Genomic DNA, 56,870 nt, shown 5'->3' with positions numbered 1-56,870 from the left:
TGCAGGGCCTGGGTGGCAATCGGCACGCAGATGGGGAAGTCCTGAGCCGCGGCCGGGTCCACATAGTCGCTGCCGCGTTCGTCTCCGCCCCAATACAAGAGGATTTCTTCCATGCGCACGCCACGCATCAGCTGCACGGCGGTGTCGCGGTAATAGGGCACCAGCACGTCCTCGGCGTGCATCACGCTGCCGACCGCCACGCCAATCGCTTCCTGGCCCAGGGTTGGCGCGTAAGTGCCGATGCGTCCCGTGCGCTGCAGGGCGACGGCCTTTTGATCAAACAGGCGGGTCAACACCATTTGCCGATACAAGTGCGTCAGCAGGTTGAAGTCGTCAGCCCAGCCAGGCAGCTTGCCGCAGGCTTGCCCCTGAGCGGACAGATAACGGGTGAAGGGCAGTTCGAATGGGCTCGCCGTCATCGGCAGCACTCCTGTCACGCGTGACACGCGTGGGTTGTCCATCGTTGGGCAACCGCCAGCTGACAGGCTACGAGTGCGGATAGACCAGTCGTTCGGCCAGGCTTTCGGCCACCCGCGCCGGTGAGCGCTTTTCAGCCTGGGCGTGAGCGTAGACTTCGGTCAGGCGCAACGGGATCCGTGACAGGTGCGCGGTTATTATGCTGAGGTCTTCGCCCCGGTGCTTCAAGGCCACATAGATGAGCCCGCCGGAATTGATCACATAATCCGGAGCGTAAAGAATGCCGCGGGCTTCAAGCTGGTCGGCAATCTGCAGGTTGGTCAATTGGTTGTTGGCGGAGCCTGCAACCGCTGCGCAGCGCAACTGGGCGACGCTCTGGCCGTTGAGGATCGAGCCCAGGCCGCACGGTGCAAAGATATCGCACGGGGTGCTGATCAAGGCTTCGGCGGCCACCGGTTTGGCGTTCAGTTGCTGCATCGCCAGTTGCACGCGCCCTTCGTCATGATCACTGACCAACAGGTCGACGCCCGCTGCATACAGCTGTTCGGCGAGGGCGAAACCCACATTGCCCAGCCCCTGCACGGCCACGCGCAAGCCTTCCAGGTTACTGCTGCCAAGGCGCGCCAGGGCGGTGCTGCGAATCCCGGCGAACACGCCCATGGCCGTGTGCGGCGAAGGGTCGCCCTGGGCCGTGGTGCTGGTGACATGCTGGGTGGCCTGGGCGATGCAATCCATGTCGATGGTCGAGGTGCCGCTGTCGATGGCGGTGATATAACGCCCGTGCAGCGTCTCGACAAATCGCCCGAAGGCTTCAAACAACGCGGCGCGGTTTTCCACGTGCGGGTTGCGAATGATCACCGCCTTGCCGCCACCGAGTGGCAAGCCGGCCAGGGCAGCCTTGTAGGTCATGCCCTGGGCCAAGCGGATGGCGTCGATCATCGCTGATTCATCATCAGGGTAGGCCAGGTAACGGCAGCCCCCCAACGCCGGGCCCGCGCTCTCGTTGTGAATCGCGATCACAGCCTTGAGCCCGGTCGCCGGGTCAACGGCCAGGTGCAATGATTGTGTACGCGTGCTTTGCATGAGAGCAAACATCAACCGGCTCCCGATCAGGTGCTGTTTCAAGTATAGGCGGCGCCGGGCCAACCGGCCGAACGCCCGGTGATAAGGCCGATAGCCGGAGGGGTTTTACGACATAACCGCCAGGGCACTGGACTAACCGCGAGTGCAGCGCTAAAAGGAAAGCATCAGCGGAGGTTTTCATGAACCCACGTCAAGCCTGTCTTGCCTGCCTTGACCGCGACCCGCCAGCGATTTTCGAGGCGGCGTTGTGGATTGCAGCCGAACACGATGCCAGTGTCGAGCCCGAGAAACTGCTGCGCGATGTCCACACGCTCGCGCAGCAGGTCAGCGTCGGTTTGCCGATGCTGCCGGTTTGCGAGCTGGCCCAACCGTTGCTGCGGCGCCTGAATGACCTGGGTTTTCAGCAGGATGAATTTCACCCCTTGCGGCCTCAGGCGGCGCTGCTCGACAAAGTACTGCACCGCCGGCGCGGGCAGCCGCTGGCCTTGGCGCTGATCAGCCTTGAGCTGGCGCGGCGGCTGGACATTCCGCTGACAGGGGTGAATTTTCCGGGGCATTTTCTGCTGCGGGTGCCAGGTGCCGACCACCTGCTCGACCCCTGCGGTGGGCGCCGCCTGTATCCCAGTGATTGCCGCGAACTGCTGGGCCGCCAGTTCGGTCCGCAGATTGCCCTGAGCGCCGATCACCTGCTCGAAGCCAGCCCCAGGCAGATGCTGCAACGCCTGTCGCGCAACTTGCGCCAACTGCATTCCACCAACGACAACGATTTGGCCGCGCTCAAGGATGCCGAGCGAGTGATGGAGCTGGGGCCAGCCAATGCCAGTGATTACCTGGCACGGGCGACCCTGTATCAACACCTGGGTTGCCCGCAGGCCGAACGGTTCGACCTGGAGCGAGCGTTGTTGCTGACGGACGATCCGATCCAACGATTGCGGCTGACGAATCGGTTGAGCCATTTGCCGCCGACGGCGGCGCCGTCGGTGCACTGAATGCCAGTCACTCAAGGCGTAGACTCTGTGGTAGCGTATTTATCCGCTAATTGATTCCCCACGGTGTGTCAGGCGAACCGCGGTGAATCTATTCGCGGATAAATCCGCTCCCACATTAAGTGGCTGGCAATGGGGCAAGCCCGCACCCACATCAACGACTTCTCAGGCTGGCGTATCCACCTGATTCGAAGGATGCGCCTTCACGAACGCCGGATGCGACTGAGCCAGCTCCGCCACCCGGCGAATCCGCGGATACGCCTCCAGCGCAACCTTAAACCGATTTGCCGCATACAGTTGCGGGATCAGGTAGACATCCGCCAGCCCCGGCTCGCTGCCGAAGCAATAGCCTTGATCGCCAATCAACTGCTCCACCGCCGCCAAACCCTGGCTGATCCAGTGGCTAATCCAACCCTCGATCTTGCCCTCATCAAACCCGCTCTGGCGCAGTTGATTGAGCACGCTGACGTTGTGCAACGGGTGCACGTCGCAGCCGATCAACGCCGCCACCGCCCGCACATGTGCCCGCTGCACGGGATCGGCCGGCAGCAGTGCTGGTGTTGGGTAACACTCTTCCAGGTACTCGATAATCGCCGGCGATTGCACGATCAATTCGCCCGATTCGACCCGCAAGGCCGGTACACGGCCTTGTGGATTGATGGCGAGAAAACCGGCCTCGCGCTGTTCGCCCTTGAGCAGGTTGACCGGCCGCGACTGGCAATCGACCCCCTTGAGGGCCAAGGCGATACGCACGCGATACGAGGACGTGGAGCGGTAGTAAGTGAACAGTTCCATGATCACGGCCCTCAGTGTGCCGAGAGGATCTTGCCTCGGCATTCGCCGAAGCCGATGGAGGCTACACCGTCAGCCCGGCAACGGGCGCGCAGGATGATTTCGTCGCCGTCTTCCAGAAACTTGCGCACCTCACCGGACGCCAGGTTGATTGGCTCCTTGCCGCCGTTGGTGATCTCCAGCAGGCTGCCGAACTGGCCGGGGTTGGCGCCCGACAAGGTGCCCGAGCCAAACAGGTCACCGGCTTGCAACTGGCAACCGTTGACGCTGTGGTGGGCGACCATCTGCGCCACGGTCCAGTACATCGCCTGGGTGTTGCTCAGGGTCAGGCGCTCGGCCGGCAGGTTTTGCTCGCGCATTTTCTCGGTCAGCAGCAGCACTTCAAGTTCGATGTCGAAACCGCCGTTGGCCTGGTCGCGGTTGTCCAGCAGGTACGACAGCGGCTGCGGGTCGCCTTCCGGGCGCGGTGCCTGGGCGCAACGGAACGGCTCCAGCGCTTCGGCCGTCACCACCCAGGGCGAGATGCTGGTGATAAAGCTTTTCGACAGGAATGGCCCCAGCGGCTGGTATTCCCAGGCCTGGATATCGCGCGCCGACCAGTCGTTGAGCAGGCAGTAGCCGGCAATGTGCTCGGCCGCTTCAGCCACCGGCACCGGTTCGCCCAGTTCATTGCCGCGACCGATCCAGATGCCCAGTTCCAGTTCATAGTCCAGCCGTGCGCAGGGGCCGAAGCTCGGTTCGGTTTGCCCCACCGGCAAGGTCTGGCCCTTGGGGCGGCGCACGTCGGCACCGGAAGCCCGAATGGTCGAAGCGCGGCCGTGGTAGCCAATCGGCACGTACTTGTAGTTGGGCAACAATGGGTTGTCGGGGCGGAACAGTTTGCCGACATTCTTGGCGTGCTCGATGCCGACGTAAAAGTCGGTGTAGTCGCCGATGCGCGCTGGCAGATGCAGGGTGCAGGCCGTGGCCGGGCACAGGAAATCGCTCAGCTGGGCCTGCTCGGCCGCGTTTTCACCGAGCAGTTGCAGCAGCCGCTCGCGCAGCGCCACCCGCGCCGGGCGACCCAGTTCGAAGAAGGCGTTGAGCGCTCCTCCACGGGTGGCTTCCACGGCGCGCCGGGCTTGGCCCTCGAACAGCCCTGCCGCCAGCACCGCCTCAAGGTCGAGAATCGAATCACCGATGGCCACGCCGCAACGGGGGGGCTGATCGTCGTGGCTGAAGATGCCCAGTGGCAGGTTCTGCAGCGGGAAGTCGGCATGGCCGTTGGCGCTGGCGACCCAGCTGCGCGGGATGACTGGCTGGTTCATGGGTTATCTCCGATTCGGGTTGAAAGTGGTCGGCAACGTTGCCCAGCAAGCATCGTAGCTGGCTTGCAGTTGTGGGCACTCCAGGGCATGACGGGTCGGGCGCAGCACTTGGCTGGTCTCGAACATGAAGGCCATGGTGTTGTCGATCTTCTGCGGTTCAAGCTGTGCAGCGATGGCCTTGGTGCAGGTCTCGCCATCCGGGCCATGGGCGCTCATGCAGCTGTGCAGCGAAGCACCGCCGGGCAAAAAGCCTTCGGCCTTGGCATCGTAGCTGCCCTGGATCAGGCCCATGAATTCATTCATCAGGTTGCGGTGGAACCACGGTGGACGGAAGGTGTTTTCGGCCACCATCCAGCGCGGCGGGAAAATCACGAAGTCGATATTGGCCAGGCCATGCACGCTGGTGGGCGAGGTCAACACGGTGAAAATCGACGGATCCGGATGGTCGAAACTGACCGTGCCGATGGTGTTGAAACGGCGCAGGTCGTATTTGTACGGCACGTTGTTGCCATGCCAGGCGACCACATCCAGCGGTGAGTGCTGCAACTGGCAGCCCCAGAGTTCGCCGAGGAATTTCTGCACCAGCTGCACGGGGCCCGCGCTTTCTTCGTAATGCGCAACGGGGGTCAGAAAGTCACGCGGGTTGGCCAGGCCATTGCTGCCAATCGGCCCAAGGTCAGGCAGGCGCAACGGTGCGCCGTGGTTTTCGGCGATGTAACCGCGGGCCTGGTCGTCGAGCAGCTCGACGCGGAATTTCAACCCGCGCGGCAGCACGGCGATTTCCAGTGGCTCGACGTCCATCACACCCAGCTCGGTGACAATGCGCAGGCGACCGGTTTCCGGTACCACCAACAGCTCACCGTCGGCGTTGAAAAACACCCGCTGCATGGAGCAGTTGGCGCGGTAAACATGGACGCTGACACCGGCCGGTTTTTCGGCGCCCGAATTGGCCGCCATGCTGACCCAGCCATCGATGAAATCGGTGGGCTCGCCGGGTATGTCCAGCGGGTTCCAGCGCAGGCGGTTCGGCGTGGCCGGGCCGAGCCCGCCACCGGCCAGTTGCCGCTCCAGCCGCTCGAACGCCGGGTGCAGCGCCGAGGGCCGAATGCGATACAGCCAGGTGCGCCGCTGCTCGCTGCGGGCCATGGTGAAAGCGGTGCCGGAGAACAGTTCGGTGTAGAGGCCATACGGGGCTTTTTGCGGCGAGTTCTGGCCGACCGGCAAGGCGCCGGGCAGGGCCTCACTGCAAAATTCATTGCCGAAACCGCTCAGGTAAGTGAGCGCGGGCGGGGTGGAATCGAGGTTCATTGAGCCTCCTGGCCAACAGGCCGGTATGTGGCAGTTGGGCGGTGTACGCCTGGCTGCGTTATTTTTATCGTAATCCAATTACGAATAACGTAATTTGATTGGGATTCAGCGTCAAGCTATAAAGACGCCCTCTCGTCTCCCGGATCGATAAGCCCCATGGACAAAGCCAGCCCTCCTGCCGATTCCGGCAAACAGAAAGTCCGCTCGGCGGAAGTCGGCACCGACATTCTCAAGGCGCTGGCGCAATTGACGCCCTCCACCTCGCTGTCGCGCCTGGCCGAACATGTGCAAATGCCGGCGAGCAAGGTCCACCGCTATCTCCAGGCGCTGATCGCCAGCGGTTTTGCCGAACAGAACCCGGCCACCAACCATTATGGATTGGGCCGTGAGGCGCTGCGGGTGGGGCTGGCGGCGTTGGGCTCGATGGACGTATTGAAAGTCGCCGCCCTGCCCCTGTCTCAGCTGCGCGATGACATCAATGAAAGCTGCTTTCTGGCGGTGTGGGGCAATCAGGGCGCAACCGTCGTCAGCATCGAGCCGGCGGCGCGTGCGGTCACGGTGGTGACCCAGATCGGTTCGGTCTTGCCGCTGCTTGGTTCGTCCACAGGGCTGGTGTTCGGCGCGTACCTGCCCTCGCGGGAAACCGCACCGCTACTGGCGCAGGAACTTCATGACCTGGGCCCTGATCATGCCCATGACTATGCAGCGCAGTTCGAGACCATTCGCCAGCGCGGCCTGCACCATATTCACGGCTTGTTGATGCCGGGTGTGGATGCGCTGTCGGCGCCGGTGTTCAATGCGGTCGGACACATTGTGGCGGTGGTGACGATTGTGGGTCCCACTTCGATTTTCCATGCCGACGAGCATGGCCCGGCAGCGAAAAAACTGCTGGCGGCGACTCAGGCCATCAGCTGGCGCATGGGCTACGAGCCCTAAGGCATTAACCCCAGCGTCTTCGCCATGGCCACCGCTTGCGTGCGCCGTTCGACGCCGAGCTTGCTGTGAATGCGGCGCGCGTGAGTCTTGACCGTGTGCAGGGAAATAAACAGCTGCTCGGCGATCTGCTGGTTGGAACTGCCTTGGGCAATCAGCTGCAGCACTTGAAGTTCGCGCAGGCTGAGCGGGCTTTCAGCCTCTGCTGCGGCTGACTCGATCTGCAACAGCCGAGGTTCGCGCAAGCGCAGCTCACAAAGCGGTTGCTGCAAGCCCATCTGCACACAGCGCTCCGTCCCCCGCGCCAGGGCCTCGCGCGCCATCGGCTGATCGCCGGTGAGAAACGCCACTTGCGCCACCAACAACTCAAGCTCCGCTTCAGCAGTTCAGCGTCCAGCATCAGCCGTGGCCAGTGACAGTCCGGGCGACGGCGGCCCGCGATCCATCAACTGATATGGGCGTTGCTGTGTTGCAGCAGCGCGTCGAGTTCGGGATGCGGCGTGCGGCAGTAGTCGTCGAGAAAAAGCCAGGTGGGGTGCGGATGCCGGGCGAGGTCTTGGAGCAATTCGGTGGGGTTGTGCCAGGCAATGCCCAAGGCGAATGCCCTATCTGGCACGCGGCCGCGCAGCTCCGGGCCGCAGTGCGGCAGCCGCTTATAAAACGCATGGATGGGGAGCCATAAGGCGGGCACCGGACTGTTGCGAGCACGGTAAAAGTGAATGTCGCAAAGCGGTATTTTTCGGTAGGAGAAGTCTGATTATTATTGTCGGACTTTCAGCACAGACGGCAGGTTGTGATGAAGGGTTAATCGGTTGTTAATGGCTCGAGTGTAGTGTCCTCGCCGGTAACACCAAGGGTTCACCGACGTTGATTTTGAAGCTCCTTGATCGAACGTCTTGCTTGGCCGCTGTCTATGCAGCGGCCTTTTTTATTTGAGCACCGCTGTAGGCAAGGCTTGCCTGCGCTGCGTTCACCACGGACCGCAGTGCACTCATCGCAGGCAAGCCTTGCTCCTACCGACCGACGTATTGTTGCAAGTTCGCCATCATTTGCTGCAGTGATTCGGGCGTGTCCTGCGGGTGCACCGCGCCTTCAAAATCGCCGATCCGCTGCCAATTGGCGGCCACATCCTCTACGGCGATGCCCTGGTGCGGGTCAAAGCCCACCCCCAGGCTGCGCTCCCAGCGCAGCTTGCCGATCCAGCCGCCGCCCACTTCGAACAAACCCGCCGTGTCCTGGCATTGTTCACTGCCCAAATACACCACCAGCGGGCTGATCAGTTCCGGTTTGAGTTGTTCAAACACTTCGGTCGGCATCAGCCCTTCGGTCATGCGCGTACCGCCGGTGGGCGCGATGGCGTTGACCAGAATGTTGTGCTTGCGCCCTTCGATGGCCAGGGTACGGGTCAGCCCATAGAGGCCGAGCTTGGCCATGCCGTAGTTGGACTGGCCGAAGTTGCCGTAGATTCCCGAAGTCGACGAGGTGAAAATCACCCGCCCGTAATTTTGCTCGCGCAAGTATGGCCAGGCAGCGTGGGTCACCTTGTAGGCGCCTTCGACGTGGACGCGATATACAAAATCCCAGTCCGCGTCGTCCATCTTGTGGAAGCTCTTGTCACGCAGAATCCCGGCATTATTGACCAGCACATCGACCCGCCCGAAGGTGTCCAGCGCCTGCTCGACGATCCGGGCGCCATCGCTGACCGAGTCATGGTTGGCGACCGCCGTGCCGCCGGCCTCGACAATTTCAGCGACCACCCGGTCGGCTGCCGAAGCATTGGCGCCATCGCCGTGGGCCGATCCACCGAGGTCGTTGACCACCACCCGCGCGCCCTGCCGGGCAAACAGCAAGGCATGAGCTCGCCCCAGGCCACCGCCCGCGCCGGTAACGACGACGACTTTGTCTTCAAAGCGCACTGAATCATTCATACGTGACTCCCATAGATCCTGAGTGCCGCCGAGTGTCGACCACGCAAGGGCCGGCCACAATCAAGACGGCTGCGGCTGAATGGCAGGCGATAAGGCAGCGGGATAGTCCGCTGTAAGCATCCGCAAGCCCGGTGATTGCTCTCTCAGGAGCAAGCCACCTGCAGCGACAGGCTTGGATTACGCTCGCGAAACGTCAGGTAATGGCGCAACACCAATCCTGGCGCTTCGGTGTGCGGGTAGTGGCCGATGCCATGCAACAACACGGTATCGGGCTCCGGTACCACCTGGCGGTAACGCTCGAGCATGTGCACGCCAGACACCGGGTCGACAGCACCGTTGATAAACAGCAAGGGCACGCTGCCCTGCAGCAGGGCGCCGACCCAGCGTGGCCGCTGCTCCACCCGCTCGTGCAGGTAAGCGACCAGCTTGTGCAGGATCCGCGTGCCGCGATTGGACTCGATCAGGCTCCAGCTATCATCCAGCGCGCTTTCGCTGGGACGGGTATGCGGCCCGAAGATCTGCACGACGTTCTTGACCAGGTCATCGCGTGAAAAGGTCCGGCCGACCAGCCAGCCCAGAGGGCTGAGCAGCATTTTCTGGGCCCGCACCGGGCGGTGGCACTCGGGAAACAGACCGCCATTGAGGAACACACAACTGGCGACACTGGCTCGCTGTTCGTGGTGCCGCGCCAGCAGCTCCTGCGCCACGCTGTCACCGTAATCGTGGCTCAGCAAATGAACCGGCTGGCGGATTTGCAGGTGCGCCAACAATGCCTGTTGCAGATCAGCCTGCTCCATCAGGCTGTACGCATGCCTGACCGGCTTGGACGAATCGCCAAAGCCGAGCATGTCGCAGGCAATCACCCCAAAGCGCTGCGCCAGCGGTTGCCAGAGGTAATGCCAATCCCAGCTGGCGGTTGGAAACCCATGGATCAACAGCAGTGGCTCTCCTTGCCCTGCGGTCCAGTAACGGATGTTGTGGCCCTGAAATTGAAACGTCTGGCCACGGGTACGCCAGACGCACAAAGGGATTTCGGACAGTGGCATTACCGGATCTCCTCGCGACTGTTGTCGGCAGAGAGGCTCGCGCACTGGGTATTGATGGGCTCCCACAGGTGTATCAGCAAGACATTAGCTAACGCCATGACAATCACCTCGGCACTTTGATGTGCTCTCCTGGCTGCTGAGTCTAGTCAGAGCCAGGCGCAAGGGTAGTTGCATTGGCAGCCAGCTTACTGGCCTGGCGAGTCAGGCATGTCTCCTTGATGATTCAGGCGTGTAACAGCGTGATCAGTTCCGCAATCCAGGGCTCGGCGTCGGTTTCGGGGGTCACGCTTTCGCTGGCATCCAGTCTCAGCATCGGCAGCACTTCGCGCACGCCCAGCTCGCCGAACAGCTCGCGCACCTGCTCGCCGGCGCCACAGAAGGTGTCGCCATAGCTGGCGTCGCCCAGGCCGATCACCGCACCCGGCAGACCGCGCCAGGCGGCTGGCAGCTCATCGCGAATCTGGTGATACAAGGGCTGCAGGTTGTCAGGCAGCTCACCCATGCCGGTGGTCGACGTCACGGCCAGCAGCGCTTGCGGCCCGAAGCCCTTCAGATCCTCAAGGGTGGCGCGGTTGCTGTACCAGGTGTCGAAGCCGGCGGCCTTGAGCAGGCCTTGGGCGTGGCGGGCAACTTCTTCAGCGGTGCCGTAGACCGACCCGGAAAAGATGGCGACTTTCATGAAAGATCCTGTGGCTGAGTAAATACCTGGGATATTAACAGTCCGGCAGCCAATTACAGAGCCTGGCGAAGGGTCACGTATCCAGATGGCGTGCCAGGTAACGCTGCAGGCGCCGCTGCATCAAGCGACCGTCGCTGCCCAGGCACGCCACCTGCGAATCGACCAGACTGTCCTGCGCCAAATCCGCCGCATCGCCGGCCAGCAACAACGAGCACTCAAGCCCCAGGGCCAGCCGGGCCATGCGCTTGGCAAAGTCCGCGGCCGGTGAGTGATTGGAGAACAGCACCAGCGCATGGGGCTGGACCTTTTCACAGATCAGGCTCAACTCATCCAGCGGTTGCCCCAAGGCCAGAACTCGAATGCCAATGTCGCTGGAGCCCAGCAGCAACCCGGCCACCAACAGTTCCAGTTCCTGGTTGTGCCCAGGCCCTGCGGCCACCAGCACCGTCAGCTCTTGCCGGTCGCGGCTCATCTGCAGCCGCTGGGCGACCCGAGCGCGCAGAAAACTGTCGAGAAACAGCCACTCGCTGGTGTGGCCAATGGCATCGCGGTCGCCCAGCAGCTGCTGCCAGACCGGCATCAGGATCTCCTGAAAAACCACGATCTGCGGATAACCGGAAAAAATCTGGCCGTAGAGCTGGTCCAGTCGCTGTTCATCAAAATTGCGCACCGCAAGGCGCACTTGCTGTTGCCACTGATGCAGCTCGGCGGGCTGTTGTTTTGCCACCGGCCGGGGCTCGGCTTCGGCGCTGTGATTGCGGGCGAGGATCTTGCCCACTTTGCTCACCGCCACACCACGCTCAATCCAGCCGAGGATGCTGCGCACTTCGTCGATATCGGCCTGGGAGTACAAACGGTGCCCACTGTCGGTGCGCGTGGGCTGAATCAGCCCATAACGACGCTCCCAGGCACGCAAAGTGACCGGGTTTATACCGGTCAGGCGGGAAACTTCACGGATCGGAAACAACTCCTCACGAACCAGACCCTGGGCGTGAAGTAATGGAGATGAGTCTGAAGTAGCCATGTGTACCGCCGCAGTGAAGGGTCCCGACAGTGTAACGCGAGTTGCGGACCTGCGCTAAATCCGCGCATGCGACGAAGATCTCTGGTCATTTGCGGATTTTCGGGAATAATCCTTGCTTGATTTCAAGCGCAGCCCACCACCCCGGCGCTGCGTTGAGTGAGCGGTCCTACCCGGACGGCCCATCTGCAAGGAGATACACAATGTCTACCCCCGTCACCCTGATGGTTGCCCGCCGCGTTACCAATGGCCGCTATGAAGACCTGATCGCCTGGCTGCACGAAGGCGAACAACTGGCGACCGACTTCCCCGGCTACCTCGGCTCTGGCGTGCTTGCGCCACCGCCGCAAGACGACGAATTCCAGATCATTTTTCGCTTCGCCGACGAAGCCACCCTGCACGCCTGGGAACACTCGGTCTCGCGCAAGGCTTGGTTGCTGCGAGGCAGTGGTCTGTTCGAGCAACCGCTGGAGCGCCGTGTCAGCGGCATCGACGGCTGGTTCGGCGCGCCCGGGCCGCAACGCCCGCCACGCTGGAAACAGGCAGTAGCGATTTGGCTGGCGTTTTTTCCGGTATCGCTGCTGTTCAACTTGCTCTTCGGTCATTGGCTGGCAGAGCTCAGCCTGTTGCCTCGGGTGTTGCTCGGCACCGTGGCCCTGACCCCACTGATGGTGTACCTGTTCATCCCTCTGTCGACCCGCTGCCTGGCCGGCTGGCTGAATGCTGCGCCGACACCGTCCACAGCGGCTCGCGAAGCACTGCGCGCGCAATAAAAGCCGGGGCCCGTCGGGTCATTGGGCGCACGCAGGGTGGAAAACTTCGGTTATGCTGGGACCATTTCGCACCCGGTAATTTCTGAAGTTGACAGCCATTACATGAATAGCCCAATCCTTGTCACCGGAGCCAGTCAACGGGTAGGCCTCGAACTGGCTATCCAACTGGCCCAGGCTGGCCATACGGTCATCAGCGCCAGCCGCCACCCCAGCGCCACTGCCGCGCACCCGAATATCGTGCAGTTCCAGGCCAACCTTGAGCAGGAAGCCGATCGCCTGGCCTTGATCGAACACATCACTCGCCAGTACGACGGGCTGCGAGGGATTATCCATAACGCTTCGCTGTGGCTGGACGATGGCCTGGACAACCTCAACACCATGTTCAAGCTGCACGTCGAAGCGCCATATCACCTCAATATTGCGCTGGGCGCTCACCTGGCCAAGGTCGAAAAGGCCGACATCATTCACATCTGCGACGAAACCTCGACCCGCGGCAGCAAGAGCCATATCGCCTACGCCGCCACCAAGGCCGCGCTGCAGAACATGGTGCTGTCGTTTGCCGAGAAATATGCACCCGACATCCGCGTCAACGCCGTACTGCCGGGGCTGCTGATGTTCAAGGAAGACGGCGACGAACAGTACCGCCGCCAGTCCCTGAAGAAGGCCTTGCTCGAGTTCGAACCCGGTGCCCAACCGCTCATCGACGCCGTCTTCTTTTTACTCAATACCCATTACAGCACCGGCAGCAGCGTGGTGATCAACGGTGGCCGGCATCTGAAAAAGCCGATCACCCACGACTGATTGCCAACGCCTGCAACAACCCCTGTGAGAACGCCATGAACAACCAGGAACAACTCGAACTCGAAGCGGCCGCCTTCCGCCGCCTCGTCGAGCACTTTCAAAGTCGTACCGACGTGCAGAACATCGACCTGATGAACCTGGCCGGGTTCTGCCGCAACTGCTTGTCCAAGTGGTACAAGGCCGCCGCCGACGAGCGTGGCATCGAGGTCAGCCTCGATGATGCGCGCGAGCGGATCTACGGCATGCCATACAGCGAGTGGAAAAGCCAATACCAGAAAGAAGCCAGCGCCGACCAACAGGCGGCGTTCGTCAAAGGAAAACAGCATGACTGATCTGAACACCCTGCGCGCCAGCCTCAAGAGCGGCGAACACGCATTTGCCGACACCCTGGCCTTTATTGCCGCAGGCTATGACTACCAGCCTCAAGCCTTCAATAATGGCGGTGTGGAAAACGCCGCCGGGCAGAACGAAGGGTCCTGCAAGACCTTGGGTCTGGCGCTGTTGGAAGGTTTGAGCGATGAAGAGGCCTTGTTGGCTTTTGGCGAGCATTACCGCTCGGTAGTCGCTACGCCTGAGGGCAGCGACCATGGCAATATTCGGGCGTTGATTGCCAATGGTTTGGCTGGCGTCAAATTCGCCGCCCAGCCGCTGCAGCGCAAGTCATAAGCGCGCTCACCCTGTAGGAGCGGACCTGGCCGCGAAGGGCTGCGAAGCGGCCCCGGCGATTCTGAAACCATCTGCACTCGCAAGCTGAGTCGCAGATGTCACTGGCCCAAGGGGCCGCTGCGCGGCCCATCGCGGCCAGGTCCGCTCCTACACGAATCTGCAGCTGTTTTTACATCCCGTCTTTTTTCATGGTGTCTTTTTCCATCGACTCCATGTGCTTGTCGTCCTTTTTCATTCCATCCTTTTTCATATCGTCCATTTTCATATCGTCTTTCTTCATTGCATCCATTTTCATGGAGTCCTTGGACATGCTGTCGTTGTGCATGGTGTCCTTGGCCATGTCTTGCGCGGCAAAGGCACTGGTGGCACCCAGCGCCAGAAACAGGGAAAGAGTGGTAGCGGTCAACGTTTTCATGAGGTGCTCCTGCAGTTCAATGTGTGGTTAGCGTAGGCACCCATTGTTGTGCTGGCCGGTTCACGAAATCCTCACACAAACTTCAATATTCCGTGATAACTGCGCTTTTCAGCGCCCATAAAAAAACCGCCTGGCCGCATCGCGGCCAAGCGGTTTTTTATGCCTCGCTACTGCTTACAGTGCTGCGTTCTGCAGCCCGTCCAGGTAGCGCTCTGCGTCCAGTGCCGCCATGCAGCCAGCGCCAGCCGAGGTGATGGCCTGACGGTAGATGTGGTCAGCCACGTCGCCGGCAGCGAACACGCCTTCGATGCTGGTAGCGGTAGCGTTGCCGTCACGGCCGCCATTGACGACCATGTAACCGTCCTTCAATGCCAGCTGACCTTCGAACAGCGAAGTGTTCGGGGTGTGGCCAATGGCAATGAACACGCCGTCGACCTTGATCTCGTCGCTGCTGCCGTCGTTGTTCTTCAGGCGCGCACCGGTCACGCCCATGTTATCGCCCAGGACTTCGTCCAGGGTGGCGTTGAGCTTGAGCTCGATCTTGCCTTCGGCAACCCGGGCGTGCAGCTTGTCGATCAGGATCTTCTCGGCGCGGAAGGTTTCGCGACGGTGAACCAGGGTGACCTTGCTGGCGATGTTGGCCAGGTACAGGGCTTCTTCAACCGCGGTGTTACCACCACCGACCACTGCTACTTCACGGTTGCGGTAGAAAAAACCGTCGCAGGTGGCGCAGGCAGAAACACCCTTGCCCATGAACGTTTCTTCCGATGGCAGGCCCAGGTAGCGAGCGCTGGCGCCGGTGGCGATGATCAGCGCGTCGCAGGTGTAGGTGCCGCTGTCGCCGGTCAGGGAGAACGGCTTGCCGGCCAGGTCAACGGCATTGATGTGATCGAAGACGATTTCGGTTTCGAAACGCTCGGCGTGCTCGCGCATCCGCTCCATCAGCGCCGGGCCGGTCAGGCCGTGAACGTCGCCCGGCCAGTTGTCGACTTCGGTGGTGGTGGTCAGCTGGCCGCCGGCCTGCATGCCGGTGATCAGCAGCGGCTTGAGGTTGGCACGGGCAGCGTAGACGGCAGCGCTGTAACCGGCAGGGCCAGAGCCGAGAATAATCACGCGGGAATGACGTACTTCAGACATGAAACACTCCTGTCGAACCTGGCTGCACCAGGCTCGTAATGGAAATTAAAAAAGGTCCGACAACGCCTTGGGGAAGGAAGATTGCCAAACCTGAAAACGGTTCGGGTACGGCTTACAGGCTCTTGGCGTTCTCGGCCAGGTAGTCGGCAACGCCCTTGGCGTCAGCCTTCATGCCTTTCTGGCCTGGGCGCCAGCCCGCCGGGCAGACTTCGCCGTGCTGTTCGGTGAACTGCAGGGCTTCAACCAGACGGATCATCTCGTCTACTTCACGACCCAGTGGCAGGTTGTTGACCACCTGATGCTGTACCACGCCTTGCTGGTCGATCAGGAAAGAGGCGCGCAATGCAACGCCATCCTGGTGTTCAATGCCGTAGGCACGGGTGATTTCGTGCTTGACGTCGGCAACCATGGTGAACTCGACTTCGCCGATGCCACCCTTTTCGACCGGGGTGCTGCGCCAGGCGTGATGGGTGAACTGCGAGTCGATCGAGACACCGACCACTTCAACACCCAGCTCACGGAATTTGTCCATGCGGTTGTTGTGGGCAATGATTTCCGATGGACAGACGAAGGTGAAGTCCAGCGGCCAGAAGAACAGCACGACGTATTTGCCGCGCAGCGAGGACAGCTTGAAGCTGTCGACGATCGAACCGTCACCCAGCACGGCGGCTGCGTCGAAATCCGGGGCCTGTTTATTGACCAGAATGCTCATGGGAACTCCTTGAAGATCAAATTCGAAGGGATTTAAAAGGTGTGCGCACTGTAGCGAGGTGGCAGAGATTAGAGAAATACCCATTCACAATCCAGCTCATAGGCGACCTCTATGTAGTGATTCGGCATTGTTACAACGCGTTTCGTATCTATCGCCAAGCGCTGTAACTCGGTAAGGTCGGCGCGTTTCCACAGCTTGGAGCTCGCGATGCAAGCCCCCGTACTTTCCGGCCCGCAATACCTGCAAGAAGGGCTGAAACTGATCCTCAGCCCCAACCTGCGGCTGTTTGTGCTGTTGCCCCTGGCGATCAACCTGGTTCTGTTTGGCGGCCTGATCTACCTGGCTGGCAATCAGTTCAGCCTCTGGGTCGACAGCCTGATGCCAAGCCTGCCCGACTGGCTCAGCTTCCTGAGCTATATCCTCTGGCCCTTGTTTGTGGTGTTGGTGGTGCTGATGGTGTTTTTCACCTTCACCATGCTCGCTAACGTCATCGCCGCGCCATTCAACGGTTTTCTGGCGGAAAAGGTCGAGGTGGTGGTCCGAGGCACTGACGACTTCCCGGCGTTCAGCTGGGGCGAACTGATTGCCATGGTGCCGCGTACCTTTGGTCGGGAACTGCGCAAGCTTGGCTACTTTCTGCCGCGCGCCATTGGCCTGTTCATTCTGTCGTTCATCCCAGTGGTCAATATCGTTGCTGCGCCGCTGTGGCTGTTGTTCGGTGTGTGGATGATGGCGATCCAGTACATCGACTACCCGGCCGACAACCACAAGATGAGCTGGCAGGACATGCTCGCCTGGCTGCGCGCCAAACGCTGGCAGAGCCTGAGCTTTGGCGGCAGCGTGTACCTGGCGTTGCTGATTCCGCTGGTGAATATCGTGATGATGCCGGCCGCGGTGGCGGGGGCAACGTTGTTTTGGGTGCGTGAGCGTGGCGACTCCGTCGTCGCAAAGCAGTCCACTCAGACCGTCCGTTAACCACAAAGGCAGTGCCCTTTCCCAGCCAACTGATACACAAGGCTGGTACACATGGCACTGATAGCACAACCGTTCCGGCACCCTGAGTCGGGTATCTATTACCTCAGGCGCAGGGTGCCGGATGACCTACGGCCAATCATCGGCAAGACCGAAATCCGTCGGTCGCTGAACACTCGAAATCACCAGCAAGCCAAGGCTGCCTTTGCCATCGCGTATGCGGAATCTGAGCGGCTGTTCTCCGATGCCCGTAATGGCCTCTGCATCGGGCCCCATCAACCGGATACAATCGGGGAGCCACTCCCTACCCTATCGCCGCCAACACCTTCAAAAGCCAGCATAAAGCTGTCAGAAGCGCTTAGCCGCTACGTCCAATCCATCTCCATGTCAGGCAGGTCTGAGTACGTTTCGCGGCGGCACGCAGTCGACTACAGCCGTGCCGTCAAGCGGTTCATCACCGACGTGGGCGATAAGCCCATTGCGGCGATCCAACCTTCCGATATCCATGCGTTCGCTGCCAACCTGGTCCAACCTACTGACGCCACCATAAAACCGCTTGCGACATCGTCCACTCGATTGTTGCTGGCGAGGTTGTCATCGGTCCTGGCCTTCTCGGTGGATTCCGGCTGGCTTGAGTCGAATCCCGTCCTTGCTTCACGGATTCACAAACGCCTAGGACCAACCAAGCCGAAACGCCGCTTGGACGATAATAGGGGGTACACCTGGAACGAACTGGTCACGCTATTTGGTCATGCCGAGTTTCAGCAGCTTCGACATGCACAAGGCCGTCCGGGCAATGCCGTGTACTGGTTACCAGTAATAGCGGCTTACACGGGCGCCCGCCGCGAGGAACTGGCTCAACTATATATAGAGGATATCCATCAGCACGAAGGCGGCTCATGGTTCATCCGGATCATCGACGACCGTCCCGACAAGTCAGTCAAGACCGACAGCAGCCGCAGGGAAATTCCCGTTCATGATGATTTGATCGCCCTCGGTTTGTTGAAGCTGGTGCAAGGTCGAACGCCGGGATCAAGGGTATTCCCCCAACTGATTAAGGTTTCTGACGGTTTTGCAGGGATCGTTTCCAAAGCATGGCGTCCGATTACTCAACGGTGTGGGGTGTATCAACCAGGCCGCCATCCACTTCACGCTTTCCGACACAGCTTCAAGACCCTAGCAAGGGAGCACGGGATACCCAAGGAGGTTAGCGATTGGATCACCGGTCATGCATCCGGACACATCGGGGACAGCTACGGCATCAACCCGCTCTCCCGAATGGCCGCAGAAATACAGAAACTTCCGAGCCTTGCGAAGGCCGCCGGACTATTTCCAAATGAATAAAGAAGCGTGGCAGCTGCGAAGCTTGGCGGTCTCGACTGTTACTCGCAGCTGAAGCTCGCAAGCACCCATGGCGCGACTGCCCTCTCCTCCTTGGTCGAGCCGCTGGAACACGACTGGAAGAGCTTTGCCCACGCCTCTGCAGACTCTGTCGAGGAGCAAAGTATCGTGTCCATCCGCATCGATGACAGTCGTGAAGGCCAGAACCTGAAGAACGCCAGCAGCCGCCGCATTCTCCCCTTGCACCCTGCCCTGATCGCCTTGGGGCTGATGCAACATGCCGAGACAGTCAGGAGCACCGGAGAAGATCGACTGTTCGCTGAACTGGAATCCGTGCGGGGGAAGCTGGGTCACGCACCATCGAAATGGTTCGGTCGCCACTAGTGGCCTGTTTGTTTAATTAGTTTATCTATTTAAATTATTTGGTCGCCTGTTTCTTGGTGATTTAGATTAACGAACTACCCGTACAGGCCACTAGACGAAACGAAGCATCCCGGACCTAAGGGAAACGTTCCACAGTCTCCACACACGCTCATGGACGATCTGCGGGATGCTGGTGTCCAGGACTCGTTGCTAATACGGATAGCCGAGCACGAAAACGGGGCTGTAATGTTTAGCATCTGTGGCAGCCGAAGTCCTTGAAAGGCATGAATTAAGCATGGAAAAACATAAACTTAGACCTTGATTTAAACTGACGGCACACGGCTTGCCGCGCCAACCAATAACATCGGCCTTCAGCAATAACCCCAGTGCAATTGAAGTACCAATGTTGCTACACCCTCTCTAGTGCGACAATGCAGAAAACTAATACACTAATTAAAACATGCACGCTGCAGCAATAAGGAAAAACTAATACACTAACTAAGACATGCGCACTGCAACAATAACGAAAAACCAATAGACTAACTAAACTAGCGAAAAAAAAGATGAAAAATCGGGTTGACAGATGAATAAATCGTGGATCAGAATGTGTCCCAAGCAGACATCCACACAGCAAAGGTCCAAACTATAAGCGAGCATCTTTCTTTGGCTAACAGGAAAACAGGCGCCCTCATCGGCCAGACTAATAACAACGTCAACACACCTACCTTTGACTCTTTGTCACTTTCTTGAAAGCACTACGGCACTTGTTCCCCGAGCACTTTTTTCGGTGTATGACATAACATGGTCGTGCCACATCGGCGAGACCAGAATCTAGTTTGATTGGGACTTATTTCCGGAGGGGACTAACATGCCCAGCAATCCAAAAACTTAGCTCGACAACCGTGCAGTCATTCCAACACTAAGTAGAGCCTATTTACGTACACACAAAGAAAACCATCTAAGACAACCCTTTGACAACAACCACTAACCCCTCTCACTTCAAGCATAACCATGAAGTTTTGTGAGAGCCTGACAGGTATTACCCTATGAAAAATAAAACACCATTCCCCACAGCAAACCACAAAGATCACTTTATCTATGACAACTTGCCATTCATTAATCCTGAACATGGAGAGCTCCACCCAATTGAGTGGGCCACAGTAATTGACGTTAGCCTAATTGAACCCAACAATTACGATCCCGATGACTTTTTCACTCGTCCGTCTTATTACCTGCAGATCACACCCAGCGGAGAAGTAAGAGGTGTAACGCATGATTACGATGATCATGAAGAGTATTTTTCGGTAACTGCGGATAATTCCGACATTGAATTTCTTAAATTATTTACTAATCAATACCCTCACCTTACGCCCACGCTATCATCCCTACTTTACTATCGTAAAGACCGGACATCCAAATTGAGAGAGCAGTACTTAAACCAAGAAAACATCTCAAATGATGATTAATATCATCCTACACTAACAATCAGCGAACCTTCGTTAACCACCAGCCCTAGCTCCAAAGGTCGCTGAGCCCGGAAAACTTTGTTTACGATTATTCCCAAGCGATAAGCATCATCAAAAGCTGCCAGAGCGTCGTTGAGACCTCACATACTTTTAACCAGAGACTCAAAACTCTGGCAGTGCATTGTGCCGCCCTGAAATCAGTTAAACCAGTTAGTATCTAATCACTTCAAAGCCGAAACGTTTATGAAAGTCATACACGCATTAATTGCACCGCCAGGTGCAGGAAAAACCTCATGGCTAATCAAGCAACTTTCCCAGCTAAACGACCAATGCTCTGTACTTGTATTTCCAACCAAGATTCTTTCGGCGGAAGTGCAGAACCGAATGCAGGACCTGAAGATGGATTTCAATGCCATCGATAGCAATACCGTAGAAGGGTCTGTCGTACAGTGCTTGGAGGATAGCCTGCTCAACCGCACCCACAGGATTCTCATCTGCACCCATGCGTCACTGAGTCTGATCAACCCTGAGACCCTGCATGGATGGAGACTGTACGTAGATGAAGTTCCGACAACCTGGGATTGTTCAACACACAGCTTCACCGACCTCTCCTACCGCAAGGCATTTGACAGCATCACTGACGTAACCAAAGCAGGTGACAAGAGCAGAGTAAATGCGAAGGACGATTGCCGTACGCTAATTGAAGGCCTAGCCAATGGAGACGATTCAACTCTTTCCGCTGATGCACGCAGCATTCTCAAGGCATTACTAGATTGCAGGTATGTTGTTGAAGTTGAAGAACTCGACGCAAAGCTGAAGCGAACTGTAAGAATCATTGGGATCAAGCATTACATCCCTGCATTCGATGCAGCAGAGGAAACGGTAATCATGGGGGCTGAAGTAGAGAAAACGCTTCTTGGAATCACCCTAAAGGGCGCAGGCTGGTGTATTCGCCCCATCGAGGCGACCATAGACTTTACTGGGTATGGAAACAAAGTAGAGATTCACCCGTTCTTCAGGAACAGGTCTTACTCAAAGAGTGCAGCACTCATGAAGGCAGGTAAGCTTTATCCAGACTATCAAGAAGATTGTTTGCTAGATGCATGGCTGAAAGTCGATGTATTTAGAGTTATCGGAAACAGAAGAGCGATCCTAGTGGCACATCAGTGGTGCAAACCTAACCTACCAGTTCCGCAAGGCCACGATCATAGCAATATAAAATTTATCCCTATCGACAACAGAGGCATCAATGAGTACTCCGAATACAACATTGCCATCTGCCTACAACACGGAAACATAACCCCGATAGAAGGCAGGAACTTGTACACACTTGCAGAACTACTCTCTATCAAAGATACGGTTTCTTCCGATGAAATCAAGGATGCAGTGAAGTATGAAAGATTCTACGAGTCAACTCTTCAATCCGTTTGCAGAACCGCACTGAGATCAAGAACAAGCCAGAGCAACATCTTGCTATTTGTGCAAGACCTTGATATCGCAAACTTCCTCGTAGAAAAGATAGGTAATTGCACAATTAACGAAGCTTACTCTGAAGATTACATAGCACCAGAGTCAGCATCAAGAATAAAGAGAGAGAGTCTAAAGCAGAAGGCCATCAGCCTATGGGAGCAGGAGTACAACATCGAGAGCATAGCCAAAGAGATCGGGAAGACAAAGAGAACGGTAAGTAGCTGGCTCAACCCGTACCGCCAGTTACAGAAAACAGACCAAGTAGAAATTTCTTCTTAAAGATTCTTTAAGAGGTTTTTTCCACAATTATAAACTAGTATCACCCGTGCTGAATACTGTAGAAATTATCACTACGTGACGGCACGTCACAATACACCTGCACAGTTAAACTCAAAAGCTTTCGAGGCTTTTCTGCCCCTACCCCAATGATTACATTAAGCCGTGAGGCAAGATAACAGTTCTATTTAGCAGGGTGGATAGGGGTGCAGCCACCACCCTGATGTTGATCTTGGTCTTGATCTTAACCATGCCGAGAGGCATAACAATAACTACCTCGTGACGGGACCGTCACACATTCCCCATGCACAGTAAAATCTTGTGGTTGTGGGCGCCTGCCTCTGCTGGCCCACTGGGTAACTCACCTTGCCGTAAGGCATAACCTAGTTATCTTGTGACCCTAGTCACGTATACATGCAGCTACACTCAGCTATGCCCACTCTGCACTAGATAACTTACATCCATTGGTTATCTAATTACATATGACTGACTCCAGCAATACACCTACAGGTGCATCTGCCCCTCCGTTAGCTGAAGCCCCCTATTTACGGGCATTTGGCCAGGACTGGTTAAGCCAAGCCCCCTCGATAGCGCTACACCGGCTGTAGCCGCAGATTTCCATCGAAAACCTCTCACTGCCTCAGCCAATTGGTGGGCTTTTGCATGATCAGCCATTCTGAGGTAGGTCAGTGCTCACAGCCGCAGAACTGCCCGTGTCATTACGGGTATACCTGAGAAAACACACTGAAACTATACAAGGAATGATCAAATCCATGCTCTAGATCGTGTCACTAAATCACTTTACATACTCAAAGCGCCACACTAATATGTGATACATCCAAAGTGACACTTAGGGCCTAGCCATGTTTATCCGTGCTTATCTTCGTGCCTCAACTACTGAGCAAGATGCCAACCGTGCTCGGGATGCTCTGGTGGCGTTCGCTGCCGACCGCAACCACAAGATCGCCAGCTTCTACGTCGAGAACGAGAGTGGTGCCTCTCTCCAGCGTCCTGAGCTGTTCCGCCTGCTGAGTGATGCCCAACCCGGCGATGTGCTGTTGCTGGAGCAAGTGGATCGGCTGAGCCGGTTGAAAGAAGAGGACTGGAACCAACTCCGCGCCACCATTAAGGCCAAAGGTGTGCTTGTCGTCGCCCTAGACCTGCCTACCTCTCACCAGTGCCTAGCCGCTGCTGGTGCTGTAGACGAGTTCACTAGCCGGATGCTGAGCGCTGTTAACGACATGCTGCTAGACATGCTGGCCGCTGTAGCCCGCAAGGATTACGAGGACCGCCGCCGCCGTCAGGCTGAGGGTATTGAGAAGGCTAAGATTGAGGGCGCTTACAAGGGGCGCCCAGTGGATACCAAGCTGCATGGACGCATAAAGCAACTGCTAGATGATGGGAAGAGCGTCCGCAAAGTAGCCGAACTACTGGAGTGCAGCACCACCACCGTTCAGAAGGTGAAGGCAGCGCTGACTCCCCCTTGTGAACCCCTGTAAAGCTCTCTACTACGTGATCTAGGGGGGCAGTGGCTCATAGCCCCTTGGATATTCGGCAGAAGTTGACCGATTTTGGACCACCTCCGGTTTTACGGCGTTAAGGTGTTCCCCACCCAAAGCGACATTTCAGCCAATTGTCAGAAGCCTCATTGATATTCGTCCCTCTGCGACGTCCTGATATTCAGTCCAATGACCGCCATGGGTTTTAAAAAATTCCGTGTGGAGCTGAGTTGAAAAGTGCCGCTGACTGCAACATTCATAAGTGTTCAAACCACCCGAGAAACGCCTCATCGTAACCATGAACGGCAGAGAGCTGCACATTGCTGCCGGTGGCGGCGACAGGCAGCAGTCGCCCAGGACCGGACGGTGGACTCAGTGATGGCAAATGGTCATCATCACCGATGCTGCTTTCGAATCTAGAAGGCAGCAGGGGTTGCCGTCACCCTTGTCGTGTTTCTCTCCGGGCGATGTCGCGTTTGCCGCAACCACGTCTAAACTAGACAAGGGCTTACAGGGCGACAAGGAGCGTTATACGACAAGCCATCGCGACATGGCATGTCGCATGCCTAATAGGATTTCGGCTTCAGAGTGGGAGACCTTCACAAATGAAACGGCTGACCCGCCCCATCATCAATGCCATCGAATTGGGGGTAGATCTCCTTGGTCTTTATGGTGCCAGCTTTTCGGATTCGCCGGACGACGAGCGAGTTATCCTCCCGGTTCGAGTGCTTCTGGATACCATCGGGCTGAGCAACTTGCTAATACCGTCTGACCGTGAGGCCCGTAGTCGCTTTATATTTGAGGTGACACTGCGGCTTACAGTCGCAGGAAAAAAAGATCTGGCGGCCGCAATTCGTCTCGGCTATGCACTGGGCGCCTATGATGAGGCCACTCAGGCCGAAAGTGGTACTGCCCTGGGTAACCTCTTCAAACTTGCCAGTAAAGTTGGTGTGGCAGAATCGAACATCCTTGCCCTAGTGAAGGAGCGAACTTCAATCCACCAGCCAGATCAAGCAGAAGTATTGTTGAGACATATCCATAGTTGGTTGGATCCGTTGTCAGATTCTGGAGATACTCCATCTAAAGGTCATACCAATTTCATCATCAATAAAATCAATATTTCCCATAGTCCGATTGGCATACTGAATACTGGCGAAATCAAACAGGTAGAGCGTATCTCAGTGAACATATCGACACTGGAGAAATCAGGTGGCTCCGATGCTGCAGAAGCCATAAGACACCTTACTGAGGCGGTGACCAAGAGCCATGAGTTATCGGAACGTCAGCAAAGCGAGCTTCTAGATCAACTGGAAGAAATCAGCCGACAAGCTACTCTTGCCCCAGACCAGCGGTCCTCTTCTGGGGTTATCAAAGCGTTGCTCGTGGGTATAGCGACTGGGCTTGGAGCCGTTGGTGGTCTCGCAGAGGTGTGGTCTACCTGGGGCTCCACAATTACCAAATTTTTTGAATTGTAAGTCCTCGGTGCAGTTGATAGGACCGTTGATCATCCCCATGGAGGTCCCTGCCAAACAAGCGTGAGCAGATGAACTGAGCACCTGGGTCCGGCAGCGAGGCTCGATGAACGTCAATGACGACGTTAAGGATCCACTCACCACCCTGGACCAAGATAGTCAGCTTACTAGATCTTTGAGCATGCCTCCACAAAGAAACCCTTCTTATCCGTCGGCCTTCGTTTAACGGCGTAGCGGCGAACCGGCGATTCTGAATCTAAATAGTAAACATGAATATCGCACTCACTGTTATTCCAACCTGGAGCGAGACCAAAGCAATCTAAACCACTAGAGAACGATATTTGCAACCTACATCCCAAGTGGATATGCCTATCATGCTTATCTGATTGCTCTTTAAAATTCGGATACAGGCAATGGATATCTGCATGCGGCCTAACTTTCTTCAGTCTTGCACATACATCCTCCGCCGTATACACAGAGTTCGCCTCAAACTCACTAATAATATTTATCACGGCACATGGCGACACCTGCCTCAACAGCGTTTCCAGTAAAACCAGACTTGCCTCTTTGAGATACCTATCATATACAACGACAGAATTCTCTTGATGAAAGAAATCACGAATAATTGAATGCTTCTTTGAGGTAGCAGAGTTAAGAAGGTGAGACTCTATTATCCTTACCCCAATAGGATTGGAAGGATCTACGACAACTGGGGCAGAAAGATTCCTGATACCGTATTTTTTCGACACTGCTGCATAGGTCGAATTTCGTCGCCCCAAGATCATATGATGACCGTGATGATAGGCAGCCCCTACATAATGGCTCTCAAGGCATCCCGAACTAGGAATATCATAATCCTCGAGTTCTTCACCGGTAACCATCCGCATTCTCACCGGGTTGCCATATACTCGATTTAACCATTCCTTGCCAAAACCACTGCCATCCAGCAAGATTTTAGCCTCATAGTCATCCATTATCAGTGGAGTTATTGCCAGAATCGCCGAACGTATAGAATCCTCAAATTCATGATAATTGCCGGAGAAAGCGGAAATTATACTCTCAGCATCGATTGTAATCCTCACATCTCCCCCTTAGTCTCACGAACTTTACGAGAACTAAAGGTAGACTTCATTTTATTCTTAACTATCTGACTAGAGATATGGTAACTTTCATCAAAAAAACCTTCAGGCCACCCGCCCTCGATTTCCCCCCACTTATTAAGTTTCATCTCCCGAATCGACTCATCCCTGTTGAAGTAATAAATCTTAACTTTATCGGGCGACAGACTAACCATGTCTGTCGCAGCACCATCCTCAAACTCACGAACAGATGTGCTCGAAATTTGAAGCTGCAGTCCTTTTAGGATGTGCTCGCTATGCGTCTCAATTACGAAGTTAATACCAGTCTTCATCGCAGCGGTCAAAAAGCTTGAGAAGGCCACTTGAGCTTTCGGATGAAGATGAAGTTCTGGCTGCTCAATAATTAGTGTTTCCCCCGGGTCCATCGCGGCTGCCTGGACAATAATTGGAAGAACTTGCGAAAAGCCAAAGCCGACATCAGAAATTGAGTCAGCCCTGCCATTTCTTGAAACTTTAAGCCGCACTATATCTTCATACGGCTCCGTTTCCACAGTATTATTAGGAAACACCATCTTGAACCAAGATATAAAGTTACTATACTTAGTCTGCCCAGACTTATTCTTAGCCCTAGCATGCAAGTTATACAGATAAGCTAAGACATGAGGCGTATGCTCACCATTAACTCCCACATCTGCAGACGCACCTGAAACCTTATAACTCCTTGATGGAGTCATCCGAAGCGGACCGAGGTAATGCAACCCAGACATTGTCCTATCAGTCGCTTCCATGGATCTCTGAAATACGTAATAACTCAGATGACTAAACTCTTCAAAGCTATTTGGCTTCCTATTATGGGGAGCGAGGGAAAATCTATTCTCCAACTGCACCTTGATAGCCCCCGCCGCAACTAACTGCCTGAGCCTCTCATTGCTCGACCCCATATCACCAAATATTCCAGAATAGCAAATTGGATGGATAGCCATATGGAAATAGCTACGAGTTTTCGGTCTAGTTATACTTATTAACTCGACTGGACCGTCTGCATATTCAAGATTATAACTAGGATGAGCAGTCTTAATGGCCTCCTCAAACAATTTGGAATCCGCAGTTTCATGGTAAGAGAAAAGCTTTGCCTGATTACTCGCTGACTCGTATTCGTAAGTATATCTCTTAGTAGTCAACTGACCCCTTTTCGAACGAGCACCCACAAAGCCCTGACTATCCGATGAAATCGAAATACTAAAGCGATTCTTTACATTATGATCTTTTACATAGTCCTTATAGAAGCCAAGATCCACATACTCTCCATGAGTATGCCAAGTATGATACTTGTTCTGGCGCGAGAATGTTTGCATCAAACCCAGCAACGCCCGGATAGCGGAGGTTTTTCCAGAGCTGTTTTCACCATAGATCAACGTTAGCGGCTTCGAGAGATCAAGCTCAAGCGAGCCAAACTTTTTAAAATTCTCAAGCCCCAGCTTCACAATACTCACTTCAGACACTCCGATGTCAAGAATGAGCCATGATGTCATACAGCCACCCGAACCGCCCACTAGTAATTGATACCGTGCTCCTGTCATCACCAAAGCGCCCTTCAGGCTCGCAGTGGCTCAGACAAGCTCAAAGTCACGCGGCGGTAATGAGAAATGGATATCGAACAGAAGGACGCGCTAACACACTGCTTGAGGTGCACTACTTAGGTGTGCCTAAACGCTGTCCCACTTCGATATTTTTGAGCAAGAAATCCTCCTAGAGTCAAGGACTCTATAGAGTGGAAGCGCCCCACCCAGCCACTGCCAGGACTGCCACCTGAGTTAGTCTAACTCGCAGTGATTTTACAGCGGCTCTTAGCCCTCGCTCAGGCTGCCACCCGCCCATTTGCTAGCAACCGCGAAAAGCTCCTTCAGCAGCTCTGCGATGGTCTCAATCGGAACCCCTCAGCCGTAGGTGTCAAACGTAATCGTACCTGAAGCATGCCCCATGACAGCTTGGGCGTGAGTCGTCGTCCCTCTTAGGCTTGCATCAGATAAACCTATAAGTAAGACAGGCAGCCGCACATTGCCCCTTGTCCGATCTTTTCAGGGCATCCGCTTAGCTGATACATTTCCCTTTCACTCCTTTGGGAAAGGGCGGTGCTTTACGTGGCTTGCAGCCGATGTAACAAGACTTATCAGTACATCGACTACCCGGCCGACAACCACAAGATGAGCTGGCAGGACATGCTCGCCTGGCTGCGCGCCAAACGCTGGCAGAGCCTGAGCTTTGGCGGCAGCGTGTACCTGGCGTTGCTGATTCCGCTGGTGAATATCGTGATGATGCCGGCCGCGGTGGCGGGGGCAACGTTGTTTTGGGTGCGTGAGCGTGGGGCTGTCTCTCAGGTTTGAGATCGGCGCAGGCTCCATCTCCTCACCCCAACCCTCTCCCATTGGGAGAGGGAACTAAAAGTCATCAATCCATCTTGCAACCGTCACACAAGCGCAATGCTCGCGGTCGAAACTGACAGTCATGACCGCGCCTTCTCTGCACATCACCCTGATCAGCGAAACCTTCCCACCTGAAATCAACGGCGTGGCCAATACCCTTGGTCGCCTGAGCGAGGGCTTGCGCCAGCTCGGACACCGGGTGGAGTTGGTGCGACCGCGTCAGAGCGCTGATACGCAGGCGTCGGCCGACGATGACCTGATGCTCTGCCGCGGCTGGCCACTGCCGGGCTATCCGGGCCTGCAATGGGGGCAAGCGTCGATGCACAAGCTGCTGCGGCGCTGGAAGCGCCAGCGCCCGGATGTGCTTTATATCGCCACCGAGGGCCCGCTGGGGCTCAGTGCCCTGCGCGCGGCCAGGCGCTTGGGGATTGCGGTGGTGAGCGGCTTTCACACCAATTTCCAGCAATATTCCGGGATTTATGGGCTGGGATTACTGAACCGGGTGCTGACCCAGTACCTGCGCTGGTTCCATCGCCGCACCCAGATCACGCTGGTGCCGAGCCCGAGCCAGTCCGTGGCGTTGGAGCGACGTGGCTTCGAAGGGTTGGCATTGTTGTCTCGTGGGGTCGACAGCCAGCTGTTTCACCCCAGCAAGCGTTCGTCCGCCCTGCGTGAGCAATGGGGCCTGACGGATGATGACATTGCCCTGCTGCACGTCGGACGCCTCGCGCCGGAGAAGAACCTGGGGTTGCTCAAGCGCAGCCTGGACGCCTTGACCCTCTCCTACCCTGGCCGCCGCATCAAGCTGATCATCGTCGGCGACGGTCCACAACGGGCCGCCCTCGAACAGCAACTGCCGCAGGCGATTTTCTGTGGCACGCAACGGGGGGAGGCGCTGGCCGAACACTACGCGTCGGGCGACATATTCCTGTTTCCAAGCCTGACTGAAACCTTCGGCAACGTGGTGCTTGAAGCGCTGGCCGCAGGGCTTGGCGTGGTGGCCTACGATGAAGCCGCCGCCGCCCAGCACATACGCCACGGCCACAATGGCGCCTTGGCGATGCCTGGAGATGAGGCGGCGTTTATCGATGCCGCCACCTGGCTGCTCGAAGAGGCTGAAACCTTGCGCCGGGTGCGCCTCAATGCCCGGCAGCACGCCCGCCGCCAGGGCTGGCCGGCGGTCATCGAGCAGTTCGAGGGGTTTCTGCGCAGCGCCTGCAGATCGGCAGGCGCCCGGGCCGAGGTTCAGCCGCGGCTGACGGTCAAACCAGAGTCGTCAGCGCCTCGCGGCTGAACGGCAGGATGTCCTGCTCGCGCCCCTCGCGCACCTTGAGTGCCCAATCCGGGTCGACCAGCAATGCGCGGCCCACCGCCACCAGATCAAACTCCTCATCGTTCAGGCGCTTGAGCAGGTTCTCAAGGCTGGCCGGTTGCGCCACCTTGTCGGTCGACACCATGAATTGCAGGAACTCGCCATCCAGGCCAACGCTGCCGACGGTAATGGTCGGCTTGCCGGTCAACTTGCGCGTCCAGCCGGCAAGGTTGAGCTCCGAGCCTTCGAATTCAGGCTCCCAGAAGCGGCGGGTCGAGCAGTGGAAAATGTCCACGCCGGCCTCGGCCAGCGGTTGCAGGAACTCGCCGAGCGCCTCGCTGCTGTGCACCAGGCGGGCGCTGTAGTCCTGCTGTTTCCACTGGGAATAGCGGAAGATGATCGCAAAGCCAGGTCCGACGGCCGCGCGCACGGCCCGGATCAACTCAATGGCAAACCGCGAGCGATTGGCCAGGCTGCCGCCGTATTCGTCAGTGCGGCGGTTGCTGTGCTCCCAGAAGAACTGGTCGATCAGGTAACCGTGGGCGCCGTGGATTTCGACGCCGTCCATGCCGATGGCCTTGGCGTCGCAGGCGGCCTGGGCGAAGGCAGCGATCACCTCACGGATATCGTCCTGGCTCATGCCCTGCACCAGGGTTTCACCGTCCTTGATCTTTTCGCTCGGGCCGAAGCCGGGCACGCTGGCATCCGGCTCGGTGCCCTTGCGGCGCACACTGCCCACATGCCACAGCTGCGGGACAATTTTGCCGCCTTGGGCATGGACAGCGTCGACGACCTCTTTCCAGCCCGCTAGCGCATCGGCGCCGTAGAAGCGCGGTACATGAGGGTAGCCGTTCGCCGCCTTGTGCCCGACCGTGGTGCCTTCAGTGATGATCAGGCCGACACCGGCTGCAGCACGTCGACGGTAGTACTCCACCACCTTGGCGCCAGGCACGCCACCGGGCGAGAACGAACGCGTCATCGGCGCCATGACCACGCGTGTAGGCAATTGAAGCGACCCCAGGCTGAAGGGTTGGAACAAGGCGTTGACCGGCATGCGGCACTCTCCGAGCAGGTAGCGGAAATAGAGAGGCGCAGCATAGGTCGCCGTGGCCACTTGGGCCCAGCACTATTGATCGGAGTGATAAAGGGAGAAAAGACCGGGTGCTGGACGCACCCGGTTGCCCGCCGTCAAGCCAACGCTTTTTCGATGGCCTGAACCACGGCAGGGTCATCAGGGGTGGTACGCGGTGAAAAACGCGCGAGCACCCGGCCGTCCTTGCCTACCAGAAATTTTTCGAAGTTCCAGCTGATATCGCCGGGAAACTCCGCACCCTCACCTGCCAGCAAGCGGTACAACTGGTGGCGCTCCGGCCCGTTGACATCGAGCTTGCCGCCCAACGGAAAACTCACGCCGTAGTTCAGGCTGCAAAACTCTTTGATCTCGGCCTCGGAGCCAGGCTCCTGTCCGGCGAACTGATTGCACGGCAGGCCGAGCACGCTGAAGCCTTTGTCCTTGTACTGCTTATGCAGGTTCTCCAGGGCCGCATACTGAGGCGTCAGCCCGCACTTGGAGGCCACGTTGACCACCAGCACGACCTGACCCTTGAAGGGCGCCAACGGCAGTTCCTGGCCATTCAACGCTTGTAACTTAAGGTCGTGAAAAGCACTCATGACGATATCCCCTATCAGATCCCTGAAGCCCCTGACTGCTACAAGGAACACTAACAGACAAAAAAAACGCCCTTTCAGGCCAATGGCAGACTCAAGGGAGGCTGCATCGACCTGCTCGGGCGCCTTTACGGCTTTCTCAGCTTAGCAGCAGAAATCAGTGGTGATGGCCACCTTCGCCATGGACGTGGCCATGAGCGACTTCTTCCTGGCTGGCGTCACGGATATCGACAATCTTGACCTGGAAGGTCAGGCGCTGACCGGCCAGTGGGTGATTGCCGTCGACGGTAACGTCGTCGCCGTCCAGGTCACGAATGGTGACGATCTGCATCTGGCCGTCCGGCGCCGAAGCGTGGAACTGCATGCCCACTTCCAACTCGTCAACGCCTTCGAACATGCTGCGGTTCAGGGTGCTGACCAGTTCGGCCAGGTATTCGCCGTAGGCGTCTTCCGGTTCGATGGACACCTTCAGCTCATCACCGGCTTGCTTGCCTTCAAGGGCCTTCTCCAGACCCGGGATGATGTTACCTGCGCCATGCAGGTAGACCAGCGGCGCGCCGCCGGCGGAGCTGTCGATGACCTCACCAGCGTCGTTGGTCAGGGTATAGTCGATGGACACAGCCTTGTTGGCAGCGATCAGCATGGGGCGAGACCTTTTGCATAAGAATGTAGAAACAACAAGTGTAACCAAGCCCTCGCCTGAAAGCGAACGCAAGGCTGACAGACGGGCCCAAAGCACTGTCACCGGCTTTCATCAGGACGAAGACGGGCACTGGGTGGTCGAACTCTCCTGCGGCCATACCCAACACCTGCGCCACCAGCCGCCGTGGCAGGCGCGCCCCTGGGTGCTGGACCCTTTGCAGCGCCAGCAGCGGATCGGCCGCGCATTTGCCTGCGGCTGGTGCGCGCAGGGTGCCGATAGCGATACCCTAGGCAATTGATTCTGAGGACGGTCAAACCGTCCCCCTTTGCACAGCTCATTTCGAGAAGCTCGCATGCAAACTTTTTTTATCGCGCCGACCGACTTCGGCGTCGGCCTGACCTCTATCAGCCTTGGCCTGGTGCGCACCCTGGAGCGCGCTGGCCTGAAAGTCGGCTTCTTCAAGCCGATCGCGCAGCCGCACCCGGGTGACACGGGGCCGGAGCGCTCCACCGAACTGATCGCCCGCACCCATGGCCTCAAGCCACCCAAACCGCTGGCATTGGCCCATGTTGAACGGATGCTTGGCGATGGCCAGCTCGATGAGCTGCTGGAAGAAATCGTCAGCCTCTATCAGCAGGCGGCCGTCGGCAAAGACGTGCTGATCGTCGAAGGCATGGTGCCGACCCGTCACGCCAGTTATGCGGCGCGGGTCAACCAGCACCTGGCCAAAAGCCTGGATGCGGAGGTGATCCTGGTCTCGGCCCCCGACAATGAAGTGCTGGGCGAACTGTCCGGGCGGGTGGAACTGCAGGCGCAGCTGTTCGGCGGCCCACGGGACCCGAAAGTGCTGGGAGTGATCCTCAACAAGGTCCGCACCGACGAAAGCATGGAAGACTTCGCCGCGCGCCTGCGCGAGCATTCGCCGCTGCTGCGCGGCGGTGATTTCCGCCTGCTCGGCTGCATCCCCTATCAGGCCGACCTGAACGCCCCGCGCACCCGCGATGTAGCCGAACTGCTGGGTGCCCAGGTACTCAACGCCGGCGACTACGAAACCCGGCGCATGAACAAGATCATCATCTGCGCCCGCACCGTGCTCAACACCTTGCAGCTGCTCAAGCCCGGCACGCTGGTGGTCACCCCCGGCGATCGCGACGACATCATTCTTGCCGTCAGCCTGGCAGCGATCAATGGCGTGCCGTTGGCCGGCCTGCTGCTGACCAGCGATACGGTGCCCGACCCGCGCATCCTCGAACTGTGCCGCGGCGCCCTGCAGGCTGGCCTGCCGGTGCTGTCGGTCAGCACCGGCTCCTACGACACCGCCAACCGCCTCAATGGCCTGAACAAGGAAATCCCGATCGATGACCGCGAGCGCGCGGAAATCATCACCGATTTCGTCGCCAGCCATCTGGATGCGGCCTGGCTGCACCAGCGCTGCGGCACCCCGCGCGAGCTGCGGCTGTCGCCGGCGGTGTTCCGCTATCAACTGATCCAGCGTGCCCAGCAGGCCAACAAGCGCATCGTCTTGCCTGAAGGCAGCGAACCGCTGACCGTCCAGGCCGCCGCAATTTGCCAGGCTCGCGGCATCGCCCGCTGCGTGCTCCTGGCCAAGCCCGAGGAGGTGCATGCCGTTGCCCAGGCCCAAGGCATCGTGTTGCCCGAAGGCCTGGAAATTCTCGACCCGGATCTGATCCGCGAACGCTATGTCGAACCGATGGTGGCCCTGCGCAAGACCAAGAGCCTGAACGCGCCGATGGCCGAGCAACAGCTGGAAGACCCGGTGGTGATCGGCACCATGATGCTGGCTCTGGATGAAGTCGACGGGCTGGTGTCCGGCCTGATTCACTCGACCGCCAACACCATCCGTCCGGCACTGCAATTGATCAAGACGGCGCCGGGTTGCACGCTGGTGTCCTCGGTGTTTTTCATGCTGTTCCCCGAGCAGGTGCTGGTGTACGGCGACTGTGTGATGAACCCGCACCCAAGCGCTGCCGAGCTGGCTGAAATCGCCCTGCAGAGTGCCGACTCGGCTGCCGCCTTCGGCGTTGCCCCACGGGTGGCGATGATCAGCTACTCCAGCGGCAACACCCTGGGTGACGACGAAGTGGAAAAGGTCCGCGAGGCGACGCAACTGGCCCGTGAAGCCCAGCGTGACCTGCAGATCGATGGACCCTTGCCGTACGATGCCGCCGCCAACGAAACCGTGGCCCGCCAATTGGCTCCGGACAGCCCGGTGGCCGGCCGCGCCACGGTGTTTGTGTTCCCGGACCTGAACACCGGCAACACCACCCACAAGGCGGTGCAACGCAGTGCCGACTGCGTCAGTCTTGGGCCTATGCTGCAAGGCTTGCGCAAACCGGTGAACGACCTGCCGCGCGGCGCCCAGGTGGACGACATCGTCTACACCATTGCCCTGACTGCCATTCAGGCCAATCGCATCGTCGACCTCTAGAATTGGCGCATGCCGCAGGCGCGGTAGATTTGGGTTTGTCAGCAGTCTGAATCCCGCTCCGTAGAGCGGGATTTTTTATCAGCAATTACGGTTATTGGTATTGCTGGCCAGGAATCGGCTTGAGGTTGACCTCGACCCGACGGTTTTGCGCACGGCCATTGGCATCGGCGTTGCTGGCGATCGGCTGGTCGGGGCCAGCGCCACGGACCGACAGGCGGGTGCCATCAACCCCTTGGGACGTCAGGTAAGTGCTGACGGCCTGGGCGCGCTGCAGCGACAGGTCCATGTTGTGCTGGCGGCTGCCGGTGCTGTCGGTGTAGCCGATGATTTCGATGTTGTTCTGGTTGAACTGCTTGAAGGAGTTCGCCAGGTTGTTCAGTGGCGAGTAGAAGCTGCTGGCAATTGCCGAGGAGTCGGTGCCGAAGGTGATGTTGCCCGGCATGATCAGTTTGATCTGATCGCCTTCACGCTTCACTTCAACCCCGGTGTTGGCCATGCTCGCTCGCAGCGCGGCTTCCTGCTTGTCGGCGTAGTAGCCGTAACCGGCGGCAGCAGCGCCCACGGCCGCGGCGCCAATCAGCGCACCCTTGCCACGGTTGTTGTGGTCGATGGCCGCACCGGCCAAGGCACCGGCCAGCGCGCCGAGGCCGCCGTACTTGGCGGTCTTGCTCATGCCGGTGGAATCCTGCGCCTGGCCACCCTGGCTGTCATAGGGGTTCTGCGATGCACAGCCGGACAGCAAGGCCACGGCCGTGGCGACAATGATCATGCGACGCGAGGTGAACATTGGAAAAGCTCCTGATCTTTCATTCGGTGGTGCAGCGTATTGCTGCGGACCTCTGCTGGCCTTTGAACACAGCAAGGCAAAAAAATTCCGTGGCTACCCTCAGGCACGCACAAACGGATTCTCACGCATTTCATCACCCAAGCGGGTATCCGGCCCATGGCCGGTCACGACCGTCGCCTCTTCATCGAGGCTGTAAAGCCGCTGCTTGATCGAACGCACGATGGTCGGCTGATCACCGCCCCACAAATCCGTGCGGCCAATGCCGCGACGGAACAGCGTGTCACCGGCTATCAACAGCTTAGACTCGGCAAACCAGAAACTCATGGAACCTGGCGTGTGCCCCGGCGTGTGCAGCGCCACCCCGCAACCGCAGGCCAGCTCCTCGTCATCCTCCAGCCAGCGATCCGGCGAAGGCACCGGCGTGTAGGGCACGCCGAACATCTGGCACTGCATCTCCAGGTTGTCCCACAAGAACTGATCGCCCTTGTGCAAATGCAGGGTCGCGCCGGTTTTCTCTTTCATCTGCCCGGAAGCGAGGAAATGGTCCAGATGCGCGTGGGTGTGGATGATGCTGACCACCTTCAGGCCCAGCGCATCGAGGCGAGCGAGGATCAATTCGTGGTTGCCACCCGGGTCGACGACGATGGCTTTTTTAGTGATCGGGTCGCCGATGATGGTGCAGTTGCACTGCAAGGGGCCGACGGGGAAGGTTTCGCGGATGAGGGTGCTTTTCTGGGATTCCATAGGTGTTCCTGAAGGCTAATGATTGAATGAGAACACATTGAGCCTTTAATCCAAACGTCCAACCAGGCAGTAGCGTATCAATTGCTTCTCAACACTCTGTTTCTGTCTTAACACGAGCAATACGGCGATGGCCTGATCTTCTTCGTGATACTCATAAATCACTCGGTAAACACCCGTATTCAGCTCACGGTAGTGAACGACACCGAGTTCACTGGCCTGCCGACTGATAGGGTATCCCAGAGGCGTATTGGAGAGTTTTTCCAGAATGGTATCGATAACAGCGTCGATTAGATTCGCAGCAATTTCCTGACCTTGGGATTCGGCAAGGTGATGCTCCTGGTCGTCAATGCTTCGCTCGGCAGAGGCAGTAAAAAAAATCTGCACGGGTCGCGTCCTTGTGTTTGTACTTAGCGTGCGCGCCGCTTGGCAATGCGGGCTTTGAGCTCTTCAGCAGTCAAGTGATTGCCCTCGGCAAATTCGCGCGAGCCAATTGCCAGTAATTTAACCAGCGCGATGGCCTCATCCCGCCGCATCCGTTCGGCATAGGACTCAACGACATACGCTGGGACGCCGTTCTGCGTCACGACCATTGGCTCAGATAGGTCAAGATCGGCTGCATGGCGCTTGAGGTAGCTGATGGTTTCGACTCGCATAAGGTTTACCTTTTCCAACAGATCGATTCAAACATCGCCACCATAACCTGAATATGGTCCAAATTTAAATCACAGCCTGATGGAGGGTATAAAAGCCAGAACCCCTGATCAATCTCGGCACCGGAGCACCTCAACTGACAGGGGTCGAAGGGCGATCGTTCGTCAGAGATGCGCCCCTCATCAGCCCTCCCCTCACCGCATGAAAATCTGCGCCGTGGTAATTGCCATATCCCCTCCAGGCAGCTTGATATTCCCCACCTGCTTCATCGTATCGGCATCAAAAATCGCCACATCGTTGAACGTCCCGCTGAGGTAGATCTTCGTCCCTGCCTTGTTGAACGAAATGCAGTAGAACGAGTGATCCAGCGTCGCCGCCTGCAAAAGCTTTTTCTCCTTGATGTCGTACTTGGCCAGGCGGTTGAGCACGCCGAACATCAGGTTCGGGTCCTTGGGCGAGCGCATGCCGCTGAAGTACACCTCGGTCAGCGGGCCGAAGTCGACGGTTTCGGTCTTGCCGGTGGCCAGGTCGATGTTGAAGAAGCCGTAGAGGTAGTCGGCGGTGGCCGGGTCTTGTTTGTCGTCCTTGAATTTGGCGGTGGTGTAGAGCAAGGAAAAATCGTGCCGCCAGGTTTGCTGGTTCCACACGTAGAGCACGTCCGGGGCGCTGTACAGCGGGCGTTTCCAGTGCCGGCTGGGGATCAGCACGTCGAACTTGCCGCTCTGCACGTTGACCTTGTAGATGTCCGCGCCCGCCACGTACAGGGTGCCGTCGTCGCCGCTCTGCATGATCGTCAGCTGGCGTGGTGCCGGGAAGCTGCGCACGGGCTTGGCGTCGAGGCCGGCGTCGGCGGCGTAGACGTCCAGGCGCGGTTGCTTGACCACGTAGTGGTCGTTGAGTATCTGGGTGGGGTTGGCGATGGTGTATAGCTCTTTGCCGTCGTGGCTGACGGTAAAGGCGAACATCGAACGGGCCTTCTCGCCCGGCAATTGGCTGATGCTGGCGTGGAAGACCTGCTTGCAGCTGTCCAGCTCCACGCCGTAGATGTCGGCGTAGTGGTTGTTCAGCACGTAGGCGATCTTGCGGTCCGGCGACAGTTGCACGCTGCCGGGGCCGAAGGCGTCGGGCATCTGACAGGTCTTGTAGAGACTGTCGGTCTGCAGGTCGATGATGTGCAGGTTGTTGGGGTAGTTGGTAACGGCCATGTACTCATGGCCGGCATTCAGCGGTTTGCTCTCATCCAGCGCCGCCTGGGCGTTGAAGGTGCAGGCGCCAAGAACGGCCATGGCGGCCAGACCGCGGGTAGCAGTGTGCAGCATGCTGAAACTCCTGTGGGTCGGCTCGCTTATTTGTCGTTCGGGAACACGGTTCCCAGATTGCGCCAGTTGTCGTTGGAGGCCTGGGCGTCTTTGTTCCAGTCCGGGTAGGTGCTCATCATGTCCGGCACCTGGGCTGGCCACCAGCACGGATCGGAGCAGCCGTAGAGGTCCGCCTCCATCGGCTGGCACAGCGAAGCAACACCGCCAAAGGCGTCGATTTCCCAGCCCGGGTCGGTGGTCGAGGCACAGCCTGCGACCGAGTTCATGGCCAGCACCTCTTCGATGCGGTTTTCATCGGCGGCCTGTTCGAGCTTGAGCGCTTTATTGTTGATGGGCTTTAGATGTTTCATGTCAGTGGGCCTTGCGCGGGGTGATGTAGCGGCTGATGAACGCGGGGTTGCCGGCCATGATCCGGCTGTACACTTCGATGCCGAAGTCGACCCAGTCACGCATCAGTTCGCAGTAGTGGTAAGTCGGGTGAGCCGGGTCGCCGTAACGGGCGTAGCTTTCGTGATAGCAACCGCCGGAGCAGAGGTTGCGGATCCGGCAGCTGTCGCAACCGGTATGGGTGCGGTCCAGTCGCTGGGACAGAAAGTCGTTGAGCTCGACCTGCTTGACCCCACTGTGCACGTTGCCAAAGGTCGGCAAGGAAGAGCCGGTAAACCGATGGCACAGGTTCAGCTCGCCCTTGTGATCCACCGCCAGCATCTTCAGCCCCGCGCCACACGGCAGCGCCTTTTTGTGGCCTTCGTGGATGTCGGTGATCAGTTGGTGCAGGTTGGAGAACCCGATGTTGCGGTGCTCCAGCGCGGCTTCCAGGTAGCGCCGGCCCAGCGCCTTCATGTTGGCGAACACCTGCACCAACTCCTCGCTTGTCAGGTTGAAGCTGCTGACGTCGCCGGAGGTCACCGGGGCGAAGCCCACCTCGGCAAAACCCAGCTCGTTGAACAGGTGATCCCAGATGGTTTCAACGTCGGTGACGCCGGTGGTCAGGGTCACCCGTGCACCGACTGGCCGGCTGTTGTAGCGCGACAGCAGCATTTGGGCCTTGCGCCGCACCACGTCATAAGTGCCCTGCCCGCCCACCGTGATGCGGTTGCGGTCGTGCACGGTCTTGGGCCCGTCGATGCTCACCGACAACCCGAAGCGATGGGCATTGAGGTAGTCGACGATTTCTTCGGTCAGCAAGGTGGCGTTGGTGGTCATGACAAACTCCACCTGCTTGCCAACTTCGGTAAAACGCTTTTCGCAGTAGTCGACCATGTACTCGATCAGCTTGCGGTTGCTCAGCGGCTCGCCGCCGAAAAACACCACGGTGTAGCGCGGCTCGTCGGGGGATTCCTTGAGCAGCATTTCCACCGAGGCGACCGCCGTCTCGACATCCATGCGCTTGCCCTGGGAGGGCTTGTCCAGGTCTTCCTTGTAGCAATAGGTGCAGCTCAAATTGCAGCCGGTGTTGACGTTCAACACCACGGTATTGAGTGCCGTGCGCTCGACCCGCTTGAGCGCGGTTTCCGGGCTCAAGGGCGAACCGTCGCTGACCAGTTCCAGCGCGATCAACTCGCGCAGGGTTTCATTGATTTCATTGCCATCGAAACGTCCCGCCAGTTGCTGCTGCAACTGCTCGGACGAGCAACCGTGCCCGCGCAGCGCATCGATGATGCTGCCGGTCAGCTCATCGCTGGCAAACAGCGAACTGCTGGGAATGTGAAACAACATGCGCGCTGCATCGACGCTGACTTCGTGCAGATTACGCTCTACCAGATTCAAGATAACGCCCATCGCAACCTCCTCGGAAAGGCCGGCAGTGCCTGGCCTTCCCACTGAATACTCAACGCCTGCCCTTCAGAACGTTCGCCCGGTACTCAAGGAATCGGCGGGTTGTTCCAGCGTTGAATGGTGACGATCATCTGCCCCTCGCCCACCCGTGCCTTGCCGGCGTCGTCCACGGCGGCAATCACTTTCAGGTTGCCGGCATTGTTGGTGGACATCTTGCGTTGCGGGTTGGGGCCGGCATCGCCGGGGGTGAAGACGCCGGTATCGGCCTGCATGGTGCCGGCGTATTTGACGTCTTCGTCTTCGCGGGCACGCTCATCGAACGGCTCGACTTTCCACTGCGCCGGGAACACCCCGATCCGGTAAGGCTTGCCATCGGCGCCCTGGCCCCAGGCTTCGGCATCGAAGCGGCCCTGGACTTTGGGCGTCGACCCGCCGCCGTCGCCAACGCGTGCCACCGAGAAGGCCGGCACCACCTTGACCTCGGCGATGTCGCGGTACACCGCCAGGTTCACGCCCTTGAGCGTGCCGACGCTGACCGCGTGCAGCCCGGCCGCGGCGTCAGCGGCAGCCTTGACCTTGACCCGCAGGCGCTGCGGGCTCTGCTCCAGCACTTCGACCACCTCGACACCCTGGCCGAACACCGGCTTGCCGGCCAAACCGCTGCCGATCAGGGTCACTTCAGCTTCCGTACCGGCTTTCACATAACCGGGCTGCACCGCCAGCAAGCGCTGGCTGCCGTGCTTGGCGGCGATGAAGTCCAAGCCTTGCTCGTCATGGACTTTGTCGAACATGCGGCCCTTGAGCTCGGTACCGTTGGCAGCGAAGACCTGACGCATGGTCACGCCGTCGATCTGCACATTGCCGCGCCATTCGTAACCGCTGTAGAGGATCGCGCTACCCTCGCCCTTGAACGGGCTGCCATCGGCGTACTGGCCGTCGACGACGACCTTGAACTGATCGCCGGTGGTGGCTGTGACGTTCATGTTGCCGTGCAGTTCGCCCTTGCCGGGCAGATGGCCGCTGAAACTCCAGTCACCCACCAGTGCCTCGGACTTGGGCATGGACTTCTGCCAGGCCTGCCAGGCCGGGTTGTCCAGCGGATAACGCTTGGCCAGCAGCGGGACCATCTCCTTGCGGGCGAGGTCGAACCAGTCGCGGTCGCGGGCCAGCGCCTGGTACTCCAGCGACGGAAATTGCCCCAGGTGGAAGTTCACCAGCCGTTCCCATTCCTGGGCCGGGCGCCGCTGCAGCGCCACCCGCGCGGCGGAGTGGCAGCGGCCGCACATTTGCTTGGTCTGGTCATCGAACTGTTCGACAGTGTTGAGCCGGCGCTCCAGGGCGTAGCGCACGCCATCGGTCTCGCTGGGGGCCAGGCCTTGGGTATCGGCCAGGTACTTGACCAACGTGCGGCGGTCTTCGTCGCTGATTTGCAGCTTATGCATGGTTTGCATGCGGGCGATGCTCATCAGCCAGCCTTCCGGTGTCTTGCGCTGGTGGCTGATGCGGCTCAGGGCGTTCTCGCCTTCCGGGATATGGCACCCCATGCAGGTTTGCTTGAGGATCTCCTGGGCTTCACGGGCCTGGCTGGTTTGAGCGTGAAGCCCAAGGCAGGCGGCAACCGCCAACACGCCACTGGTCACACCCAAGCGGAGTTTTCTCTTCATCAACGTCGGACCTCCACGGACTTTTTCTTATCGTTTTCAAGGCGCAGCTTGCTTGTTGCACAGGGCAATTCATATTGTGTGCCAGAACCCTGGGGGCCTCGGATTGCAACGGCTGCAGTGAGTTTAGGCCGTGCCGGGAGAGGGGGATGGGCGTTTGATTTTGCGACAGGTGTTCCACACTGAGACAGGGTGAAGCTATCAGGGCCGATACCCTTGGCTCAAAAGCCAGCTACGGACATTGCGTTGTTGCTCCAGATTCAGATGCGCCAGCACCTGCTGAGCGGGTTCGCGCTTCAAGCGTTGCACCAGCGGCGCCAACTCGACCCCTTGCAGATGCCAGATACCCAAAGGCTGATCGGGCGTGATGACAACTTGAGCCGCATCTATCCAGCCATCGCGCAGCACCGGCGCCTTGACCACCTTGAGCGCAGAAAAGTCAGGCGCCGCATGCGCCACCTGCGCATCCGGCCAATGGCTGCGGGCCTGCCAGAATGGCTGCTCGCCCCACTGCTGCTCCAGCGCATAGAAGTCCCGCCCGGTGCGGGCAAAGCGCCAGAACAGCTGCTCCACCCGTTGTTGATGAAACTGGCGCGCCAAAGCTGCGCGCTCGGGCTTTTGCAGCAAGGTGTTGATCACCGCCGGCGCTTGCAGCGCCGAGGACAGGGACTGAAAGATGCCATTGCCCGACAACGGGTCCACCGCCATCGCCGCATCGCCCACCCGCAGCCAACGCTCGCCACAGACCGGCTGGGCGAGGATTGCCGTGCTGCTGCGCGCATGCAGTTCAAGGCCGGTTTCCTCGGTATCGCCAAACAGGTCGTGCACCAGCGCAGACTGTCGGCGCCGCTGGCGGCAGAATTCGAGCAGTTGGTTTTTCTCCGGCAGTTGAGCACTGGCAACATCCACCGTCAGTTGCCAATAACAACTGCCATCGGCATGCCGGGCCATCCAGGCCCAGCCGTCGGGCAGGCTTTCGATGGCGCTGGCGGGTCCGCCAGGCACGCCTTGCCAGCGGTTCAGCAGGCTGAGGGTTTCCGGTCCGCGCCGGGCTTTGCCGGTCCGGCTGTTCTGCGGCGCCTGACGCCCTCGGGCCTCGACGATGAAATCGGCTCGTACAGGCTCGGCGCCGTCAATTTCGACCCACTGTTCGCTCACGTTCAAGACACGCCCTTCAATCAACTCAACGCCAGCGCCGCGCACGTCTTCACGCAGGCCTTGATCAAAGCGCGGCCGATCCAGCAGAAATTCGACGTTGGGCGCCGGTTGCTCGCCGTTCCAATGCACACGGCGCTGGATCGGTGCCGCCGCCGTGGCCATGGCCCGGTGCAGGCCCGCCGCCTGCAAACCCTCCAGTACCCGGCGTGAAACGCCTTCGAGCGCTGCAAAGCGTCGCCATTCACTGACCACGACCACGCGGTAACCGAGGCGGCGCAAGCCGATCGCCACCGTCGCACCGGCCGGCCCCGCGCCGAGCACCACAATCTGCGTCATGGCCCGGCCCTGCGCTCAATGCCCCGGTAGCTGGCATGCTCGACCAACCATCGGAGCACCGCCTCGTTGCTGGCCTCTGGCGCTTGCAGCAGACGCTCGGCGATATGCCCACACAGCGCCGCACAGCCAAGGCTGGCGCCGGACTGACCCGGCCGGTCACCGCGCACGCAGGCGCCAAAATCAGCCTGGGCGCTGTTGAGCCACGACCATTGCTGCGGGCCGCAACGGGCATCGCCGGTCACCCGCACCACGCCCGGGTAGCTGGCCGGAAACACCCCGGCGCCCTGGGCCGGGCTTGACGCGCACAGCAGCACGCCGCTGGCCTGCGCCGCCGCACACGCCAAGCGCAGCGCTTCACGGTCGTGGCGCAAGCCCAGGCTCAGGTTGATCACCCGCACCCCACAGTTCACCAGCCAATCGATACCCGCCGCCACTTGCAGCGCGCTGGTCACCCCTCGGCCATCAAACACCTGCGCCACATACAGTTCAGCCTCTGGGGCGCGCTGGGCAATCGCCGCCAGCACCGCGCTGCCGTGGCCAAGGCTGTCGGGCTCCACATCCCCTTGCGCCAATCCCGCTTCAACCAGCCAGAATCGCTGGGCCGCCGCCACCCCTTGCGAGGGGGTGTAGCCGCTGTCGACAATGCCGATCCGCAGGTCAGGACGCATGGGCGACCTCAATGCGCTTGAGCTGTCCGTCCACCAGTTCCAGGCGCACATCAGCATCGGCCAGGGTGGAGGGACGATGGCTGATCAGGATGCGCGTACGACCGGCAAACAGCCCATCGATGGCGGCAATGACTTCACGCTCGGTGGCCTCGTCCACGGCCGAAGTGGCCTCGTCCAGCACCAGGATCAGCGGGTCCTGCAGCAACGCCCGGGCGATGGCGATGCGTTGTTTCTGCCCGCCCGAAAGCTGCTGGCCGCGCTCGCCGAGCGGGCTGTCGAGGCCTTCGGGCAAGGATTCGATCAGGCTGTCCAGACGCGCCAGCCGCGCCACTTCGATCACCGCCTCACGGCTGGCGGAGGGGTTGCTGTAGCAGAGGTTATCGGCCAGGCTGCCGCGAAACAGCACGATCTCCTGGCTGACCACGGCGATGCGGCGGCGCAACTCGAACAGTTCCAGCTCACGCAGATCAACCCCGCCCAACAGAATGCGGCCCTGTTGCGGGTCGTAAAATCGCAGCAGCAGGTCGATCAAAGTCGATTTGCCCACGCCCGAGGCGCCGCTCAGCGCCACCTTGCTGCCATCGGCAATCTGCACATCGACACCGCGCAGAATCGCCGAGCGCCCCGAGTGGCTGAACTCAACGGCTTCAAAGGTCAGATCGCCCACCGTCGGCATCGGTTTGGGCTTGGCGACGCTGGCCACGCCCGGCTGCTCGTTGCGCAGTTCCATGACCCGGCCCAGGCTGACCGTCATGCGCTGCAAGGCCACATACAACCCGAGCAAACTCTGCACCGGCCCCACCGCCATGCCCAGATAGGTGGAGAAGGCAATCAGCGCACCGAGCTGCCAGGTGCCCTGCACCACCCAGTAACCGCCGATCAAAAACGCGCAGGCCCGCGACAGCGAGGTCAGGGTGCCGGGCACCGCCTGGGTGAAAAACTCGGTGACCTGCAAGCGCAGTAACTGGCTCATATAGCCGCGCCCCAGCCCTTCCAGACGGCGCGATTCGCGTTGTTGCTGGCCGGCGGTCTGGATGAACTTCATCGCCGGCAAGGTCTCGACCAGAAACGACGACACATCGGCCGATCGCTCGCGCAACTGCCGCACTTCCCGTTCGACCTTGCGCCGCATCCAGCGCAGCCAGAGCACATCCAGCGGGATCAATACCAGCGCCAGCAGCGACAGTTTCCACGACAGGGTCAGCAGCATCGCCACCGCGCACACCAGGCCGATCACACTGGACACCGCCGAGAACAGCGAGTCGACCGCAAAGCGCTGAATCTCGGCCACATCGCCGTCCAGGCGCGACATCAGGTCGCCGATCCGGCGCTTGCCATAAAACGTCGGGGACAGGGTTTGCAGGTGCCGGTACAGCTCATCGCGCAGGGAAAACAGAATGCGCCCGGACAGGCGCGTGTGCAGGTAGCGGTTCACGCCCGACAACAGCGTGCCGAGCAAACCGGCCAGAATCATCAGTCCGGCCACCCAGACCAGTGTCGGGAAATGGCGCGCGATCAGTCCATCGTCGATCAGCATCTTGACCAGCCATGGCTGCACCAGCACCAGCAAGGATGCGCACAGCGACAAGCTGAGCAGGCCCGCGATCGCCCAGCGGTGCGGACGCACAAAGCTGTACAGCCAGTGCAGCGAATGCTCCAGCGCCTGAGGATCGTTGCTGTCGATCAGGCGCGTCATCAGGCGCCGCATCAGGCGCGCAGCTGTTTGAGTTTGCGGTAGAGGGTCGCGCGGCTGATCCCCAGCGCATCGGCAGCCGCCGAGACATTGCCCTGGTGTTGGTCCAGCGATTGGCGAATCAGTTCCAGTTCATTGTCCCGGATACGCCCGCTTTGCGGTCGCTCGGTGGTGCTCAATTCGTCCAGCATGCTGTCGGGCAGGTGCTGCAGGCCAAGCTCGGTTTCATCCGGCAGGCGCATGGCAAGCAAGGTGCGCAAGACCATTTCCAGCTGACGGATATTGCCTGGCCAGTGGTAGTCGGCGAACAACCCTGCCAAGTCGCTGGCGAGCGTGACATTGACGGCCCCCAGTCGCGCCAGCAGCCCGGCAATCAGGCTGTCGAGGTCATCGCGGTCGCGCAGGGCCGGCAATTGGATGCCGACACCATTGACGCGGTAGTAGAGGTCTTCGCGAAACTGCCGGTCTTCGACCTGACGCTTGAGATCGCGGTGGGTGGCGCAGATCACTGCCACATCCAGGTCCTGCTCTTCACCGGCGCCCAGCGGCGCGACCTTGCGCTCCTGCAACACCCGCAGCAGGCGCGCCTGCAACGCCAGCGGCATGTCACCGATCTCATCGAGAAACAGGGTCCCGCCATGGGCCTGCTGCAAACGCCCGACCATGCCGCCACGGCGCGAGCCGGTGAAGGCACCTTCGCGGTAGCCAAACAATTCGGACTCGATCAGCCCCTCGGGAATCGCCGCACAGTTGACTGCGACGAAGGGCTTGTCGCGCCGAGCACCGGCCGTGTGCAGCGCACGGGCGACCACTTCCTTGCCGGTACCGGTTTCGCCCAGCAGCAATACCGGCAAGTCATTGGCCAAGGCCTGGCGGGCCATCTGCAACGCACGGGCGTAGCGGCTGTTGCCAGCGCCGAGCAGGTCCAGTTCCGCTGCCTGGGGTTCCTTCTGCGCTGGGCGCTTGAGCGTGCCGGCCACCGCCAGCGGGCGGAACGGCACGTGCAAGGTCTTGTAGAAAAAGCTGCCCTTGGCGGTCTCGACAGTGCCGGCGCTGCCTTGCTGTACCCGCGCCAGCCACTGCTCGGGGCGCTTGCCCAGAAAGCTGTCACAACGCTGGCCGATCAGGCGGGTACGCGAATCGCCGAGCAACTGGCAGGCTTGATTGCTGACCGCGACGATGCGCCCGTCCAGGCTCATCGCCAACAGCCCTTGCCAAGGCGAATCGAGGTACTGCCGACGACTGTGGAAGGCCAGCACGATATCGTCCGGGTAGCTGATATTGAACAGTCGGCCTTCGATCTGGCTGACCGCCATCGACAGCAAGGCGGTGCTGTCTTGCACGCGGCCGAGCGGGCCTTCGCGGGTCAGGTCGAGCACGCCGACCAACTCGCCCTGCGGGCAATGAATGGGTACCGAAGTGCAGGAAAACGGGCTCAAGCGGTCAAGGTAATGCTCGCCGCAGTCGATCAGCATGGTCCGCGCTTCGACCAGCGCCGTGCCCAGGGCATTGGTGCCGCGGGCCGCTTCGCTCCAGCAGGCGCCCAAGGCGATATCGCTCAGGCCGCTGGCACGCAGTGCATCGGCCTGGCCTTCCAATGCGAGGATGGTCGCATCGCTGTTGCAGAGGATGATCAGGCCATCCTTGCCCTGCCGAGCCTTGAGGTAATCCAGCTCGGCGCTGGCCGCGTCCAGCAGCAGGCGGTTGCTCGATAACAGGATATCCAGGCTTGCGGCCGACTCGGTTGCCAGGTCATGGCGCTCGGTACAGTGCACGCCATGGCCGAGGCTGCGCCGCCATGAGGCATCGATCTCGGCCCGCAGAATCCCGTCGGGCAGATGGCCGTCGTGGTGCAAGTGTTCCCGCGCCAGGCGGGCATCGTCGGGTAGCGGGTAATTTATTGTTTTTGTCATGGTCTTGTCGCTCTGCGAATTCGCTACGGCAATGGCCACCATATTTACGTTAACGTAAACCCAATGACAACTACCACGCGTCCCACCTGTATCTATCTCCATGGGCAATACACAATGCTCAGGCATACCCTGTGGGAGCAAAGCTTGCTCGCGATGGCTTCACCGCGGCTTACCCCAGATACACCGCGGTGAAGCCATCGCGAGCGAGCTCGGCTCCTACAGGGTGAACTGGCGTTATAGCAAGCCCAGGGATTTTGCCTTTGCCACCGCCTGCGTGCGGCGCTCGACGCCCAGTTTGCTGTTGATGTGGCTGGCGTGAGTTTTCACCGTGTGCAGGGAGATGAACAGCTGCTGGCTGATCTGCTGGTTCGAGCAGCCTTGGGCGATCAACTCCAGCACGGCCAGCTCGCGGCCGCTGAGTTGTTCAGTATGGCCGCTGGCAGGCTCTTGTGCCTGATGGGCAGGCACAGCCGCCAGCAAAGACTGCTGGGTCGGGCTGGACGGGCTGTGCTGGAGTTGCTCACGCAGCCAGTCAGGATGCTCGCCGATCAGCCGCTGGAACGGTTGCAGCGCACCGCCCTGGGCGGCCTGAAGGCTGCGGCCGAGCAGGGTCCGGGCCTCGCTTTCACGACCGTTGCCCAGGAGCAATTCGATCCATTGGTTCAAGGCCATGACCGAAAGCAACTGGCCGCCGCTGGCCTGGCCCTGGGCATCCAGCTGACGCAACTGCTGTTCAGCATCGGCCGGACGTTGCTGCACCCGCGCCAGCAGCGCCTGTTGCAACTCGATATGCAGCGGCAGTTGCGGGTGGAACTCCGGTGCCGCTGCCGCCTGCTCGCCACCGTAGGTCTGGCCCAGGCGCAGCAGCCAGGCCTCGGCAAGGTCGGTGCGGCCTTGAGCCAGCCAGAGTTCGCATTTGATCAGGGTAATCATCGCCAGGTAGAAAATCGGCGGCACGTCCCAGATATGCATCAGCCGCTCGGCCTCGGCAAGCTCGGCAAAGGCCTCGGCAAATCGCCCGTGGCGACCGTCCAGGCCGGCGATCACGCAGTGGCCGATCAGCACACTGATGTCGCGACAGGCCCGCGCCTCGCTCAATCCCGCCTGCAGGCGCTGGCGGCCGGCCTCGGGCTGCAAGCGCATCACCAACAGATAGCCTTCGTAGAGGGTCAGGCGCGCCCGCGCCGCGTACAGGCGCTGGGCCGACAAGCCTTGCAGGCGCAGAAGGCCCTGGCGCACTTCGTCGAGGGCGCGCAGCACTTCGCCCCGGGCATGCAGCACGCGCGCGCGGTCGTAGTGGGCGAGCGCTTCGAACAAGGGATTGTCGACCCGCTGGGCCAGCTCCAGCGCGTCGCGGTTCCAGCGCCGTGCCCGCCAGAAATCGGCCTCGACGATCGCCAGATTCGACAGCGTCGACAGGCACATCAGGCGCTGGCCGTAGCGCTTTTTCGGCAGACTCTGCAGCGCCTCGGTGCAATACGCCAGCGTGCGCTCGCGGTCACCACGCCCGCGGGCAATGATGCCGCTCAAGGCCAGCCACTGGGCCAGCATCGACTTCTGCGAGGTGGCCGTCGGTGCCGGCAGAAAGCGGCTCAGGTGGCTGGCCAGCGCTTCGGCGGCATCCAACTGGCAGGCCAGGCCAAGCGCCCAGCTGTACAGCACGATCAGGCGTGGCGTGCTGACAAGAAGACTGTCGGGCAAATCCATTTTCCAGCGCAGCAGCATGCCGACGTTCTGTTCGGCCAGCAGCTGCTCTTCGGAGAGGTTCTGCACCAGGTTGGCGGCCACATCCAGGTGCCCTGCGCGCAGGGCCTGCTCGACCGCTTCATCGAGCAGCCCCTGGCCGTTGAACCAGCGGCAGGCGCGCAAATGCAGGCTGGCGTTCGATGTGCCGCTGGAGCGGGTGCGCAGCAGATCAGAAAACAGGTGATGGTAGCGATACCACTGGCCCTGGGCATCGAGGGGCACCAGAAACACCTGGTGGGCCTGCAAATAGCGCAGGATATCAGCGCTGTCGTGGGCCTCGCGCATGGCATCGCACAACTCGGCGCTGAAGCGCTCCTGGCAGGCCGTATCGAAGAGGAAGGCTTGCACCTCAGGCGGCAGGCAGTCGATGACTTCTTCGAGCAAGTAGTCGCGAATCAGGCCTTCGCCGCCATGCATGGCCTGCGGCAACACGGCGTCGCCCCCGGCGGCCGCGAGCAGCCAGAAGCGCAACCCGGCCACCCAGCCTTCGCTGCGCTGAAGCAGGCTGTCGAGGGCCTGCCCGTGCAGGCTGGAGGAATGCTGGCCGAGCACGGCGATGGACTCGGCGTCGGTCAGCCGCAGGTCTTGCTCGTTCAGTTCCAGCAACAGACGTGACAGGCGCAGGCGCGCCAGATGCCAGTCCGGGCGCTGGCGGCTGGTGACCAGCAACACCAGCCCTGCGGGCAAATGGTTGAGAAAAAACTGCAGGCAACGGTCCAGCACGGGCCCTTGCGCCAGGTGGTAGTCGTCCAGCACCAGCAGTACCGGGCGGGCCTCAACCAGGTGTTCGGCCAATTCGTCGAGCAGGCTGTCGAGCCACTCTTCGAAGGCGAACGGCTGGTGCCGCTGGCGCATTTTCAGCAGGCCAATGGCTTGGCTGCCCAGTGAGGGAAAGTATTGCTGAAGGCCTTCGAGCAAGCGTTCGAGAAAACGCCCGGGGTCACTGTCGCGGCGGCTAAGGCCCAGCCACAAGCTGTTCCAGTGGTCGGGCAGATGCTGACAGAATTCGATGGCCAATGAGCTTTTGCCGAACCCGGCCGGTGCACTGACCAGCAGCAACCGCCCGTCCAACCCCGCGGCCAGTCGCTCGCACAACCGCACCCTGGGGACATGGCCCTGGGGCAGCGGAGGTCGAAAGAACCGTCCTTCCGGTGACGCTGTGGCGCGCCCGGTGAGGCCTTGCATACGGGACAGATCAGTCATATTCCGGCTCAGGTCGAAAGTGCTGTTGTCGGCAGTGCAGATGCCCGCAGATTAGCGGTTATATCGCGGGAGTTGAAGATTCTTTTACAACAAATGTCTATGACAAGATGTTTTGGGTTGGCATTGGGGCCGCTGCGCGGCCCATCGCGGCCGGGTCCGCTCCTACATAAACTCCGCGTTGTCCCGCACATTTATGGCAAACGGGGATTTTGTAGGAGCGGACCTGGCCGCGATGGGCTGCGAAGCAGCCCCAACAATCTCGAATATTCCTACATAAATAGGGCAGCAATCTTTCTGCTGATTTCCGCATTCCTCTAACGACTGGCAAGCCACCGGAAATATCCTACGAACCCTGTCGCCTGCCATGAACTTGTCCCCGGGAAGCTCCATCCCTAGGCTTTTCCGGTCGCTGAATGTTCAGCGATCGGGTGTGGAAACCCGGATGTAACCATTCTGGCATGTCGCTCAATGGCGGCTGCGCGCGGGAGGGCTTCGGCCCTGCCGGGTTTGGTGGTTACACCGGTTTTCCACCCCGCGCACAGCTGTCACCCAACGTTGTGGAAACGGCTGGGTGGCGCTCCCAAGAGGATAACCACCATGAAAAAAACAGTACCCGACCCACCCCTCACTTCAATCAAAACCGTTCTCACCCCCTTCGGTACCTGCGATGCCCCGCACGGTCCGCTGTTTGCCGTCCTCGGCGGTATCGGGATTCACGACGCGCTGGTGCATACCTCGCTGTACCTCAGATGTGTGCTGGCGACCTCGCAGGAAGCCGTACCCCACACCGGCGAAGCAGGTCGTGGGATGTTGTGGTCTGCGGTGCATTCGGCCGAGATGGCCAAGGCGCTGGTGGATGGCTTGCTGGATGGGCTGGAGGCTGAGCAGGACAAGGCTGGCGGTTGAATCGGTGGTGATATTTGGGGCCGCTGCGCGGCCCCAAAAATACAGCTATTACCGAACCCCTTCCTGGCGCAACGCCGCCGGGGTGAATTCGCTGGTATTGGCGGTAAAGCCAAAGTCATACGCCCTCTTCTCTTCGTTCTTCATGCCCAGTGCCAGGTAGCGGCCGGACTGCAGATCGTAGAGGGTTTCCAGGGTGTACCACGGCACTTGCACGTTGTAGTACTGCTGGGCATGGGCCTCGGCCACGCGCCACAGTTGGCCGCGGCCGTCGTAGTGGTCGATCACCGCCGCTTGCCAGGTGTCTTCGTCGATGTAGAAGTCACGCTTGGCGTAGATGTGGCGCTGGCCCGGCTTCAGGGTGGCAACGACGTGCCAGACCCGGCGCAGCTCGTAGCGGGTCAGGTCCTGGTTGATGTGGCCGGCCTTGAGGATGTCGGCGTACTTGAGTGACGGCGAGTCGAGCTTGTAGGCGTCGGAGCCGATGTACATCTCTTTCTTGCCTTCCAGCTTCCAGTCGTAGCGGTCCGGCGCGCCGTTGTACATGTCCAGGTTATCGGAAGTGCGCAGGCCGTCTGCGGCGGTGCCCGGGCCGTCGTAGGACACTTGCGGCGCGCGGCGAACGCGGCGCTGGCCAGCGTTATAGACCCATGCCGAACGCGGCTCTTTCACCTGGTCGAGTGTCTCGTGCACCAGCAGCACACCACCGGCCAGACGCGCCGGCGCGGTCACTTTCTGCTTGAAGTAGAAGAGGATGTTGCCCGGGTTGTTCGGGTCGTACTCCTTCATCTTGTCGCGGAACACGAACTGGTCCTGAAAATTCACCAGGCTGTAGGAACCGTTTGATTGTGGCGTGGCCTGCGTCACCAGGCGAGTCACGGTGCCGCCACGGTAGCGGGTGATGTGGTTCCAGATAACCTCAACTCCGTCCTGGGGGATCGGGAAAGGGATGGCAGACTTGAAGTTTTCCAGGCCGTTACCACCTGCCACCAGTTTGGTGGTGGTGGCGTTTTCCTTGATGGCGGCGAACACGTCATCCGGCACGGTGGAGCCGCGATGGGACGGGTACACCGGTATCTTGAAGGTTTCCGGGTAGCGCTTGAGCATCGCGATCTGCCCGGGCGCGAGCTTGTCCTTGTACTGGTCGAGGTTCTGCGCGGTGATGGTGAACAGCGGTTTCTCGTTGGCGTATGGGTCGGACAAAAAACCCTTGCCGTCCACGCTGCCGGCGGTTTTCGACAGCGGCGTCCAGGCCGGGATGGTGCCGGCGGCGTTACCGGCCTTTTCGGCGCCCATGGGCGTCAAGGTGGTGCCCAGCTTGGCCGCTTCAGTGGCCGAGACCGCCGCCATCACACTGGTCGCCAGCATCGACACCCCCAGTACACCGACCTGCAACAGCTGTTTGGTTGTGTTCATTTTCATGATTGCCCCGAATTCTCTGTACTTAGAAGTTCACGCCGAAGCTGAGCGAAACGAAGTCGCGGTCGTCCACGGTGGTGTACTTGCCATCGAAGAAGTTGGTGTAGGACAGACTGGTGGTGTAGGTGTTCTGGTATTCGGCATCGACCCCCAGGCTCACCGCCTTGCGGCCTTCCTCGAAGTTGCCGCCAGGGCCTGGCGAATAACCGTCGACGTCATGGGACCAGACCACGTTGGGCTTGAGGTTTACGCCGGCGAAGACGTCGTTGTAGTCCCAGATCGCCCGGGCGCGATAGCCCCAGGAGGTGGCGGTGGTGAAGCCTTCGTTGTTGCAGTTGCGGCTGCGGTTGTTGGTGGCCGCACCTGGGCCTGCACCGTTGATGGTGCTGGTATTGAGGATCGCCGAGCAGGTGTTGGCCGCGCCGGTGGCAGGCAGGGCACCGGGGCCATAGACCGGATCGCGGCCGTAACGCACGTCCGAAGTGCTTTCCAGCCCACCGACGTGGGTCACGCCGACCTCACCCACCAGGGTCAGGCGACTGGCGCCCATGACCTGATCGAAGAAGTGCGTCAGGGTGGTCTGGAACTGGGTGACTTCCTTGCGACGGTAACCGTGCAGATCCTGTCCCGCAGGGCCACTGAGCAAGGAGGCGTTGGTCAGGGCCGGTATTGGCCGTACACCGGCGAAGAGGATGTCGGTGGTGTTCAGCTGCACGGGCGCGTTGGGCCGGTAGCTGATCTCGCCGCTCCAGGCCGTGCCGGTAGGCAGGGTGGTCGAGAAGCTCAGGCCATACAGGCGAATGTCTTCGGGGTATTCGACAAAGTAGCTGGAGTTGCCCGCCACAATGATCGGGGCCAGCGCTTGCTGGGCGCCCTGTAGAGCCCCCAGGCTCTGGAAGGTCTGGGCCGACGCACTGGTGGCGCTGAAGATCGGCGCACGGCTGTGATAGTTCATGAAGTAAGCGCCGAACTCGGTGTCCAGCGGATCAAACAGGTAGCGAAATGCGACGCCGAACTGGCCGCTGTCCCGCGCATCACGATCACCGCTGCGACGCACCAGGACGCCTTCTTCGTTGATATTGACGTTTCGCGAGGCCAGGAAAGCCTGCGCGCCAGGCGATAAGGTGGAGCGTTTGTTCAGCACCCGCAGGTTGTTGTCACAGCCGTCGGCAATGATGTCCGGCTGGGAGAAAAAGGTCCCGCAGTTATCCACAACGGTCTGGTCCCACTCCAGCTGGTAGAAGGCTTCAGCCGAGAGGTTGTCGGTCAGGCTCTGGGACACATAGAACATATTGACCGGGATCAGGCCTTCCTTGACCTCGGCGCCAGGGCGACGGAAGGCCGACACGTCGATGGGGTTGATGGCGTTGATGCCATTGCCGATAAAGGTACTTTCACCCCAGCTCACCACCTGTTTGCCAAAGCGCACGGAACCGGGCTGATCGGCGATCGCATAGTTGTGGTAGATGAAGGCGTCGAGGATCTGCCCGCCGGATGACTGGGCGCCCTCCTTGCGGTTGCTGTCGCTGATGTCCTTGAACTCGCGGCTTTCGTCCTTGAGCTCGAAGTCGTACCAGTACTTGCCGCGCACGAACACGCCGGTATCGCCGTACTTGAGCTCCAGGTCGTGGATGCCCTTGAAGATTTTCGAGAAGGTTTCCCCGCGCTTGAAGTTCAGGTGACCGTCGTCCGAGGTTTGGGACAGGCCACTGCCACCGTTGTTGACGCCGATCAGGTTCTTGTTGGCTTTCTCGGTCGACCAACTGGCCCCCACGGAGAGCGACGAATCGATCTGGCCTTCGATCTCACCAATGTTGAAGCTGACGCCGAAGGCGGGACCTGCGAGCGTGGAAGCGAGGCTGACGGCCAGGGGCAGTCGTGCCCGGCGCCAAAAGGGTTTTGCAGTTGTCATCGACGCTACTCCATGTACTTTTTGTTATGGCAGGAGTCCTTTTAAAAACGCATCGATCGACCTTGTTCTGGACAGTTTTTTGGTCGGTCAAAGTGGCAATGTGCATTGGGTTGCACGTGGCCCCGTTCCTAAAAATCCTCTGAGCCGACTATAGCCAACGGGTTGTAGGGCTTGATCCCTCTAAAGTGTGATTTGCAGATTGCGCCGGTCTGGCACGCCTATTGTGGCGCGACATCGCAGGCTGGCACAGGCCAGGAATCGCTCAAAATCGCGGCTTGACAAGCCAAGCGCTTGCTTGGCTGAGGAAGCCGTGCCCGAGCGGGCACGGCGCAGGGTCGTTCAAAGGGTGGACAAAAAGGGGCTGTTGGCGGCCTGCCACTCACTGACATCCATGCGGATCCGCTTTTTATCCAGCTTGCCGACACTGGTCTTGGGAATTTCAGTAACAAGGGCGATCTGGCTGGGAATGGCCCACTTGTTGATCAACCCCATTTCGACAAAAGGCTTGAGGTGCTCCTTGAGCTCGCGGGCCTCGATTACCTGGCCTTCACGCGCCACCAGCAAGGCAAACGGGCGCTCACCCCACTGCGGGTCAGGGATGCCGACCACCGCCACTTCGCGCACGGCCGCATGGCGGCTGATCAAGTCTTCAAGCTCCAGCGACGAGACCCACTCGCCACCGGTCTTGATCACATCCTTGATACGGTCGCGGATGTCGATCACGCCCATGCTGCAGAGCGTTGCCACATCGCCGGTGTGCAGCCAGCCGCCCTTCCACAGTTCGGCGCCCTTCTCTGCTTCGCGCAAGTAACCCATGGTCAGCCATGGCGCGCGCAGCACCAGCTCACCCTGGGTCTCGCCATCGGCGGGGAGGAAATTACCATCGCAATCAACCACTGCCGCTTCCACCAGCGGCACCGGCACACCGGCCTTGATGCGGTAGGTGATGCGCTCGTCTTCGCTGCCAGCCAACAGCTCTTCGTTGATGTGGGCGCAGGACACCAGCGGGCAGGTTTCCGACATGCCATACGCCGCTGTCAGCTGAATCCCACGGGCCTTGGCCGCTTCGTACAGCGCGCGGTTGAGCGCGCTGCCGCCAATGATGATTTTCCAGCCGTTGAAATCGGCCGGGCCGGTCTTGGCGTTCAGCAGCATTTGCAGAATGGTCGGCACGCAATGGGAGAAGCTGACCTTTTCCTCGCGCCACAGCTTCACCAGCAACTCGGGGTCGTAGCGGCCCGGGTAGACCTGCTTGATGCCCATCATGGTCGCCACGTACGGGATGCCCCAGGCATGCACGTGGAACATCGGGGTGATCGGCATGTACACATCGTCGGTGCCGAACAGGCGGATGCTGTCGATGCCGCCGACCACCGAGGCCGCCGCCAGGGTGTGCAGCACCAGCTGGCGGTGGGTGAAGTACACGCCCTTGGGGTTGCCGGTAGTACCGGTGGTGTAGAAGGTGGTGGCGACCGAGTTCTCGTCGAAATCCGGGAAGTCGTAGTCTGGGCTGGCGGCGGCGAGCAGTTGCTCGTATTCGCCGACCAGGTTGGGCAAGTCGGCGGTTTTTTCATCGCCATCGGTCAGCAGCAGGGTTTTCTCGACGGTGGTCAGTTGCGGAGCGATGGCGCTATAGAGCCCGACAAAATCGCTGTTGACCAGCACGAAGCGGTCTTCGGCGTGGTTCATGGTGAACAGGATCTGCTCAGGCGACAGGCGCACGTTGATGGTATGCACCACCGCGCCGAGCATCGGGATGGCGAACATGCATTCCAGGTAGCGATGGCTGTCCCAGTCCATCACCGCCACGGTGTCGCCAGCCTTTACCCCGGCTTCGGTCAGCACGTTGGCCAACCGGGCGATCCGTTCGTTGAGCGTTGTGTAGCTGTAGCGCAGTTGGTCCCGGTAGACGATTTCGCGGGTTTTCTCATAGCGATTGCCAGACATCAGCAAGCGCTTGATCAATAGAGGGAACTCGTAGGCGCCTTCGGCCGGCGGAATAATGCGCGTCTGCAACATGGAAATCCCTCTTCAAAGTGCACAAGACTAGACAAGAGGTTTCTACTGTAGAGCGCAGCGACGGCGGGCAAATCAGCCAAAGGTATGATTTGCCCGCCGGGGCGTGTCGACGTTTGACGGGTCAATGCATCTCGGTCAGGGCAATCTTGATGCCCAGCGCCACCAGCACAGCGCCCATGGCCCGGTCGAACCAGTGGCCCATGCGGGCAAAGCCTGCGCGTACCCGTTGCTGGCTGAACAGCATCGCCACCAGGCAGAACCACACACCCGTTGCCACCGCCAGGTACACACCGTAGCCAGCCTGCACGGCCAGTGGCGTGTGCGGGTTGATGACCACCGTGAACAGCGACAGGAAGAACAGCGTCGCCTTGGGGTTCAGGCCGTTGGTCATGAAGCCTGCGACGAAGGCGGCACGTGGGGTGCGCTCGGTCTTGTCGACTTCAAGGGATTCGCTGCCAGCCGCTGCCGGGCCGGCGCGCAGGGCCTTGATGCCGATGTACACCAGGTACGCTGCCGCCAGCC

General features: G+C 59.6%; 50 protein-coding genes and 5 pseudogenes (2 of these 55 only partly in view). 18 read left to right on the top strand and 37 right to left on the bottom strand.

Annotated elements, in window-relative coordinates; all coding sequences use genetic code 11:
* A protein-coding gene (pdhA, locus tag GUY40_RS08630) for a pyruvate dehydrogenase (acetyl-transferring) E1 component subunit alpha (protein ID WP_166568528.1) crosses the window boundary here: on the bottom strand, window positions 1-419 show its 5' portion. 682 nt of this gene lie to the left of the window's left edge; 419 of the gene's 1,101 nt are visible here — the first part of the coding sequence; it begins with the start codon at window positions 417-419; its stop codon lies beyond the left edge, outside the window.
* Window positions 420-486: 67 nt separating this feature from the next.
* On the bottom strand, window positions 487-1,512 hold the full coding sequence (locus GUY40_RS08625; RefSeq protein ID WP_166568527.1) for a Glu/Leu/Phe/Val dehydrogenase: 1,026 nt from the start codon (window positions 1,510-1,512) through the stop codon (window positions 487-489).
* A gap of 167 nt (window positions 1,513-1,679) precedes the next feature.
* Between GUY40_RS08625 and GUY40_RS08620 the strand changes: the two genes are divergently transcribed.
* Window positions 1,680-2,489, top strand: a complete 810-nt coding sequence (locus tag GUY40_RS08620) for a SirB1 family protein (RefSeq protein WP_166568526.1) — start codon at window positions 1,680-1,682, stop codon at window positions 2,487-2,489.
* Between the two features lie 162 nt (window positions 2,490-2,651).
* Here GUY40_RS08620 and maiA read toward each other — a convergent pair whose 3' ends face one another.
* From maiA to hmgA, 3 genes are read right to left on the bottom strand one after another with little or no spacing between them, the layout of a single operon-like run.
* On the bottom strand, window positions 2,652-3,281 hold the full coding sequence (maiA, locus tag GUY40_RS08615) for a maleylacetoacetate isomerase (protein ID WP_166568525.1): 630 nt from the start codon (window positions 3,279-3,281) through the stop codon (window positions 2,652-2,654).
* Window positions 3,282-3,292: 11 nt separating this feature from the next.
* Complete coding sequence (gene fahA / locus GUY40_RS08610) at window positions 3,293-4,585, bottom strand: fumarylacetoacetase (protein WP_166568524.1); 1,293 nt, start codon at window positions 4,583-4,585, stop codon at window positions 3,293-3,295.
* A gap of 3 nt (window positions 4,586-4,588) precedes the next feature.
* Window positions 4,589-5,893: a homogentisate 1,2-dioxygenase gene (gene hmgA / locus GUY40_RS08605; RefSeq protein WP_166568523.1), complete on the bottom strand. Its 1,305-nt coding sequence runs from the start codon at window positions 5,891-5,893 to the stop codon at window positions 4,589-4,591.
* A gap of 156 nt (window positions 5,894-6,049) precedes the next feature.
* Here hmgA and GUY40_RS08600 point away from each other — a divergent pair, with 156 nt between their 5' ends.
* Window positions 6,050-6,829: an IclR family transcriptional regulator gene (locus tag GUY40_RS08600; RefSeq protein ID WP_166568522.1), complete on the top strand. Its 780-nt coding sequence runs from the start codon at window positions 6,050-6,052 to the stop codon at window positions 6,827-6,829.
* Here GUY40_RS08600 and GUY40_RS08595 read toward each other — a convergent pair.
* The 6 genes and pseudogenes from GUY40_RS08595 to GUY40_RS08570 form a co-directional block, all read right to left on the bottom strand.
* Window positions 6,826-7,206 (bottom strand): annotated as a pseudogene (locus tag GUY40_RS08595) (response regulator transcription factor); the annotation flags it as partial. The gene GUY40_RS08600 and the pseudogene GUY40_RS08595 sit on opposite strands and share 4 nt — an antisense overlap.
* A gap of 65 nt (window positions 7,207-7,271) precedes the next feature.
* The gene (locus GUY40_RS08590; protein ID WP_166568521.1) at window positions 7,272-7,442 is read right to left on the bottom strand and encodes a hypothetical protein; all 171 of its coding nucleotides are present in this window, start codon (window positions 7,440-7,442) and stop codon (window positions 7,272-7,274) included.
* Between the two features lie 397 nt (window positions 7,443-7,839).
* Window positions 7,840-8,754 (bottom strand): SDR family oxidoreductase, encoded by a 915-nt coding sequence (locus tag GUY40_RS08585; protein WP_166568520.1) that lies wholly within the window; start codon window positions 8,752-8,754, stop codon window positions 7,840-7,842.
* A gap of 143 nt (window positions 8,755-8,897) precedes the next feature.
* Window positions 8,898-9,800 (bottom strand): alpha/beta fold hydrolase, encoded by a 903-nt coding sequence (locus GUY40_RS08580; protein ID WP_166568519.1) that lies wholly within the window; start codon window positions 9,798-9,800, stop codon window positions 8,898-8,900.
* A 223-nt stretch (window positions 9,801-10,023) separates the two neighbouring features.
* Window positions 10,024-10,479 carry a flavodoxin gene (locus GUY40_RS08575; RefSeq protein ID WP_166568518.1) on the bottom strand — a complete coding sequence of 152 codons (456 nt, stop codon included), beginning with the start codon at window positions 10,477-10,479 and terminating at the stop codon, window positions 10,024-10,026.
* Between the two features lie 73 nt (window positions 10,480-10,552).
* Entirely contained in the window at window positions 10,553-11,503 is a 951-nt protein-coding gene (locus tag GUY40_RS08570) for a MerR family transcriptional regulator (protein ID WP_166568517.1), read from the bottom strand.
* Window positions 11,504-11,703: 200 nt separating this feature from the next.
* Between GUY40_RS08570 and GUY40_RS08565 the strand changes: the two genes are divergently transcribed.
* The 4 genes from GUY40_RS08565 to GUY40_RS08550 all read left to right on the top strand — a co-directional run bounded on the left by GUY40_RS08565 (window position 11,704) and on the right by GUY40_RS08550 (window position 13,740).
* Window positions 11,704-12,273: an antibiotic biosynthesis monooxygenase gene (locus GUY40_RS08565; RefSeq protein WP_166568516.1), complete on the top strand. Its 570-nt coding sequence runs from the start codon at window positions 11,704-11,706 to the stop codon at window positions 12,271-12,273.
* 102 nt (window positions 12,274-12,375) lie between these two features.
* Entirely contained in the window at window positions 12,376-13,074 is a 699-nt protein-coding gene (gene folM, locus GUY40_RS08560) for a dihydromonapterin reductase (protein ID WP_166568515.1), read from the top strand.
* 35 nt (window positions 13,075-13,109) lie between these two features.
* The gene (locus GUY40_RS08555) at window positions 13,110-13,406 is read left to right on the top strand and encodes a DUF1244 domain-containing protein (protein ID WP_166568514.1); all 297 of its coding nucleotides are present in this window, start codon (window positions 13,110-13,112) and stop codon (window positions 13,404-13,406) included.
* Window positions 13,399-13,740 (top strand): HopJ type III effector protein, encoded by a 342-nt coding sequence (locus GUY40_RS08550; RefSeq protein ID WP_166568513.1) that lies wholly within the window; start codon window positions 13,399-13,401, stop codon window positions 13,738-13,740. The genes GUY40_RS08555 and GUY40_RS08550 overlap by 8 nt, the downstream gene beginning before the upstream one ends.
* A 169-nt stretch (window positions 13,741-13,909) precedes the next feature.
* On the opposite strand, the gene GUY40_RS08545 is transcribed toward GUY40_RS08550, so the two are convergent.
* From GUY40_RS08545 to GUY40_RS08535, 3 genes are all read right to left on the bottom strand, one after another.
* Window positions 13,910-14,155, bottom strand: a complete 246-nt coding sequence (locus tag GUY40_RS08545; RefSeq protein ID WP_166568512.1) for a pentapeptide MXKDX repeat protein — start codon at window positions 14,153-14,155, stop codon at window positions 13,910-13,912.
* A gap of 174 nt (window positions 14,156-14,329) precedes the next feature.
* Window positions 14,330-15,292, bottom strand: coding sequence for a thioredoxin-disulfide reductase (gene trxB / locus GUY40_RS08540; RefSeq protein WP_166568511.1), 963 nt, complete (start codon window positions 15,290-15,292; stop codon window positions 14,330-14,332).
* A gap of 112 nt (window positions 15,293-15,404) precedes the next feature.
* Window positions 15,405-16,004: a peroxiredoxin gene (locus tag GUY40_RS08535; protein WP_166568510.1), complete on the bottom strand. Its 600-nt coding sequence runs from the start codon at window positions 16,002-16,004 to the stop codon at window positions 15,405-15,407.
* A 207-nt stretch (window positions 16,005-16,211) separates the two neighbouring features.
* On the opposite strand from GUY40_RS08535, the gene cysZ reads away from it, so the two are divergent.
* The 7 genes and pseudogenes from cysZ (at window position 16,212) to GUY40_RS08500 (ending at window position 24,866) form a co-directional block, all read left to right on the top strand.
* Window positions 16,212-16,979 carry a sulfate transporter CysZ gene (gene cysZ / locus GUY40_RS08530; protein ID WP_166568509.1) on the top strand — a complete coding sequence of 256 codons (768 nt, stop codon included), beginning with the start codon at window positions 16,212-16,214 and terminating at the stop codon, window positions 16,977-16,979.
* Window positions 16,980-17,030: 51 nt separating this feature from the next.
* Window positions 17,031-18,320: a site-specific integrase gene (locus tag GUY40_RS08525; RefSeq protein ID WP_166568508.1), complete on the top strand. Its 1,290-nt coding sequence runs from the start codon at window positions 17,031-17,033 to the stop codon at window positions 18,318-18,320.
* A 41-nt stretch (window positions 18,321-18,361) separates the two neighbouring features.
* A pseudogene (locus GUY40_RS28750) lies at window positions 18,362-18,959 on the top strand (hypothetical protein); the annotation flags it as partial.
* A gap of 767 nt (window positions 18,960-19,726) precedes the next feature.
* Window positions 19,727-20,146 (top strand): hypothetical protein, encoded by a 420-nt coding sequence (locus tag GUY40_RS08515; protein ID WP_166568507.1) that lies wholly within the window; start codon window positions 19,727-19,729, stop codon window positions 20,144-20,146.
* 243 nt (window positions 20,147-20,389) lie between these two features.
* Window positions 20,390-21,895, top strand: a complete 1,506-nt coding sequence (locus GUY40_RS08510; RefSeq protein ID WP_166568506.1) for a DEAD/DEAH box helicase family protein — start codon at window positions 20,390-20,392, stop codon at window positions 21,893-21,895.
* An 860-nt stretch (window positions 21,896-22,755) separates the two neighbouring features.
* Window positions 22,756-23,391, top strand: coding sequence for a recombinase family protein (locus GUY40_RS08505; RefSeq protein WP_166568505.1), 636 nt, complete (start codon window positions 22,756-22,758; stop codon window positions 23,389-23,391).
* Between the two features lie 605 nt (window positions 23,392-23,996).
* Window positions 23,997-24,866: a hypothetical protein gene (locus GUY40_RS08500; RefSeq protein ID WP_166568504.1), complete on the top strand. Its 870-nt coding sequence runs from the start codon at window positions 23,997-23,999 to the stop codon at window positions 24,864-24,866.
* Window positions 24,867-25,030: 164 nt separating this feature from the next.
* Here GUY40_RS08500 and GUY40_RS08495 read toward each other — a convergent pair whose 3' ends face one another.
* Both GUY40_RS08495 and GUY40_RS08490 read right to left on the bottom strand, forming a co-directional pair.
* Complete coding sequence (locus GUY40_RS08495; RefSeq protein ID WP_166568503.1) at window positions 25,031-25,945, bottom strand: hypothetical protein; 915 nt, start codon at window positions 25,943-25,945, stop codon at window positions 25,031-25,033.
* Window positions 25,942-27,435 carry a DUF3696 domain-containing protein gene (locus tag GUY40_RS08490; protein ID WP_166568502.1) on the bottom strand — a complete coding sequence of 498 codons (1,494 nt, stop codon included), beginning with the start codon at window positions 27,433-27,435 and terminating at the stop codon, window positions 25,942-25,944. Before GUY40_RS08490 ends, GUY40_RS08495 begins: the two co-directional genes overlap by 4 nt.
* 678 nt (window positions 27,436-28,113) lie before the next feature.
* Between GUY40_RS08490 and GUY40_RS08485 the strand changes: the two are divergent.
* Together GUY40_RS08485 and GUY40_RS08480 are read left to right on the top strand one after the other, a co-directional pair.
* Window positions 28,114-28,326, top strand: a pseudogene (locus GUY40_RS08485) (EI24 domain-containing protein); the annotation flags it as partial.
* 121 nt (window positions 28,327-28,447) lie between these two features.
* Window positions 28,448-29,659, top strand: a complete 1,212-nt coding sequence (locus tag GUY40_RS08480; RefSeq protein WP_166568501.1) for a glycosyltransferase family 1 protein — start codon at window positions 28,448-28,450, stop codon at window positions 29,657-29,659.
* Here GUY40_RS08480 and GUY40_RS08475 read toward each other — a convergent pair.
* The 3 genes from GUY40_RS08475 to GUY40_RS08465 form a co-directional block, all read right to left on the bottom strand.
* Window positions 29,628-30,731 (bottom strand): NADH:flavin oxidoreductase, encoded by a 1,104-nt coding sequence (locus GUY40_RS08475; protein ID WP_166568500.1) that lies wholly within the window; start codon window positions 30,729-30,731, stop codon window positions 29,628-29,630. The genes GUY40_RS08480 and GUY40_RS08475 overlap by 32 nt on opposite strands.
* 134 nt (window positions 30,732-30,865) lie before the next feature.
* Window positions 30,866-31,348: a glutathione peroxidase gene (locus GUY40_RS08470; protein ID WP_166568499.1), complete on the bottom strand. Its 483-nt coding sequence runs from the start codon at window positions 31,346-31,348 to the stop codon at window positions 30,866-30,868.
* Between the two features lie 154 nt (window positions 31,349-31,502).
* Window positions 31,503-31,988: a peptidylprolyl isomerase gene (locus tag GUY40_RS08465; RefSeq protein WP_166568498.1), complete on the bottom strand. Its 486-nt coding sequence runs from the start codon at window positions 31,986-31,988 to the stop codon at window positions 31,503-31,505.
* On the opposite strand from GUY40_RS08465, the gene GUY40_RS08460 reads away from it, so the two are divergent.
* A complete protein-coding gene (locus GUY40_RS08460; protein WP_178117742.1) occupies window positions 31,987-32,286 on the top strand; it encodes a DUF3565 domain-containing protein in 300 nt (99 codons plus the stop codon). The two genes, GUY40_RS08465 and GUY40_RS08460, sit on opposite strands and share 2 nt — an antisense overlap.
* Window positions 32,287-32,340: 54 nt before the next feature.
* Entirely contained in the window at window positions 32,341-34,437 is a 2,097-nt protein-coding gene (gene pta / locus GUY40_RS08455; protein ID WP_166568496.1) for a phosphate acetyltransferase, read from the top strand.
* Between the two features lie 91 nt (window positions 34,438-34,528).
* On the opposite strand, the gene GUY40_RS08450 is transcribed toward pta, so the two are convergent.
* The 14 genes and pseudogenes from GUY40_RS08450 to GUY40_RS08390 form a co-directional block, all read right to left on the bottom strand.
* Entirely contained in the window at window positions 34,529-35,224 is a 696-nt protein-coding gene (locus tag GUY40_RS08450) for an OmpA family protein (RefSeq protein ID WP_166568495.1), read from the bottom strand.
* Between the two features lie 99 nt (window positions 35,225-35,323).
* Window positions 35,324-35,968 carry an MBL fold metallo-hydrolase gene (locus tag GUY40_RS08445; protein ID WP_166568494.1) on the bottom strand — a complete coding sequence of 215 codons (645 nt, stop codon included), beginning with the start codon at window positions 35,966-35,968 and terminating at the stop codon, window positions 35,324-35,326.
* 45 nt (window positions 35,969-36,013) lie between these two features.
* A complete protein-coding gene (locus GUY40_RS08440; protein WP_166568493.1) occupies window positions 36,014-36,352 on the bottom strand; it encodes a type II toxin-antitoxin system RelE/ParE family toxin in 339 nt (112 codons plus the stop codon).
* Between the two features lie 23 nt (window positions 36,353-36,375).
* Complete coding sequence (locus GUY40_RS08435) at window positions 36,376-36,621, bottom strand: type II toxin-antitoxin system Phd/YefM family antitoxin (RefSeq protein WP_166568492.1); 246 nt, start codon at window positions 36,619-36,621, stop codon at window positions 36,376-36,378.
* Between the two features lie 192 nt (window positions 36,622-36,813).
* Window positions 36,814-37,938, bottom strand: a complete 1,125-nt coding sequence (peaD, locus tag GUY40_RS08430; protein ID WP_166568491.1) for a quinohemoprotein amine dehydrogenase subunit beta — start codon at window positions 37,936-37,938, stop codon at window positions 36,814-36,816.
* 26 nt (window positions 37,939-37,964) lie between these two features.
* Window positions 37,965-38,288, bottom strand: a complete 324-nt coding sequence (gene qhpC, locus GUY40_RS08425; RefSeq protein ID WP_166568490.1) for a quinohemoprotein amine dehydrogenase subunit gamma — start codon at window positions 38,286-38,288, stop codon at window positions 37,965-37,967.
* Between the two features lies 1 nt (window position 38,289).
* On the bottom strand, window positions 38,290-39,720 hold the full coding sequence (gene peaB / locus GUY40_RS08420; protein ID WP_166568489.1) for a quinohemoprotein amine dehydrogenase maturation protein: 1,431 nt from the start codon (window positions 39,718-39,720) through the stop codon (window positions 38,290-38,292).
* An 83-nt stretch (window positions 39,721-39,803) separates the two neighbouring features.
* Complete coding sequence (gene peaA / locus GUY40_RS08415; protein WP_166568488.1) at window positions 39,804-41,381, bottom strand: quinohemoprotein amine dehydrogenase subunit alpha; 1,578 nt, start codon at window positions 41,379-41,381, stop codon at window positions 39,804-39,806.
* 198 nt (window positions 41,382-41,579) lie between these two features.
* Window positions 41,580-42,872 carry an NAD(P)/FAD-dependent oxidoreductase gene (locus tag GUY40_RS08410; RefSeq protein WP_166568487.1) on the bottom strand — a complete coding sequence of 431 codons (1,293 nt, stop codon included), beginning with the start codon at window positions 42,870-42,872 and terminating at the stop codon, window positions 41,580-41,582.
* Entirely contained in the window at window positions 42,869-43,540 is a 672-nt protein-coding gene (locus GUY40_RS08405) for a S8 family serine peptidase (RefSeq protein ID WP_166568486.1), read from the bottom strand. Before GUY40_RS08405 ends, GUY40_RS08410 begins: the two co-directional genes overlap by 4 nt.
* On the bottom strand, window positions 43,530-45,248 hold the full coding sequence (locus GUY40_RS08400) for an ABC transporter ATP-binding protein (RefSeq protein WP_166568485.1): 1,719 nt from the start codon (window positions 45,246-45,248) through the stop codon (window positions 43,530-43,532). Before GUY40_RS08400 ends, GUY40_RS08405 begins: the two co-directional genes overlap by 11 nt.
* Window positions 45,248-47,146 carry a sigma-54-dependent Fis family transcriptional regulator gene (locus GUY40_RS08395; protein ID WP_166568484.1) on the bottom strand — a complete coding sequence of 633 codons (1,899 nt, stop codon included), beginning with the start codon at window positions 47,144-47,146 and terminating at the stop codon, window positions 45,248-45,250. The genes GUY40_RS08400 and GUY40_RS08395 overlap by 1 nt, the downstream gene beginning before the upstream one ends.
* 234 nt (window positions 47,147-47,380) lie before the next feature.
* Window positions 47,381-47,575 (bottom strand): annotated as a pseudogene (locus tag GUY40_RS28745) (response regulator transcription factor); the annotation flags it as partial.
* A 77-nt stretch (window positions 47,576-47,652) separates the two neighbouring features.
* Window positions 47,653-50,095: pseudogene (locus GUY40_RS08390) on the bottom strand (helix-turn-helix transcriptional regulator); the annotation flags it as partial.
* Between the two features lie 597 nt (window positions 50,096-50,692).
* Here GUY40_RS08390 and GUY40_RS08385 point away from each other — a divergent pair.
* Window positions 50,693-51,001 (top strand): DUF3077 domain-containing protein, encoded by a 309-nt coding sequence (locus GUY40_RS08385; protein ID WP_166568482.1) that lies wholly within the window; start codon window positions 50,693-50,695, stop codon window positions 50,999-51,001.
* Between the two features lie 48 nt (window positions 51,002-51,049).
* Here GUY40_RS08385 and GUY40_RS08380 read toward each other — a convergent pair whose 3' ends face one another.
* The 4 genes from GUY40_RS08380 to GUY40_RS08365 all read right to left on the bottom strand — a co-directional run.
* On the bottom strand, window positions 51,050-52,414 hold the full coding sequence (locus GUY40_RS08380) for a DUF1329 domain-containing protein (protein ID WP_166568565.1): 1,365 nt from the start codon (window positions 52,412-52,414) through the stop codon (window positions 51,050-51,052).
* Between the two features lie 28 nt (window positions 52,415-52,442).
* Complete coding sequence (locus GUY40_RS08375; RefSeq protein WP_166568481.1) at window positions 52,443-54,329, bottom strand: DUF1302 domain-containing protein; 1,887 nt, start codon at window positions 54,327-54,329, stop codon at window positions 52,443-52,445.
* A 339-nt stretch (window positions 54,330-54,668) separates the two neighbouring features.
* Window positions 54,669-56,348 (bottom strand): fatty acid--CoA ligase, encoded by a 1,680-nt coding sequence (locus tag GUY40_RS08370; protein WP_166568480.1) that lies wholly within the window; start codon window positions 56,346-56,348, stop codon window positions 54,669-54,671.
* A gap of 121 nt (window positions 56,349-56,469) precedes the next feature.
* Window positions 56,470-56,870, bottom strand: the 3' portion of a protein-coding gene (locus GUY40_RS08365; RefSeq protein WP_166568479.1) for a LysE family translocator. The gene runs 229 nt beyond the window's last position; the window shows 401 of its 630 coding nt (coding positions 230-630); the start codon falls outside the window, past its right edge — the gene reads right to left on this strand; its stop codon occupies window positions 56,470-56,472.

Origin of the sequence: Pseudomonas sp. R5(2019) (assembly GCF_009905435.1) — a bacterium.
Classification (GTDB): Bacteria; Pseudomonadota; Gammaproteobacteria; order Pseudomonadales; family Pseudomonadaceae; genus Aquipseudomonas.
This window is presented reverse-complemented; position numbering and strand designations above follow the sequence as displayed.

What these genes read in the sequence shown, in the direction of transcription:
- hmgA (WP_166568523.1), bottom strand. Translation starts at nt 5,893, where the DNA reads ATGAACCTCGATTCCACCCCGCCCGCGCTCACTTACCTGAGCGGTTTC.
- GUY40_RS08535 (WP_166568510.1), bottom strand. Translation starts at nt 16,004, where the DNA reads ATGAGCATTCTGGTCAATAAACAGGCCCCGGATTTCGACGCAGCCGCC.
- qhpC (WP_166568490.1), bottom strand. Translation starts at nt 38,288, where the DNA reads ATGAAACATCTAAAGCCCATCAACAATAAAGCGCTCAAGCTCGAACAG.
- GUY40_RS08620 (WP_166568526.1), top strand. Translation starts at nt 1,680, where the DNA reads ATGAACCCACGTCAAGCCTGTCTTGCCTGCCTTGACCGCGACCCGCCA.
- cysZ (WP_166568509.1), top strand. Translation starts at nt 16,212, where the DNA reads ATGCAAGCCCCCGTACTTTCCGGCCCGCAATACCTGCAAGAAGGGCTG.
- GUY40_RS08445 (WP_166568494.1), bottom strand. Translation starts at nt 35,968, where the DNA reads ATGGAATCCCAGAAAAGCACCCTCATCCGCGAAACCTTCCCCGTCGGC.
- GUY40_RS08465 (WP_166568498.1), bottom strand. Translation starts at nt 31,988, where the DNA reads ATGCTGATCGCTGCCAACAAGGCTGTGTCCATCGACTATACCCTGACC.
- peaA (WP_166568488.1), bottom strand. Translation starts at nt 41,381, where the DNA reads ATGAAGAGAAAACTCCGCTTGGGTGTGACCAGTGGCGTGTTGGCGGTT.
- GUY40_RS08375 (WP_166568481.1), bottom strand. Translation starts at nt 54,329, where the DNA reads ATGACAACTGCAAAACCCTTTTGGCGCCGGGCACGACTGCCCCTGGCC.
- peaD (WP_166568491.1), bottom strand. Translation starts at nt 37,938, where the DNA reads ATGCTGCACACTGCTACCCGCGGTCTGGCCGCCATGGCCGTTCTTGGC.
- GUY40_RS08385 (WP_166568482.1), top strand. Translation starts at nt 50,693, where the DNA reads ATGAAAAAAACAGTACCCGACCCACCCCTCACTTCAATCAAAACCGTT.
- GUY40_RS08380 (WP_166568565.1), bottom strand. Translation starts at nt 52,414, where the DNA reads ATGAACACAACCAAACAGCTGTTGCAGGTCGGTGTACTGGGGGTGTCG.
- GUY40_RS08575 (WP_166568518.1), bottom strand. Translation starts at nt 10,479, where the DNA reads ATGAAAGTCGCCATCTTTTCCGGGTCGGTCTACGGCACCGCTGAAGAA.
- GUY40_RS08545 (WP_166568512.1), bottom strand. Translation starts at nt 14,155, where the DNA reads ATGAAAACGTTGACCGCTACCACTCTTTCCCTGTTTCTGGCGCTGGGT.
- GUY40_RS08500 (WP_166568504.1), top strand. Translation starts at nt 23,997, where the DNA reads ATGAAACGGCTGACCCGCCCCATCATCAATGCCATCGAATTGGGGGTA.
- GUY40_RS08565 (WP_166568516.1), top strand. Translation starts at nt 11,704, where the DNA reads ATGTCTACCCCCGTCACCCTGATGGTTGCCCGCCGCGTTACCAATGGC.
- GUY40_RS08470 (WP_166568499.1), bottom strand. Translation starts at nt 31,348, where the DNA reads ATGAGTGCTTTTCACGACCTTAAGTTACAAGCGTTGAATGGCCAGGAA.
- GUY40_RS08570 (WP_166568517.1), bottom strand. Translation starts at nt 11,503, where the DNA reads ATGGCTACTTCAGACTCATCTCCATTACTTCACGCCCAGGGTCTGGTT.
- pta (WP_166568496.1), top strand. Translation starts at nt 32,341, where the DNA reads ATGCAAACTTTTTTTATCGCGCCGACCGACTTCGGCGTCGGCCTGACC.
- folM (WP_166568515.1), top strand. Translation starts at nt 12,376, where the DNA reads ATGAATAGCCCAATCCTTGTCACCGGAGCCAGTCAACGGGTAGGCCTC.
- GUY40_RS08555 (WP_166568514.1), top strand. Translation starts at nt 13,110, where the DNA reads ATGAACAACCAGGAACAACTCGAACTCGAAGCGGCCGCCTTCCGCCGC.
- GUY40_RS08395 (WP_166568484.1), bottom strand. Translation starts at nt 47,146, where the DNA reads ATGACAAAAACAATAAATTACCCGCTACCCGACGATGCCCGCCTGGCG.
- maiA (WP_166568525.1), bottom strand. Translation starts at nt 3,281, where the DNA reads ATGGAACTGTTCACTTACTACCGCTCCACGTCCTCGTATCGCGTGCGT.
- trxB (WP_166568511.1), bottom strand. Translation starts at nt 15,292, where the DNA reads ATGTCTGAAGTACGTCATTCCCGCGTGATTATTCTCGGCTCTGGCCCT.
- GUY40_RS08435 (WP_166568492.1), bottom strand. Translation starts at nt 36,621, where the DNA reads ATGCGAGTCGAAACCATCAGCTACCTCAAGCGCCATGCAGCCGATCTT.
- GUY40_RS08580 (WP_166568519.1), bottom strand. Translation starts at nt 9,800, where the DNA reads ATGCCACTGTCCGAAATCCCTTTGTGCGTCTGGCGTACCCGTGGCCAG.
- GUY40_RS08510 (WP_166568506.1), top strand. Translation starts at nt 20,390, where the DNA reads ATGAAAGTCATACACGCATTAATTGCACCGCCAGGTGCAGGAAAAACC.
- GUY40_RS08525 (WP_166568508.1), top strand. Translation starts at nt 17,031, where the DNA reads ATGGCACTGATAGCACAACCGTTCCGGCACCCTGAGTCGGGTATCTAT.
- GUY40_RS08600 (WP_166568522.1), top strand. Translation starts at nt 6,050, where the DNA reads ATGGACAAAGCCAGCCCTCCTGCCGATTCCGGCAAACAGAAAGTCCGC.
- GUY40_RS08585 (WP_166568520.1), bottom strand. Translation starts at nt 8,754, where the DNA reads ATGAATGATTCAGTGCGCTTTGAAGACAAAGTCGTCGTCGTTACCGGC.
- GUY40_RS08505 (WP_166568505.1), top strand. Translation starts at nt 22,756, where the DNA reads ATGTTTATCCGTGCTTATCTTCGTGCCTCAACTACTGAGCAAGATGCC.
- GUY40_RS08550 (WP_166568513.1), top strand. Translation starts at nt 13,399, where the DNA reads ATGACTGATCTGAACACCCTGCGCGCCAGCCTCAAGAGCGGCGAACAC.
- GUY40_RS08370 (WP_166568480.1), bottom strand. Translation starts at nt 56,348, where the DNA reads ATGTTGCAGACGCGCATTATTCCGCCGGCCGAAGGCGCCTACGAGTTC.
- GUY40_RS08450 (WP_166568495.1), bottom strand. Translation starts at nt 35,224, where the DNA reads ATGTTCACCTCGCGTCGCATGATCATTGTCGCCACGGCCGTGGCCTTG.
- GUY40_RS08400 (WP_166568485.1), bottom strand. Translation starts at nt 45,248, where the DNA reads ATGCGGCGCCTGATGACGCGCCTGATCGACAGCAACGATCCTCAGGCG.
- GUY40_RS08625 (WP_166568527.1), bottom strand. Translation starts at nt 1,512, where the DNA reads ATGTTTGCTCTCATGCAAAGCACGCGTACACAATCATTGCACCTGGCC.
- GUY40_RS08410 (WP_166568487.1), bottom strand. Translation starts at nt 42,872, where the DNA reads ATGACGCAGATTGTGGTGCTCGGCGCGGGGCCGGCCGGTGCGACGGTG.
- peaB (WP_166568489.1), bottom strand. Translation starts at nt 39,720, where the DNA reads ATGGGCGTTATCTTGAATCTGGTAGAGCGTAATCTGCACGAAGTCAGC.
- GUY40_RS08460 (WP_178117742.1), top strand. Translation starts at nt 31,987, where the DNA reads ATGGGGCGAGACCTTTTGCATAAGAATGTAGAAACAACAAGTGTAACC.
- GUY40_RS08480 (WP_166568501.1), top strand. Translation starts at nt 28,448, where the DNA reads ATGACCGCGCCTTCTCTGCACATCACCCTGATCAGCGAAACCTTCCCA.
- GUY40_RS08475 (WP_166568500.1), bottom strand. Translation starts at nt 30,731, where the DNA reads ATGCCGGTCAACGCCTTGTTCCAACCCTTCAGCCTGGGGTCGCTTCAA.
- GUY40_RS08405 (WP_166568486.1), bottom strand. Translation starts at nt 43,540, where the DNA reads ATGCGTCCTGACCTGCGGATCGGCATTGTCGACAGCGGCTACACCCCC.
- GUY40_RS08515 (WP_166568507.1), top strand. Translation starts at nt 19,727, where the DNA reads ATGAAAAATAAAACACCATTCCCCACAGCAAACCACAAAGATCACTTT.
- fahA (WP_166568524.1), bottom strand. Translation starts at nt 4,585, where the DNA reads ATGAACCAGCCAGTCATCCCGCGCAGCTGGGTCGCCAGCGCCAACGGC.